Annotated in this window: 35 protein-coding genes; 25 read left to right on the forward strand and 10 right to left on the reverse strand. The window is 73.0% G+C overall.

Annotated elements, in window-relative coordinates; translation table 11 throughout:
* Window positions 1-6: 6 nt before the first annotated feature.
* Entirely contained in the window at window positions 7-1,356 is a 1,350-nt protein-coding gene (ccrA, locus tag B056_RS0120430; RefSeq protein WP_018503723.1) for a crotonyl-CoA carboxylase/reductase, read from the reverse strand.
* 184 nt (window positions 1,357-1,540) lie between these two features.
* On the opposite strand from ccrA, the gene B056_RS0120435 reads away from it, so the two are divergent.
* The 4 genes from B056_RS0120435 (at window position 1,541) to meaB (ending at window position 5,723) form a co-directional block, all read left to right on the forward strand.
* Window positions 1,541-2,098 (forward strand): SigE family RNA polymerase sigma factor, encoded by a 558-nt coding sequence (locus B056_RS0120435; RefSeq protein ID WP_050796088.1) that lies wholly within the window; start codon window positions 1,541-1,543, stop codon window positions 2,096-2,098.
* A complete protein-coding gene (locus tag B056_RS0120440; RefSeq protein ID WP_018503724.1) occupies window positions 2,095-3,096 on the forward strand; it encodes an FG-GAP repeat domain-containing protein in 1,002 nt (333 codons plus the stop codon). The genes B056_RS0120435 and B056_RS0120440 overlap by 4 nt, the downstream gene beginning before the upstream one ends.
* Window positions 3,097-3,402: 306 nt before the next feature.
* A complete protein-coding gene (locus B056_RS0120445; RefSeq protein ID WP_026239930.1) occupies window positions 3,403-4,587 on the forward strand; it encodes an acetyl-CoA C-acetyltransferase in 1,185 nt (394 codons plus the stop codon).
* A gap of 14 nt (window positions 4,588-4,601) precedes the next feature.
* Window positions 4,602-5,723 carry a methylmalonyl Co-A mutase-associated GTPase MeaB gene (gene meaB, locus B056_RS0120450; RefSeq protein ID WP_035752212.1) on the forward strand — a complete coding sequence of 374 codons (1,122 nt, stop codon included), beginning with the start codon at window positions 4,602-4,604 and terminating at the stop codon, window positions 5,721-5,723.
* Between the two features lie 74 nt (window positions 5,724-5,797).
* Here the strand turns inward: meaB and B056_RS0120455 are convergent, their stop codons facing one another.
* Window positions 5,798-7,267, reverse strand: a complete 1,470-nt coding sequence (locus B056_RS0120455) for an ATP-binding response regulator (RefSeq protein ID WP_018503727.1) — start codon at window positions 7,265-7,267, stop codon at window positions 5,798-5,800.
* Window positions 7,268-7,513: 246 nt separating this feature from the next.
* On the opposite strand from B056_RS0120455, the gene B056_RS0120460 reads away from it, so the two are divergent.
* Window positions 7,514-7,810, forward strand: a complete 297-nt coding sequence (locus B056_RS0120460) for an MTH1187 family thiamine-binding protein (RefSeq protein WP_018503728.1) — start codon at window positions 7,514-7,516, stop codon at window positions 7,808-7,810.
* Window positions 7,811-7,992: 182 nt separating this feature from the next.
* Entirely contained in the window at window positions 7,993-8,943 is a 951-nt protein-coding gene (locus B056_RS0120465) for a tetratricopeptide repeat protein (protein ID WP_018503729.1), read from the forward strand.
* A gap of 61 nt (window positions 8,944-9,004) precedes the next feature.
* Here B056_RS0120465 and glgB read toward each other — a convergent pair whose 3' ends face one another.
* From glgB to B056_RS0120485, 4 genes are all read right to left on the reverse strand, one after another.
* Window positions 9,005-11,521, reverse strand: a complete 2,517-nt coding sequence (gene glgB / locus B056_RS0120470) for a 1,4-alpha-glucan branching protein GlgB (protein ID WP_018503730.1) — start codon at window positions 11,519-11,521, stop codon at window positions 9,005-9,007.
* A 76-nt stretch (window positions 11,522-11,597) separates the two neighbouring features.
* A complete protein-coding gene (locus tag B056_RS0120475) occupies window positions 11,598-12,986 on the reverse strand; it encodes a maltokinase N-terminal cap-like domain-containing protein (RefSeq protein WP_018503731.1) in 1,389 nt (462 codons plus the stop codon).
* Between the two features lie 260 nt (window positions 12,987-13,246).
* Entirely contained in the window at window positions 13,247-14,965 is a 1,719-nt protein-coding gene (gene treS / locus B056_RS0120480; RefSeq protein ID WP_018503732.1) for a maltose alpha-D-glucosyltransferase, read from the reverse strand.
* A complete protein-coding gene (locus B056_RS0120485; protein ID WP_018503733.1) occupies window positions 14,962-16,980 on the reverse strand; it encodes an alpha-1,4-glucan--maltose-1-phosphate maltosyltransferase in 2,019 nt (672 codons plus the stop codon). The genes treS and B056_RS0120485 overlap by 4 nt, the downstream gene beginning before the upstream one ends.
* A gap of 930 nt (window positions 16,981-17,910) precedes the next feature.
* On the opposite strand from B056_RS0120485, the gene B056_RS0120490 reads away from it, so the two are divergent.
* From B056_RS0120490 to B056_RS0120550, 12 genes are all read left to right on the forward strand, one after another.
* Window positions 17,911-18,486: a TerD family protein gene (locus B056_RS0120490; RefSeq protein WP_018503734.1), complete on the forward strand. Its 576-nt coding sequence runs from the start codon at window positions 17,911-17,913 to the stop codon at window positions 18,484-18,486.
* A gap of 315 nt (window positions 18,487-18,801) precedes the next feature.
* Window positions 18,802-20,031, forward strand: coding sequence for a DUF475 domain-containing protein (locus B056_RS0120495; protein ID WP_018503735.1), 1,230 nt, complete (start codon window positions 18,802-18,804; stop codon window positions 20,029-20,031).
* A 132-nt stretch (window positions 20,032-20,163) separates the two neighbouring features.
* A complete protein-coding gene (locus tag B056_RS0120500; RefSeq protein ID WP_018503736.1) occupies window positions 20,164-20,847 on the forward strand; it encodes a TerD family protein in 684 nt (227 codons plus the stop codon).
* A 200-nt stretch (window positions 20,848-21,047) separates the two neighbouring features.
* Window positions 21,048-23,897 carry a hypothetical protein gene (locus B056_RS44550; RefSeq protein ID WP_035752209.1) on the forward strand — a complete coding sequence of 950 codons (2,850 nt, stop codon included), beginning with the start codon at window positions 21,048-21,050 and terminating at the stop codon, window positions 23,895-23,897.
* 258 nt (window positions 23,898-24,155) lie between these two features.
* Complete coding sequence (locus B056_RS0120510) at window positions 24,156-25,883, forward strand: Hsp70 family protein (protein WP_018503737.1); 1,728 nt, start codon at window positions 24,156-24,158, stop codon at window positions 25,881-25,883.
* Window positions 25,884-26,039: 156 nt separating this feature from the next.
* Entirely contained in the window at window positions 26,040-30,419 is a 4,380-nt protein-coding gene (locus B056_RS0120520) for a zinc ribbon domain-containing protein (RefSeq protein ID WP_018503738.1), read from the forward strand.
* Between the two features lie 342 nt (window positions 30,420-30,761).
* Window positions 30,762-30,902 (forward strand): hypothetical protein, encoded by a 141-nt coding sequence (locus tag B056_RS42910; RefSeq protein WP_018503739.1) that lies wholly within the window; start codon window positions 30,762-30,764, stop codon window positions 30,900-30,902.
* Between the two features lie 707 nt (window positions 30,903-31,609).
* Window positions 31,610-33,439, forward strand: a complete 1,830-nt coding sequence (locus B056_RS0120530) for a glycoside hydrolase family 26 protein (protein ID WP_018503740.1) — start codon at window positions 31,610-31,612, stop codon at window positions 33,437-33,439.
* Window positions 33,440-33,791: 352 nt separating this feature from the next.
* Window positions 33,792-34,985, forward strand: a complete 1,194-nt coding sequence (locus B056_RS0120535) for an HpcH/HpaI aldolase/citrate lyase family protein (protein WP_018503741.1) — start codon at window positions 33,792-33,794, stop codon at window positions 34,983-34,985.
* Complete coding sequence (locus B056_RS0120540; RefSeq protein ID WP_018503742.1) at window positions 34,982-36,493, forward strand: phosphoribosyltransferase family protein; 1,512 nt, start codon at window positions 34,982-34,984, stop codon at window positions 36,491-36,493. Before B056_RS0120535 ends, B056_RS0120540 begins: the two co-directional genes overlap by 4 nt.
* Complete coding sequence (locus B056_RS0120545) at window positions 36,490-37,659, forward strand: cysteine protease StiP family protein (RefSeq protein ID WP_018503743.1); 1,170 nt, start codon at window positions 36,490-36,492, stop codon at window positions 37,657-37,659. Before B056_RS0120540 ends, B056_RS0120545 begins: the two co-directional genes overlap by 4 nt.
* Window positions 37,660-37,745: 86 nt before the next feature.
* A complete protein-coding gene (locus tag B056_RS0120550) occupies window positions 37,746-38,585 on the forward strand; it encodes a sucrose-6F-phosphate phosphohydrolase (protein ID WP_018503744.1) in 840 nt (279 codons plus the stop codon).
* 57 nt (window positions 38,586-38,642) lie between these two features.
* On the opposite strand, the gene B056_RS0120555 is transcribed toward B056_RS0120550, so the two are convergent.
* Window positions 38,643-39,209 carry a nucleoside deaminase gene (locus B056_RS0120555; protein WP_026239932.1) on the reverse strand — a complete coding sequence of 189 codons (567 nt, stop codon included), beginning with the start codon at window positions 39,207-39,209 and terminating at the stop codon, window positions 38,643-38,645.
* Between the two features lie 173 nt (window positions 39,210-39,382).
* On the opposite strand from B056_RS0120555, the gene B056_RS0120560 reads away from it, so the two are divergent.
* The 3 genes from B056_RS0120560 (at window position 39,383) to glgP (ending at window position 45,374) form a co-directional block, all read left to right on the forward strand.
* Window positions 39,383-40,360 (forward strand): antibiotic biosynthesis monooxygenase, encoded by a 978-nt coding sequence (locus B056_RS0120560; protein ID WP_026239933.1) that lies wholly within the window; start codon window positions 39,383-39,385, stop codon window positions 40,358-40,360.
* A 250-nt stretch (window positions 40,361-40,610) separates the two neighbouring features.
* A complete protein-coding gene (acs, locus tag B056_RS0120565) occupies window positions 40,611-42,626 on the forward strand; it encodes an acetate--CoA ligase (protein WP_026239934.1) in 2,016 nt (671 codons plus the stop codon).
* Window positions 42,627-42,809: 183 nt separating this feature from the next.
* Window positions 42,810-45,374, forward strand: a complete 2,565-nt coding sequence (gene glgP, locus B056_RS0120570; protein WP_018503748.1) for an alpha-glucan family phosphorylase — start codon at window positions 42,810-42,812, stop codon at window positions 45,372-45,374.
* A 44-nt stretch (window positions 45,375-45,418) separates the two neighbouring features.
* Here glgP and glgX read toward each other — a convergent pair whose 3' ends face one another.
* On the reverse strand, window positions 45,419-47,707 hold the full coding sequence (gene glgX / locus B056_RS37340; RefSeq protein WP_018503749.1) for a glycogen debranching protein GlgX: 2,289 nt from the start codon (window positions 47,705-47,707) through the stop codon (window positions 45,419-45,421).
* Between the two features lie 233 nt (window positions 47,708-47,940).
* Here glgX and B056_RS0120580 point away from each other — a divergent pair, with 233 nt between their 5' ends.
* The gene (locus tag B056_RS0120580; RefSeq protein WP_018503750.1) at window positions 47,941-48,717 is read left to right on the forward strand and encodes an enoyl-CoA hydratase/isomerase family protein; all 777 of its coding nucleotides are present in this window, start codon (window positions 47,941-47,943) and stop codon (window positions 48,715-48,717) included.
* Between the two features lie 62 nt (window positions 48,718-48,779).
* Here B056_RS0120580 and B056_RS0120585 read toward each other — a convergent pair whose 3' ends face one another.
* Together B056_RS0120585 and B056_RS0120590 are read right to left on the reverse strand one after the other, a co-directional pair.
* Window positions 48,780-49,961 carry an endonuclease/exonuclease/phosphatase family protein gene (locus tag B056_RS0120585; protein WP_018503751.1) on the reverse strand — a complete coding sequence of 394 codons (1,182 nt, stop codon included), beginning with the start codon at window positions 49,959-49,961 and terminating at the stop codon, window positions 48,780-48,782.
* Window positions 49,962-49,989: 28 nt separating this feature from the next.
* The gene (locus B056_RS0120590) at window positions 49,990-51,633 is read right to left on the reverse strand and encodes a hypothetical protein (RefSeq protein WP_018503752.1); all 1,644 of its coding nucleotides are present in this window, start codon (window positions 51,631-51,633) and stop codon (window positions 49,990-49,992) included.
* 570 nt (window positions 51,634-52,203) lie between these two features.
* Here B056_RS0120590 and B056_RS0120595 point away from each other — a divergent pair.
* The 3 genes from B056_RS0120595 (at window position 52,204) to B056_RS0120605 (ending at window position 54,749) form a co-directional block, all read left to right on the forward strand.
* A complete protein-coding gene (locus B056_RS0120595; protein WP_018503753.1) occupies window positions 52,204-52,989 on the forward strand; it encodes an electron transfer flavoprotein subunit beta/FixA family protein in 786 nt (261 codons plus the stop codon).
* Window positions 52,990-53,003: 14 nt separating this feature from the next.
* Entirely contained in the window at window positions 53,004-53,966 is a 963-nt protein-coding gene (locus tag B056_RS0120600; protein ID WP_018503754.1) for an electron transfer flavoprotein subunit alpha/FixB family protein, read from the forward strand.
* 234 nt (window positions 53,967-54,200) lie between these two features.
* Window positions 54,201-54,749, forward strand: a complete 549-nt coding sequence (locus B056_RS0120605; RefSeq protein WP_018503755.1) for a helix-turn-helix transcriptional regulator — start codon at window positions 54,201-54,203, stop codon at window positions 54,747-54,749.
* The last annotated feature ends 624 nt before the right edge of the window (window positions 54,750-55,373 follow it).

A 55,373-nucleotide genomic window follows, 5' to 3' on the forward strand; every position in this document is an offset into this window, starting at 1 on the left:
CGGGTTCTACACGCCGCGGAAGCGGTTGATAGCCGTGAGGTGACGGGCCCGGGTCCGTTCGTCCCGGATCCCCAGCCCCTCCTCCGGCGCCAGACACAGCACCCCGACCTTGCCCTGATGGGCATTCCGGTGCACATCCAGCGCCGCCTGCCCCGTCCGCTCCAACGGATACACCTTCGACAACGTCGGATGCACCAACCCCCGCGCCACCAGCCGGTTCGCCTCCCACGCCTCCCGGTAGTTCGCGAAATGCGACCCGATGATCCGCTTCAGGTTCATCCACAGATACCGGTTGTCGTACTCATGCATGAACCCACTCGTCGACGCGCACGTCACCACCACCCCACCCTTACGCGCCACATACACCGACGCCCCGAACGTCTCCCGCCCCGGATGCTCGAACACGATGTCCGGATCCTCCCCACCCGTCAGCTCCCGGATCCGCGCCCCGAACCGCTTCCACTCCCGCGGGTCCTGCGTCCGCTCATCCGACCAGAACCGATACCCCTCCGCCGCCCGGTCGATCACCAGCTCCGCACCCATCGCCCGACAGATCGCCGCCTTCTCCGCCGACGACACCACACACACCGGGATCGCCCCACCCCGCAACGCCATCTGCGTCGCGTACGACCCCAACCCCCCCGACGCCCCCCAGATCAACACCACATCACCCTGCTTCATCCCCGCACCGTTCCCCGACACCAACTGCCGGTACGCCGTCGAGTTCACCAACCCCGGCGCCGCCGCCTCCTCCCAACTCAAATGCCCCGGCTTCGGCATCAACTGGTTCGCCTTCACCAACGCCAGCTCCGCAAGACCACCGAAATTCGTCTCGAACCCCCAGATCCGCTGCTCCGGATCCAGCATCGTGTCGTTGTGCCCCTCCGGACGCTCCAACTCCACCGACAGACAGTGCGCCACCACCTCATCCCCCGGATGCCACGCATGCACCCCCGGCCCCGTCCGCAACACCACCCCCGCCAGATCCGACCCCACCACGTGATACGGCCGATCATGCTTGGCCGCCAACGGCGACGACCGCCCATACCGCTCCAGGAACCCGAACGTCGACAACGGCTCGAAGATCGACGTCCACACCGTGTTGTAGTTCACCGACGACGCCATCACCGCCACCAGAGCCTCACCCGGCCCCAACTCCGGCGTCCCCACCTCATCCACATGCAACGACTCCCGCGGATCCTTCTCCCGCGACACCCGCCCCTCGAACATCCCCACCTCCGCCTTACGCACCACCACACCCCGGTACGACTCCGGCACCGCCAACGCCCCGAACTCCGCCCGCCGCTCCGGCGAAGGCCCCCCACCGGCCATGATCGCTTCCAGGATCCGCTTCATTCTCGATCTACCTCCGGCGTCGGTCGGGTGCCCGGCCGCGGATCGCCGCCGCCGGGCGTGGTGGACGACCCGCAGGTTGGCGGGCCAGCAGAACTGAGGGGTGTCGGCGTGCCGCGCGACGCGATAGAACTTCTGGGACAACCTTGGAGGGTCGGCGCGCGTCAGACTTTGCGTGACCGCGCCCATGACAGTCGTGGAAGGGTGGCGGCCCGTGCCTGCGCGGAGCGACGCCGCCCGTAGCGCCGTCGCGCGGGACGCCGACGCCGCTCTGACGGCGTTGTACTCCGAGCACTACCGATCCCTCGTCCGTCTCGCGGCACTGCTGCTGGATGACATCGGGCTGTGCGAGGAGGTCGTGCAGGACGCCTACATCCGGGTGCACGGCGCCTGGGGTCGGCTCCAGGACCGGGACAAGGCGCTGGCGTACCTCCGTCAGACGGTGGTCAATCTCGCACGGTCCACCCTCCGGCGTCGACTGGTCGCTCTCAAGCACGCTCCCAAGCCGATGCCCGACGCCGCGAGCGCCGAAGAGGGGGCCTACTCTCTGGTCGAGCGGGCCGCCGTCGTCCAGGCACTGCGGGAGCTGCCCAGACGGCAACGAGAGGCGGTCGTGCTCCGCTACTACGCGGACATGTCGGAGGCTGACGCCGCCGCGGTGATGGGCTGCAGCGTCGGGTCGGTGAAGGCCTACACGTCACGGGGGCTGGCGGCACTGAGCGGCAAGCTGGAGGGGCTGCGGTGAGCAGCGGGCTCGAGCCTGAGGAGCTCACCCGCCTGTTGCGGGCGGCGGTGGAGCCCGTGCGGGCGTCGCCCGACGCGCTGCACCGCATCCGGGCCGGGGTGGAGCGCCGCCGCTGGTGGCGCCTGCCGCTGATGGCCACCGGCGGCGTGGCGATGGCCGCGCTGATCATCCTGGCCATCGTCGCGGTCCGGCCGAAGTCGTCGAACCAGCAGGTCGTCGAGCCCGCCGCGCCGCCGCTGGTGTCCTCGGTGATCCCCGAGACCAGCCGGCCGGCCACCGCGTCCACCGGCGGGTCCGGTGGCTCGAACGGCGGCAACGGCGCCTCCGGCGGTACCCGGCCGCCCCGGGCCACGTCGTCGCCCTCGTCGGCGGCGACGACACCCCCGTCCACGGTCAGTCCGTCGAGCCCGCCCGCGAGCGCGACACCGGGGCCCGGTGGTTCCAACAGCCTGGATCTGCCCATCCCGGTCAACCGCCCGGCGGCCGCGAACGACGTGGACGGTGACGGCACCGCCGACCAGGTCCGGGTCAACGCGAACGGGACGAAGGTCGAGGTGACCTTCTCCCGCAGCGGCAGGAACACCAGCGTCGACCTGCCCGCCGGCGTACAGCTCCCGACGGTGCACGCCGTCGTGGACGCGAACGCCGACGGTTTCGCCGACATCCTGGTCCGTACCGCGAGCAGCGCCGGTGTCGAGGACTACGCGATGTTCCGCTACGCCGCGGGGGACGCGCTCGCCCCGGTCACCCTCGGGCCCGGGGTGCGCCTAGCCGCCGGCCAGCGCGACAACACCGGCTTCGGCTTCGACTGTGACAACACCGGGCTGCGCATCATCGCCGGCACGTCGTCGAGCGTCGGAACGGACTTCCAGGTCGTTACCACCCCGCTCCAGCTCACGCTGGAGGGGCTGGTCACGGCCGGCCAGGGCACGACCAGCCAGCTGACGGCGGCGAGTGCCGCCGACCTGTTCCAGGCGGCCTGCGGCACCTTCTCCTGACCCGTCCGCCGCTTCCGGAGCGGTCTTCCGCCCGGCGCGGCGGGCGATGTTCGTCACACGGGGCCGTCCCGGGCCTGGTCCGGCGGTCGGCACCCCCGGCGCGTCCATCAAGATCACGTTATTGTTGCGGGGAGAGCTTTGTTTCTCCCCACCCGTCCGGCCGTCGAGGCCGTCGGAACGCGGTCGCGGCACATCGCGGGGGGCAGCCTCGCGGCACATCGCGGGGGTAGCCTCACGCCGCATCGCGGGGATAACTGTGCAGGGCCGGTGGCGCGGGAGCCGGTACCCGTGACCTAGGAGGCGTCCATGCCTGGTTCTGTCATCGTGGCCGGTGCGCGCACCCCGATCGGCAAGCTCTCCGGCGCCCTCAAGGACTTCACCGCGGTCGACCTGGGTGGCATCGCCATCCGTGCCGCGCTGGAGCGGGCCGGCCTGACCGGCGACGCCGTCGACTACGTGATCCTGGGCCAGGTCATCCAGGCCGGCGCCGGCCAGGCCGCCGCCCGCCAGGCCGCGGTCAAGGGCGGCATCCCGATGACGGTGCCGTCCACCAGCATCAACAAGGTCTGCCTGTCCGGCCTGAACGCCATCTCGCTGGCCGATCTCTACATCTCCAGCGGCCAGTACGACGTCATCGTGGCCGGTGGCATGGAGTCGATGACCCGCTCGCCGCACCTGCTGCCCGCGCTGCGCGGCGGCGTGAAGTACGGCGACACCACCCTGACGGACTCGATCGCGGTGGACGCCCTCACCTGCGGGTTTGACCAGGTGTCGATGGGCCTCGCGACCGATCGGTACAACTCCCGCTACGGCATCACCCGCGAGGAGCAGGACGAGTTCAGCGCCCGCTCGCACCAGCGGGCCGCGGCCGCGGCGAAGAACGGCCTGTTCGAGAACGAGATCGTCCCGGTCGAGGTGCCCCAGCGCCGCGGTGACCCGATCGTCGTCAGCGCGGACGAGGGCGTGCGGGGCGAGACGACCCCGGAGAGCCTGGCCAAGCTGCGCCCGGCGTTCGACAAGGCCGGTTCGATCACCGCCGGCTCGGCCTCGCAGATCTCGGACGGCGCGGCCGCCGTCGTCGTGACGAGCCGGGCGAAGGCCGAGGAGCTGGGCCTGCCGATCATCGCCGAGATCGGTCACCACGGCTACGTGTCCGGTCCGGACCCGTCCCTGCACTCCCAGCCGTCGAACGCGATCCTCGCCGCCCTGGCGAAGGAGAAGCTGACCCCGGCCGACCTCGACCTGGTCGAGATCAACGAGGCGTTCGCGGCCGTCGGCATCCAGTCGATGCGCGAGCTGGGGATCGGCCCGGACATCACCAACGTCAACGGTGGCGCGATCGCGGTCGGCCACCCGGTCGGGATGTCCGGCACCCGGGTCGCGCTCACCCTCATGCTGGAGCTGCAGCGGCGCGGTGGCGGCCTCGGCGCGGCGGCGCTGTGCGGCGGCGGCGGCCAGGGCGACGCCCTGGTGCTGCGCGTCCCGGCGTGATCTCGGGCTCCGGCGTGAGCGCGGGCTCCGCCGGGGTCGCTCCATCTCGGCCAGCGGGATCCGGGCGCGCGGCGCGCGGCGCACGCCCGGGCCCGGCGGAGCTCACCGCCGCCGCCCTGGCCGGCGAGCGGCGCGCGGTGGCCCGCCTGATCTCGCTCGTCGAGGACGAATCTGACGCCCTGCGCGAGGTGAGCGCCCTGCTCGCCCCGCACACCGGCCGCGCCCGGGTGATCGGGCTGACCGGCGCCCCCGGGGTGGGCAAGTCGACGTCCACCTCGGCGCTGGTCGGCGCCTTCCGGGCCCGCGGGCTGCGGGTGGGCGTGCTCGCGATCGACCCCAGCTCCCCGTTCACCGGCGGGGCCCTGCTGGGCGACCGGGTCCGGATGGTCGAGCACGCCACCGACCCGGATGTCTTCGTCCGCTCCCTGGCCACCAGGGGCAACCTGGGCGGGCTGTCCTGGGCCACCCCGCAGGCGCTGCGGGTCCTCGACGCGGCCGGCTTCGACGTCGTGCTGATCGAGACCGTCGGCGTCGGCCAGGCCGAGGTGGACGTCGCCTCGCTGGCCGACACCACGCTGGTCCTGCTCGCCCCGGGCATGGGGGACGGGATCCAGGCGGCCAAGGCCGGCATCATGGAGATCGCCGACATCCTCGTCGTCAACAAGGCCGACCGGCCCGGCGCCGACCACACCTACCGCGACCTCGTCGCCGCCGTCCGGATGGCCGGTGGCCCGCCGGCTGGCCGCGCGGCGGGTGACGGCGCGGCGGGTGACAGCGGAGTGGGTGGCGGTGGGGCGGCCGGCGGCGGGGCCGGGGAGGCCGGCTGGCGGCCCGAGGTCGTCCGGCTGGAGGCCGTGACCGGGAAGGGCGTGCCGGAGCTCCTGGCGGCGATCGGGCGCCACCACGACTGGCTGCGGGCGTCCGGCGAACTCGAGCGCCGCCGGCTGCACCGCGCGGCCGAGGAGATCTCCCAGATCGCCCTGGCCGGCCTGCGGGCCCGGCTGGGCCGGCTCGACGGCGCGGCTCGGCTGACCGAGCTGGCCCGCCAGGTCCGCGCCGGCCACCTCGACCCCTACACCGCCGCCGCCACCCTGTTGGCCGCCGTCCCGGACCCGCATCCGCCGCGCTCCGGGTGAGGCACGGCGGTCAGCCCGCCAGGGCGGTTCAGTCCACCGGGGCGGTCAGCTGGGAGCCGGCCGCCCCTCGGGGGTCAGGCGGTGGTGAGCTGCGAGGTGGCGGCGATCAGCGAGGTGACGTCCAGCGGCATGCCGAGGACCTGGACGGCGCCCGCCTGGCGCAGGCGGGTCCACTCGTCCGGGTCCACCTCGGTGGTCAGCACCAGGGCGGGAACGGTGGCCGCCACCGGGTCCGCGGCCAGCCGGGGGAGAAGGTCGACCGCGGACACGTCCGGCAGGTCGCGGTCGAGCAGGACCAGCGACGGGCGGGCCCGGCGGATGGCCTCGACCGCGAGCGCCCCGCGCGGCACGCTGATGGTGTCCGCCCCGAGCGCGCTCGCCAGCGTGTCGCTGACCAGCGCGCGCAGCCCCGGGTCACCGCTCACGTGGACCACACGAAGGCCACCCGGCTCGAGCTGCCCGTCGCCGACGAAGTCGTCCGGGTCCTCCTCGGTGTGGTCGTAACGGACGTCCACGGCGTCCAGGACGACCGCGAACACGCTGCCCACCCCGGGCCGGCTGGCAACCGTCAGCACACCGCCCATCGCTGTCACGAGGGCGTGCGAGAGGGCCAGGCCGAGGCCGCTGCCCTCGACCCCGGTGTCCTCCGCCCCGAGCCGCTCGAACGGCCGGAACAGCCGGGACAGTGAGGACGGGGACAGCCCGATCCCGTCGTCCTCCACCTCGATCCGGATCCGCGAACCGGTGACCGGGACCACCCCGACCCGGACGTTGCCGCCCTCCCGGCCGTACTTCAGCGCGTTGCCGACCAGGTTCAGCAGCACCTGCCACAGCCGGCGACGGTCCGCGTCGGCGATCAGCGGCCGGGCCGGGTGGATGATCCGCCGGATGCCCCGGCGCTCGGCCAGCGGCTCGACCAGCTCGACCACGCCCTGGACGATGTCCAGCACGTTCACCGGCCCCTTGTTGATGTCACCGCGCCCGGCGCGCAGCCGCGCCAGGTCGAGGACGTCGTCGATCAGGGCCTGCATGTGCCGGCCGCCGGTGATGATGCGCTCGACGTCCTCGTGCAGGTCGGGCGTGAGCGGTTCGAGCTCGAGGAGCTGGGCGAACCCGAGCATGGCGTTCAGCGGCGTGCGCAGCTCGTGGCCGAGCCGCGCGACGAACTCGTCCTTGGACCGCGACTCCGTCTCGGCGGCCCGGCGGGCCCGGGCGTCGACGGTGTCCCGGGCGACGATCACCATCCCGCCGGCCGGGTCCAGCCGCGCCGTGACCGAGTACGGCGCGGTGGCGCCGGCCAGGTCGATCAGCGCGACGGTGCCCCGCCACGAGCCCGTCCGGGCCAGCGCCTGCGACACCGGGCCGGCGAGCTCGACCCGGCACGAGGGATCGACCACGTCGGACAGGTCGTGCAGGTGCGGCGCCGTGCCGATCCGATCTCCCACGAACGCGCGCGCGGCCGCGCCGAGTTCGAGGACACGCCCGTCACCGCCGACGACCACCACCAGGTCCGTCAGCGTGTCGAGCAGGGTAGTCAGCCCCACCTAAGCCTCGTCTGCCTCGTCATAAGTCTGCATCCACCCCACGGCGGGTCATGGTAGGGCGTACCGTCAGCGCGCGTTGTCCCGGGTTTGGTGGACTCTGGTCAATTCTCACCCAGTATCAACATCCCGTGACGGGTCGGTCGCGAAAAACGGCTCTCCGGTCGGGTGGGCACCCATGGTCCGACTCCGCGCGCAACCAGCCCGGACCGCCGTGTCCGCGGCGCGAGGCATGGTAGGTCTGTCCCCATGCTTGTTGCCTTCAGCGTCACTCCCATCGGTCTGGGCGAGGACGTCTCGGCTCCGGTCGCCGAGGCGGTCCGGGTCGTGCGGGACTCCGGCCTCCCGAACGAGACCAACGCGATGTTCACGATCATCGAGGGTGAGTGGGTCGAGGTGATGGACGTCGTGCGGCGGGCCACCGAGGCGGTCGCGGCCCGGTGCGGACGGGTGAGCCTGGTGCTCAAGGCCGATCTGCGCGCGGGCGTGAGCGACGCGCTGCACGCCAAGGTCGCCAGCGTCGAGCGGCACCTGGCCGCCGGCTGACCGGGTGCCGGCCGCGGCCGGCTGACCGGGCGGCGGGTGTCCGCCTGTTGCCACCGGGGTGACCACGCGCGGAAAAGTGGCCCGGGGGCGTCCTGACCGCGACCGCCGGGTGTAACGATGGAGACATGCAGCGGAGGTCACCTGTCCCACCCGGCTCGCCGCGCAGGGGCGGGCCGGGCAGAATGCCCGACACCCTCGGCGGCCTACGGCTCGCCGGCGCGGTCCCCCTAGACCCGAAGCCGGCCCAGCCGCCGGCGCCCCCCGCCGGCCAGGCCGGCCCCGGCAGTACTCCCGGTGGCGGGCCCGGTGGCGCGGTGCCCGCCGGCGCCGCCGGCCCGGTCGTGATCGACGTGACCGAGGCGACGTTCGCCGAGGACGTCGTGAACCGCTCCATGCAGGTTCCCGTGGTCGTCGACTTCTGGGCCGAGTGGTGCGGGCCGTGTAAGCAGCTCAGCCCGGTCCTGGAGCGTCTCGCCGCCGCCGACGGCGGTCGCTGGGTGCTCGCCAAGGTGGACGTCGACGCCAACCCCGGCCTCGCGCAGGCCGCGGGCGTGCAGGGCATCCCGGCGGTCAAGGCGGTGGTCGGCGGCCGGATCATCGGTGAGTTCACCGGCGCCGTTCCCGAGCGGGAGGTGCGCGGCTGGCTGGACCAGCTCCTGAGCGTCGTCGAGGAGGCGATGGGCGGGCTGCCGGGGGCGGGAGCCGAGGGCGGCCCCGCGCTGCCGCCGAACCTCGCCGCCGCCGAGGACGCGATGGCCGCCGGCGACCTGGACGCGGCCGCCGCGGCCTACCAGGCCCAGCTCGCCGAGGCCCCCGCGGACGCCGACGCCACGCTCGGCCTGGCCCGGGTGGAACTGCTGCGCCGGGTGCGCGGCTACGACCCGGTCTGGCTGCGCCAGCGGCTCTCGGAGAGCCCCGACGACGTCGAGGCGGCGCTCGCGGTGGCCGACCTGACCATCGCCCAGGGCGACCCGGCCACCGGCCTGGGCCGCCTGGTCGACCTGGTCCGGCGCACCTCGGGCGACGACCGGGAGAAGCTGCGGGCCCATCTGGTCGGGCTGTTCCAGGCGCTGGGCGACGACGAGCCGGCGGTCGCCCCGGCCCGGCGGGCCCTCGCCGCCGCGCTGTTCTGAGAACGCCCGTCTGACACCAGCGTCACCGCCGGACCCGACCGGGTCCGGCGGTGCTCGACCGTCAGGCTTCGGGGCCGGGTAGCGCGCCCTCCGCGGGCTCACCAACGGTCAGCTCGTCGCTGTCGCTGTCGCTGTCGCTGTCGCTGTCCTGCGGGCCGTCGGCCGGCTCGTGTACGAACCAGACGGTGCTCAGCGGGGGGAGCGACAGGGCCGCCGAGGCGGGCAGGCCGTGTGACGGTTCCGTCTCGGCGGTGATCCCGCCGAGGTTGCCCATGCCGCCGCCGCCGTAGTCGAGCGCGTCGGTGTTGAGCACCTCGCGCCAGCGGCCCGGGAACGGGAAGCCCAGGCGGTAGCCGACATGGCCGACGCCGGCGAAGTTCGTCACGCACGCCAGCGCCCGCTCGCCGTCCTCGCCCCAGCGCACGAACGCGAACACGTTGTTCTCGGCGTCGCTGGCGTCGATCCACGAGAAGCCGCTCGGGTCGGAGTCACGCTCCCACAGGGCCGGGATCTCCCGGTAGGTGTGGTTGAGGTCGCGGACCAGCCGGGCCACCCCGTCGTGCCCGGCCTCGCCGAGCAGGTGCCAGTCCAGCGAGGTGGCCTCGCTCCACTCGTTGTCCTGGGCGAACTCGCAGCCCATGAACAGCAGCTGCTTGCCGGGATGCGCCCACATGTAGCCGTAGAGCGCCCGCAGGTTGGCCAGCTGGGCCCGGCGGTCACCAGGCATCTTGCGCAGCAGCGAGCCCTTGCCGTGCACGACCTCGTCGTGGCTGAACGGCAGGACGAAGTTCTCGGAGAAGGCGTACATCAGCGAGAACGTCATCTGGTGGTGGTGGTAGGTACGGAACAGCGGCGCCCGCGACGAGTAGTCGAGGGTGTCGTGCATCCAGCCCATGTTCCACTTGAAGCCGAAGCCGAGGCCGCCGAGGTGGGTCGGGCGGGTCACCCCGGGCCAGGCCGTGGACTCCTCGGCGATCATCATCGCGCCCGGCACCCGCCGGTAGACGGTCGCGTTGACCTCCTGGAGCAGCGAGACGGCCTCCAGGTTCTCCCGGCCGCCGTGCGCGTTGGGCACCCACTCGCCGGAGGGCCGGGAGTAGTCGAGGTAGAGCATCGAGGCGACGGCGTCGACCCGCAGCCCGTCGACGTGGAACTCCTCCAGCCAGTAGAGCGCGTTGGCGACGAGGAAGTTGCGCACCTCGGAGCGGCCGAAGTCGAACACGTAGGTGCCCCAGTCGGGCTGCTCGCCGCGGCGCGGGTCCGGGTGCTCGTAGAGCGGGGTGCCGTCGAAGCGGCCGAGCGCGAACGCGTCCCGGGGGAAGTGGGCGGGCACCCAGTCGACGATCACGCCGATCCCGGCGGCGTGCAGCGCGTCGACGAGGTGGCGGAACTCGTCCGGGCTGCCGAAGCGGGATGTCGGCGCGTAGTAGGAGGTGACCTGGTAACCCCAGGATCCGCCGAACGGGTGCTCGGCCACTGGCAGCATCTCGACGTGGGTGAAGCCGTTGTCACGCACGTACTCGACGAGCTGCTCGGCCAGTTCGAGGTAGCTCAGGCCGCGCCGCCACGAGGCCAGGTGCACCTCGTAGACGCTGACCGGGGCGGCGTGCCAGGGGACGCCCGCGCGCCGCTCGAGCCAGGCCGCGTCGTTCCAGGTGTAGCTCGACTCGTGGACCACGCTGGCGGTGGCCGGGGGCCGCTCGGTGGCGAACGCCAGCGGGTCCGCCTTCTGCCGCCACACGCCGTCGGAACCGAGGATCTCGTACTTGTAGCGGGTGCCGGCCTCGACCCCGGGGACGAACAGCTCCCAGACGCCCGACGAGCCCAGCGAGCGCATCGGGAAGCCGCGGCCGTCCCAGAAGTCGAAGTCGCCGACCACCCGCACGCCCCGGGCGTTCGGCGCCCAGACCGCGAAGCTGACCCCCGCGACGGTGCCGGTGCCGGTGCCGGCACCGGAGTCGGAGTCCGGTCCGCGGCCGAGGTGGCGCACGTGCGCGCCCAGGACGTGCCAGAGCCGCTCGTGGCGTCCCTCGCCGATCAGGTGCAGGTCGATCTCGCCGAGTGTGGGCAGGTGCCGGTACGGGTCGTCCACGACGTGGGTCGAGTCGGGGTAGGTGACCTCGAACCGGTAGTCCGGAAGGCCGCCGGGCACGGCGACGGCGAAGATCCCGCCGCTGTGCAGCCTCGTCATCGGGTGGCGCGCCCCGTCGACGAGGACGGTGACGGCGGTGGCGTCGGGGCGCAGCGCGCGGATGACCGTCCAGCCCCGGGCGGGGTGCGCGCCGAGCACGCCGTGCGGGTCGTGGTGCGCGCCGCCGACGAGGCGGTCGAGTGTCTCCCCGGGCAGTCCCACCGGGGGCGCGTTCGCCGGGTCCGGGGCGCCGGCCGGCTCCGGGGCGCCGGCCGGGCGGTCGACGCCGGCCGGGCGGTCCGAGCTGGCCGGGCGGTCCCCACCGGTTGGCCGGTCAGCGGCGGCCGGCCGGTCCACGACGGCGGTGTCGGTGAACCTCGACAGGTTCACCGAGTCAGGGCGCCCGTTCACGGATCCGGTCCGTCTCGTGTCGTCGGGGTCGTCCACTCCGGCCACCTGTCCTTCTCTCATCGTCGAGATCGCGTCCCACCCGGGCAGCGGCCGGTGGGCTCCGTCGGGTCGCTCAGGGCGCGGGAAGCTGCGTGGGCTGCCCGCCGGTCAGCCGTTCGACCGAGCGCAGCGGGATGCTGATCCAGCCCGGCCGGTGCCGCGCCTCGTAGAGCACTTCGTACACGGCCTTGTCGAGCTCGAGACCACGCAGGACGGCGCCGCCGTCCCGGGGGTCGACACCGGACACCGCGCCGTAGCCGCGACAGAAGGCGTCCCGGTTGCGGTCGGCCCACTCCAGCGCCCGGTAGGCGAGCGAGGGCTCGTCGGCGCGCTCGAGCAGCATCGACTGGGCCGCGTAGTCGAACGACCGGAGCATGCCGGCGATGTCGCGCAGCGGGGATTCGAGCAGGGTCCGCTCGGGCACCGGCCGCGCCGGCTCGCCCTCGAAGTCGAACAGCACCCAGCCCGACTCCACCCGCAGCACCTGGCCGAGGTGCAGATCGCCGTGGATGCGCTGGAACGGCGCCGCGTGGTCGGCGACCCGGACCTCGTCGTAGGCGGTCCGCAACGCGGCCTCGAACGGCGCCAGCTCCGCCACGGCCGCCAGCGCCGCGTCGAGCCGGCGGTGCAGGTAGTCGGCGACCTCACCCAGCGCGGCCGCGTCGGCGGGCCGGGTCGGCAGCGCGGCGGCCAGGTCGCGGTGCACCTGGGCGGTCGCCGCGCCGAGGCGCTCGGCCTCGGCGGCGAAGTCGCCGCCCACCTCGTCGGCGTGCAGGTCGCCCTCGGCGTAGAGGTCACGGACGCTGGCCAGGGCCAGCAGCCAGCCCTCGGCCCCGGTACGCAGGAAGTCCTGCATGAACGCGAAGGTCGTCGGGACGCCGGAGAGCTGCCCGCTCAACCAGGCCACCGGCCGGGCCACGTGGCCGCTGCCGGCGCGCGCCAGCACCCGGGTGATCTCCAGGTCGGGATTCGTCCCGGGCCACAGGCGGCGGAAGACCTTCAGGATGTAGGCGTCGCCGTAGACGATCGAGGTGTTCGACTGCTCGGCGCCGACCGCGTGCGCGGGCAGGTCGTCCAGCGACTCGACCGCCGTCGCGGTCAGCCCCTCCCGGCTCTCGCTCCGGCGCAGGTAGTCCAGCAGGGCGGCGCTGCCGTCGGAGTCGTGCAGGCCGTCGTAGACCAGGCCCACCGACGACTCGCCGACGAGGAACCCCTCGTGGCCGAAGGGGGCGTCCGGCCGGATCACCACCGGGACCTGGTAGTGGTCGGGGGGTCCACCGTCGTCGTAGCGGACCTCCACCACCAGCAGGTGCATCGCCGCCTTCACCGCCGCGCCGAGGCTGAGGCGGACATCCTGCCCGATGCGCAGCCTCCCGCCCGGCCGGCCCTTGCCCGCGAACCAACGCTGCCTGGGCAGCCAGTCCGAGAGCAGGGCCGTGAGCTCGGAGTGGTGGTCCGTCATGCCCGACCTCCCTGCGCGTCACTTTTCACTTCGTCATCGGCGCCGATGACTCGGCGCCGAGCCGCCCCCGCCGCGTCCCGCGGCGGTTCTCCTCCGGCCTGGGCCCGCCCGGCATGGGGAGAACCGCGCGGTACCGGAGGAGTGAAATCCTGGCGTCGTCCCGCCCGGAGATCAAGACCGAATCGACCGGTTTCGGCCTGGTCCGGCCCCGCCCGGACACCGCGCGGGCGACGCCGGCCGTGCGGCGGCTGCCCTGGTGTCTACTGAGTGAATTCCCCCGGATTAGACAGAGCGAACCAGTAGTGTCCGTGACCGGGCAGCGTCAGCAGGTACGGAAGCTCGCCGACGGGCGGGAAATGAACCCGGCCGAGCAGCTCCACCGGCACCAGGCCGGCGAAGCGCCGCAGATCGAGCTCGACGGGCTGGGCGAACCGGGAGAGGTTCGCGACGCAGAGCACCCGGTCGTCGCCGAACTCCCGGACATACGCGAACACCGACGGATTCGACGCGCCGAGTTCCTCGTAGGTGCCGAGCCCGAAGACGGGATGCCGCTTGCGGACCTCGATCATCCGCCTGGTCCAGGACAGGAACGACGTCGGCATCCGCTGCTCGGCCTCGACGTTCAGCGCCTGGTAGCCGTACACCGGATCCATGATCACCGGTAGGTACAGTCGGGCCGGGTCGGTGGTCGAGAACCCGGCGTTGCGGTCCGGGGACCACTGCATCGGGGTGCGCACACCGTCGCGGTCACCGAGATAGATGTTGTCGCCCATACCGATCTCGTCGCCGTAGTAGAGCACGGGACTGCCGGGCAGGGAGAGCAGCAGGGCGGTGAACAGCTCCATCTGGTCGCGGCTGTTGTCCAGCAGCGGGGCGAGGCGGCGGCGGATACCGATGTTCGCCTTCATACGCGGATCCTTCGCGTACTCGGCGTACATGTAGTCCCGCTCCTCGTCGGTGACCATCTCCAGGGTCAGCTCGTCGTGGTTGCGCAGGAAGATGCCCCACTGGCAGTTCGGCGGGATCTCCGGGGTCTGCGCCAGGATCTCCGAGATGGGGTAGCGCGACTCCCGCCGCACCGCCATGAAGATGCGCGGCATCAGCGGGAAGTGGAACGCCATGTGGCACTCGTCGTCATTGCCGAAGTACTCGACGACGTCCGAGGGCCACTGGTTCGCCTCGGCGAGCATGACCCGGTCGGCGTACTTGGCGTCGATCTCCTTGCGGACCCGGCGCAGGTACTCGTGCGTCTCCGGCAGGTTCTCCCCGTTCGTCCCCTCCCGCACGTAGAGGTAGGGGACGGCGTCCAGCCGGAAGCCGTCGAGGCCGAGGTCGAGCCAGAAGCGCAGGACCTCCAGCATCGCCTCCTGGACGTCCGGGTTGTCGTAGTTGAGGTCGGGCTGGTGGGAGAAGAAGCGGTGCCAGTAGTACTGGCCGCGCACCGGGTCCCAGGTCCAGTTCGACTTCTCCGTGTCGACGAAGATGATCCGGGCGTCCGGGTACTTCTCGTCGGTGTCGGACCAGACGTAGAAGTCGCCGTACGGGCCGTCCGGGTCGGAGCGCGACGCCTGGAACCACGGGTGCTCGTCGGAGGTGTGGTTCATCACCAGGTCGGCGATGATCCGGATCCCGCGCCGGTGTGCCTCGTCGACCAGGTTGATGAAGTCGCCCAGGTCCCCGAACTCGGGCAGGATCTGGAAGTAGTCGCTGATGTCGTACCCGCCGTCGCGCAGCGGCGAGGAGTAGATGGGCAGCAGCCACAGGCAGTCCACGCCGAGCCACTCGAGATAGTCCAGCTTCGAGACCAGCCCGGCCAGGTCACCGGTGCCGTCGCCGTTGGAGTCGGCGAAGCCGCGGACGAGCACCTCGTAGAACACGGCCCGCTTGAACCACTGCGGGTCCTGGGACGTCGCGGTGTCACCGCCCTCGGCCGCGGTCTCGCGCAGCGGCTGCTCCGCGAACGGCTCCGCCTCGTTCACGGCAGGCGTCGCGCGGTCAGGATGTGGGCGGGCTCGGTCGGCTCCAGGCGGACGTAGTTCTCGCGGCCCCACTGGTAGGTGGCGCCGGTCAGCTCGTCGTGCACTTCGAAGCGGTCGCCCCAGTCGAGCCCGAGCGCGGGCATGTCCAGTCGCACGGTGGTCTCCCGGGCCGAATGCGGGTCAAGGTTGACGACGACGATGACGAGGTCGTCGTCGGGGCGGAGACGGCCGAGGGCGGGTCCGCCCGCCCGGGCCGCGGTGTGCCGTTTGGAGAAGACGGTGATCTCGGGCGTCGCCGACTCGTGGATGTGCAGGTTGCGCATCCAGCGCAGGGCCGGGTGTTCGCGCCGGATCCGGTTGAGCTGGGTCAGGTAGGGCGCCAGGGAGGCTCCGGCGCGTTCCGCGCCGGCCCAGTCCCGCGGCTTGTACTGGTATTTCTCCGAGTCGAGGTACTCCTCGCTCCCGGCCCGCACGGGGGCGTTCTCGTACAGCTCGTACCCCGCGTACACCCCCCAGGTGGGGGAGAGCATCGCGGCGAGCACCGCCCGGATGCGGAACGCCGCCGGCCCGCCCGTCTGCAGGAACCCGGGCAGGATGTCCGGGGTGTTGACGAAGAAGTTGGGCCGCATGTAGTGCGCCGCGTCGACCAGCTCCTGCGCGTACTCCTCCAGCTCCTGGCGTTCGTTGCGCCAGGTGAAGTACGTGTAGGACTGGGTGAAGCCAATCTTGGCGAGGGTGTGCATCATGGCCGGGCGGGTGAACGCCTCGGCCAGGAACAGCACGTCCGGCTCGGTCGCCTTGACCTGACCGATGAGCCACTCCCAGAACTCGACCGGCTTCGTGTGCGGATTGTCGACCCGGAAGATCCGGACGCCGCGCGCCGTCCAGAACCGGACCACCCGCAGAATCTCGTGGTAGAGACCGATCGGGTCCGTGTCGAAGTTCAGCGGATAGATGTCCTGGTATTTCTTCGGCGGATTCTCCGCGTACGCGATCGAACCGTCGCTGCGCACGACGAACCACTCCGGATGGTGCTTCGCCCAGGGGTGGTCCGGCGCGCACTGCAACGCCAGGTCGAGCGCGACCTCCATGCCGAGCGAGCGGGCCCGCGCGACGAAGAGGTCGAAGTCGTCCAGCGTCCCCAGATCCGGGTGGACGGCGTCGTGGCCGCCCTCGACGCTGCCGATCGCCCACGGTGAGCCGGGGTCCTCGGGGCCGGGGGTGAGGGTGTTGTTCGGGCCCTTGCGGTTGATCTCGCCGATCGGGTGGATCGGCGGCAGATAGACCACGTCGAAGCCCATCGCGGCGACGGCCGGCAACCGTTCCGCCGCGGTGAGGAAGGTACCCGACCGCGGCGGGTCGAGGCTCGCCCCCTCCGAGCGGGGGAACAGCTCGTACCAGCTGCCGTAGAGCGCGCGCTCGCGATCCACCCACACCCGGTACAGCGGGGTGCGGGTCACCAGCTCACGCAGCGGATGCTCGTCGAGCAGGCTGACCAGCCCCGGGGAGCAGGCGGCGGCGATGCGCTCGTGCGGATCCGTCAGGTCGTCGTCGCGCAGGACCGCGATGGCCCGCGCGATGTCGACCCGGCGGGGCTCGGGCACTCCGGGCAGCGCGCGCAGCAGCAACCGCGCACCGTCCTCGAAGTCGACCGCGAGCTCGTCCGAGGTCTGGCCGGCGCCGACCTTGAGCTCGATGCCGTGCCGCCAGGTGGCCAGCGGATCAGCCCAGGCCTCCACGCGGTAGCCCCACAGGCCCTCACGGCCCATGACGACATCGGCCTCGTAACGGTCCGTGCCCGCGGCGGCGAGTTTCATCCGCGTAAACGGAACTCCCTGGCCGTCGGGGCCGGAAAGAACGACATTGGCTCCGATGAGGTCATGGCCCTCACGGAAGACCGTCGCGCTGACGGTGAGGGTTTCCCCCTCCACCGCCCGCGACGGCCACTGGCCACAGGAGACGACCGGGCGCGCGTCGGTGATGACAACCCGGCCTACTGAACGTCCGATCATCATGGGGACCTTATCCAGACGAACCACGACTCAATGGTCGACCCTGTACATGGCGTTCGGTGACACCGCCACGTGAACTGCATGCAACCACCGGATGGGTCCGCGTTGTTCCTGTGGTGGGTCTGCCCGTGCCGTCTCGATGGTTGCGGCCCTGACCGATGTTCCCGGCTTGCTCAAGTAGTTAACCTTCCGCGTGGAATATTGCTGTCGTAGACCTGGTGGTGTGTCCGATGGGTGACGCCGGTCGGGTCGCCCCGCCGGTCCGGGCGCCTCGATGACGCCCGTTTCTGACGGTGTGCCCACCACATCGCCCGTCGCACGTCGGGTTCGGGTGATGTGTCGTTCGAGTGACACCGCCCCCCGCGGGCGGTGAGCCTTTGGTGGTGGCACTCTCGGTGATCTGGGAACCTCGTCGCGCGCTCGTTCGTCCCGCTGGACACAGAACTGCAGAACACGGAGTTCCGATCGACCCGGGCGCCGGGCGGGCGGGGCGCGGTCCGGTCCCGGCGGCCGGAGGGTACGGCCGCCGGGGGCGGCCACCCCCGTGCGAGGTGGCGGCGTGGTCGGCTGCCGGCGGCTGGCCGGGGGTCCGCACCGCCGCCGAGCGGGTCCCGTCGGTTCCGGGATGGCCGGGCATGTGACGCAGGTGGCCAGACCGGGTCCGCGAAGGCCCGAGGTGAACACACCGGACCCGCGAGGGCCCGGGGCGTGATGTGTGACGCAGTAGGCTGCCGGCGCCCGGACCCCTGGGTGGCCGGGGGTGGCGTGCCGGCCCCGGCGCGACCAACCGTGCGCCGCCGTACGCCCCGGCGGCCGTGCGCGGGCGACAGCGAACCGTGCGCGGGCGACAGCGAACCGTGTACGGACGAGAGCTCCGGGTCGGCGGGGAACCCCGGCCCGGCGAGCATCCGACAAAACGAACCTGGAGGAGCAGTGGGAGTCAGCCTCAGCAAGGGCGGCAACGTGTCGCTGACCAAGGAGGCGCCCGGTCTCACGAACATCGTCGTCGGTCTCGGCTGGGACGTGCGGACGACCACCGGCGCCGACTTCGACCTGGACGCCAGCGCGATCGCGTGCCGGGCGGACGGCAAGGTGGTCTCGGACGGGCACTTCATCTTCTTCAACAACCTGAAGAGCCCGGAAGGCGCGATCGAGCACCAGGGCGACAACCTCACCGGCGAGGGCGAGGGCGACGACGAGAAGATCAACGTCGACCTGGCTGGCCTGCCGACCGAGATCGACAAGATCGTCTTTCCGGTCTCGATCTACGACGCGGACTCGCGCTCGCAGAGCTTCGGGCAGGTGCGCAACGCCTTCATCCGGGTGGTGAACGCCGCCGGCCAGACCGAGATCGCGCGCTACGACCTCACCGAGGACGCCTCGACCGAGACCGCCATGGTCTTCGGCGAGGTCTACCGGCACGGGGCGGAGTGGAAGTTCCGCGCGGTCGGCCAGGGCTACGCCTCCGGCCTCGCGGGAATCGCCCGTGACTACGGGGTCAACGTCTGACGGTTCGCGTCCACGTGCACGACATCACCCCGGGACGGCTCAGTCCCGGGGTGATCCCCGGCGCGTTCGCGCCGATGGCGTCAGCCGGGTACGGACGGTGCGGAAGGTGGGCGCCTGTCGGGTTTCGGTCGTGCCGAGTGACCCGTACCTGGCTACGATTCGCTCGACCGCGGGACCTGCACCATCCGGTGAGCTGGACGCAGCGGTCGGCGACAGTGTGTGACGTTGTGTGTGGTGGGTTCCGTACGGACCGCGGAGCCCGTTCGCAAACGCCTGTCGGGGCACTGTGAGCCGGTCCGGGAGGTGTTCCAAGGAGTGCACGCACTTCGGATTTTCGGCTGGTCCCTCGCCATAACGGTGATCGGGGTCGCGGCGGCCGGTGTGATCGGCGGCGGCGACGCCGCGGCGATCGTCGCCATCCTCGCCGTCCTCGAGATCAGCCTCTCGTTCGACAACGCGGTCATCAACGCGACGATCCTGCGCCGGATGAGCGAGTTCTGGCAGCGCATCTTCCTCAGCGTCGGCGTCATCATCGCCGTGTTCGGGATGCGGCTGCTGTTCCCGATCGTGATCGTGGCGCTGACGGCGCACCTCAGCCCGGTGGACGTCTTCGACCTGGCGCTGAACAACGAAGAGGAGTACGGGGCGCGGCTGCACGACGCCCACCCCTCGATCGCCGCCTTCGGCGGGATCTTCCTCTTTATGATCTTCCTTGACTTCATGTTCGACCCGGAACGCGAGATCCAGTGGATCAAGCGTATCGAGGAGCCGTTCCGCCGGGCCGGCCAGCTCGACGTCGTGTCCGTCGTCCTGGGGCTCGTCGCGCTGCTGGTCGTGGGGGAGGCCTTCTCCGGAGACCACACCCAGCAGGTGCTGACGGCCGGGGTCGCGGGTCTCGCCACCTACCTGGGTGTGCGCGGGCTGGGTGAGTTCTTCGAAGCCCGCGGCATCGGCGCGGACGCGGACGAGGACGAGGACGACGCGGCTGACGCGGACAGGGCCGCGAGCGGGCCGGCCGGGGCCAACGGCTCGGCACCGGGGAAGGCCGCGGCACCCGGGCGCACCACGGGTACCTCCGACGTGGTCCTCGCGACCGGTCGGGCCGCCTTCTTCCTCTTCCTCTACCTTGAGGTGATCGACGCGTCGTTCTCGTTCGACGGCGTCGTCGGGGCGTTCGCCATCTCGCAGAACATCTTCATCATCGCGACCGGCCTGGGTATCGGCGCCATGTACATCAGGTCGACCACGGTGTACCTCGTCCGGCGCGGGACACTGGGCGAGTACATCTACCTGGAACACGGAGCGCACTACGCGATCGGCGCGCTCGCCGTCATCCTGGCGGTCTCGATCGAGACCGAGGTTTCCGAGATCATCACCGGGCTGATCGGTGTGGCGTTCATCGGACTGGCCCTGGTGTCCTCGATCCGGCACCGCTCGAAGGAGCGGAAGACGAACCTCGCCGGCGGGGACGGCGCGGCCGCGGGCGACGACCCCGGTGGCGCCGGCGATCCCGAGGACGCGCCGGTCGTCGGGACCCGAAGCTGATGTCGACCGCCGTCCACCTCGTCGCCCGCCGCGCCCCGGCCGCCTGACCAACCACTAACCACCCTCCACCTCGCTGTCAACCCCACCGCTGTCACCCACCGCCATCACCCACCGACCGCAAGGGAGCGGAACATGGGCATCGACTACAGCAAGCGACCCGCCGCACCGGAGACGGGGTCGCCGGTGTCGCTGAGCAAGGTCACGCTGACCAAGTCCACGCCGACCGTGTCGCTGAGCAAGCAGGGTGGCGGCGGGCGGCTGCACGTCAACCTGAACTGGAACCAGGGCGGGACCGGCGGCGCCGCCGGCGCCGGCAAGGGCGGCTTCCTCAAGCGGGTGCTCGGCGCCGGCGGCGGTGGCGTCGACCTCGACCTGGCCTGCCTGTTCCAGCTGGCGGACGGCCGTTCCGGCGTGGTCCAGGCGCTCGGCAACGCTTTCGGATCGTTCGACAACCCGCCGTACGTGAACCTCGACGCCGACGACCGGACCGGGGCCGCGACCGGCGGTGAGAACCTGTACGTCAACCTGGCCCGGATCAACGAGATCCGTCGCCTGCTGGTCTTCGCCTTCATCTACGAGGGCGTGGCGTCCTTCGACCAGGCCGACGCCGTGGTGACGCTCACCCCGGCGCAGGGCGCGCCGATCGAGGTCCGCCTCGACGAGCGGGCCGGAGGCGCCCGGATGTGCGCGATCGCGCTGCTGACGAACACCGGCGGTGACTTCTCCGTCAGCCGCGAGGTCCGGTACGTCAGCGGGCACCGGGACCTGGACAAGGCCTACTCGTGGGGCCTGGACTGGACCGCTGGCCGCAAGTGACCGGCGCCCGCGGGCCGGCCCGCTCCGCGGCCCGCGGCCCGGCCCGGCCCGGCCCGCGGAGCGTGGGGCGGACCCGGAGTTGAGTGGGACGCCGGAACCGGGCAGGCTGTCCGCAGTAGCCGGGAATCAGTCGTGACCAGTGCCCACGCACCGGGATGACCCGTCCGTTGCCGCCGCCTGACGGGGAGGGGCGTTACTCCATGTTCCAGCCACGACGTTCCTCTCGGTCGGGCCGTTCCGGTGGCCCCGGTGCGGCGGGCGAGGGCCGGGACGAGGCCGGCGGTTATCGCTGGTTCGCCCCCGAGGACCTGCCCGGCGAGGAGCTGCCCGACACCCGGGAACCGAGCGGGGACAACCGGGACGAGCCCCGGGACGAGCCCCGGGACGGCCGGGGGCCCCGGGACCGCCGGCAGGGCCCGGGCGAGTCCCGGTCAGCCGGGCCGGAGCGGGCGGCCGCCTGGTACGACACCGAGGACGGCACCGACCCGGGCGACGGGGAGTACTTCCGTCCCAGGGGCTACGTCTCCCCGGCGCCCGGCGCCCGGGAGGGACACGAGCGTTCCGACTCCGGTGGCGCGGGCGCACCGGCCGGCGACGGCCGCGGATTCCCCCCGGACACCTACGAGCGTGCCGGGTACGGCCCACCGGACCGCGGCGAGGGTGATCCGGAGGCGGGCTACCGCCCCGTCTACCCGGACCCGGCCTACGACGAAGCCGGGTACGCCGGCGGCAGGTACGAGGAGAACACGTACGAGTCCGGGCCGGACGGCGAGGAGCGGTACCCGGACGACGGTTACCGACGGCCCGAGACCGCCGACGGTGAGTACGACCGTGGCCCCGGCTATCAGACCGGGCCGCGGTACGCGGGCGGTGACGGATTCGCCGACGCCCCCGACTTCCCCGGTGCGGCGGCCTTCGCCGGTGAGGTGGACTACGCCCCCGGCGGGGAGCCCCCGCTCCCGCGCCGGACCAGCCCCGCCGCCGCCCGCCGCTACCCCGACGACGGCGGCTACCGCGGCGAGCCCCGGTACGCCGGCGACGGCGGTGCCGCACCGTACCCCGGCCCGCCGGGGTACGGCCGCGATCCGGAGTACGTCCCGGACGTCCCCGGCGCCCCGGAGTACGCCGCCGAGCCCGGCTACCCGGGCGGCGCGAGGTACGCCGGTGACGCCGACTACTCAGACGACTCCCGGTTCCCGGGCGACCCGCCGTTCGCCGGCGACTCCCGGTTCCCGGCGGACGCGCAGTACCCGAGAGGCGCGGCGTTCGCCGGTGACGAGGAGGAGTACCCGGGCGACGGCCCGCGAGCCGGTGGCGATGGCTACCCGGACGCCGTGCCGTACGCCCGAGCGTCCGACCGGTCCGACCGGTATGAGCGCGGGGCCGACTTCCCGGACGGCCCGGCGTACCGGCGCGACGCGGCCTACGCCGGTGACGCGGCCTACGCCGGTGACGCCGAGTACACCAGCGGCACCGACTACACCGGTGAGGCCGACTATCCGACCGGTACCGGCTACGCCGGCGCCGGAGATCGCGCCGGCGGGCCCGGGTACGGGACCGAGGAGGGGTGGGTGGGCCCACCCACCTCGTATCCCGCCGGCACCGATCTCGACGCCGCGCCGGACGACCCCGGCGACGTCTCCTACGGCGGCGCCGAGCTCCCGCCGATGCCCCCGCAGAAGATCGATTTCTTCCGGCGCTACGTGCGCCAGTCGACCGGGCCCACCGGCCGGCCGGACACCCCGGCCGGGAGCGGCGGGGACGCCCCGGCGGACCGTCCCGCCCGCCGGGACGAGTTCGACCTGCTCGACTACGAGATCCTCGGCGGGAGCGGGTCGGATCGGCAGGTCGGGGACGCCCCGGCCGGCCGCGTCGCCGACCAGCTCGACGACGCGGGGGACCGGATCGGGAACTACCCGGGTGCGGAACACGCCTTCGCCGCGCGGAACCGGGCGGACGTCCTCGTGCCGGGCGACCTCCCGGCACCTGGCGGCCCCCCGCTCGGCGACGTCGTGGCGGCCGACGGCGCCGTGTCCGGCGATGTGGTGCCGGGCGACATCGAGCCGGGCGATGTGGTGCCGGGCGATGTCGGGCTGGGGGGCGCCGCGGCGGGCCGGATCATGGCCGGCGAGGTCGTGGCGTCCGGCGAGCTGCTGGAGCCGGACGAGGTTGTCACCTCCGGTGATCTGTCCGCCTCCGACGACGTCGTGGCGTCCGACGACTTCCCGACAGGAGATGATCTCCTGGCCGGAGACGCGGCACGCCCGGGCGGGTCGGTGCACGGGCCCGGTGCGCGGGCCCTGGGCGCACCACCGCCGGGCACCGGCCTCGGTTTCGAGCCGGGGCCGGTCGACGGCCCCGGCGGGCCGCCCGACCCGGCCGACGATGACGTGATCGACGGTTCGGGCACGTCCGCCGCGCCGGCACGGACAGTTCCGGCGGGCGCCGTCTCGGTGGGTGCGGTCTCGGTGGGGGCCGGGATCACGCCGTCCGCGGCGGACCCGGTGGACCCGGTGGGCTCGGTGGTGGGAGACCTCGGCGGCCCGGCCGCGGCCGGCGCGGTCCCACCAAGCGAGAACCCGCCGGCCGCCGCGGTGCCGGCCGACCGGCAGGTGCTGGAACGCCTGGCCGACCGGGTGGACGAGCTCGTCCGCCTGCGTCGCCACGACGCCGAGCTGGTCGACCGCCTGCACGCGGAGAACGGCCGGCTGCGCGGCGGTGAGCTGACCGAGGCGATGACCCCGCTGCTGCGTGGACTGGTCCGCCTGTACGACCAGATGAGCAGCCTCGGCGCCGAGGACGCCCAGAGCGTCGCCGGGATCCTGCGCAAGCAGCTCCTGCAGATCCTGGACCTGGCCGCGGACGTCCGTCCCTACGCGCCGGCGGCCGGCGACCCGTTCGATCCGGGGCGGTCGCTGGGGGTCCGCCGGGTGGGCACCGACGATCCGGAGCTGGCGGGAACGGTCGCCCGGACGGTCCGTCCCGGCTTCGTCCGCGGGGAGTCCACGGTCGTCCGACCGGCCGAGACCGAGGTCTACCGGGCCTTCTGAGCCGGTGTCCGGGCCAGCCCGACCGGGCGTTCTGACCGGTTTGACCCGATGTTCCGGTCGGCCGTCCCGGCGGCGTCGGGCGGCCTGGAGGACGGCCGGCTCCGACGGCCCGGCACGCGCGCGTCATCATCATGAGGCAGATGCCGGCGCGCACGCCGCCGGCGGCGGAGCCGGTGGCACGTGCGCCGGCCGGGTGGGGGCGTCGCCGGCTGTGATCCGCCGGCCGCAGCAGTCGTCAGGTGAAGGGAAGATCAGACGGTGGCAGGCACCAAGGTGTTCGGAATCGACCTGGGCACCACCTACTCGTGTATCGCCCAGGTCGACGAGTACGGCCGCCCGGACGTGATCCGCAACATCGAGTCACAGCCGACGACCCCCTCGGTGGTCCTCTTCGACGGCGCGGCCGCCGGTGGCCCGGGCGGCGCGGAAACCGGCGCGGCGGGGCCGGCCGGCGCGGCCGGTGGTGGATCGACGTCGTTCGTGGTCGGCACCCAGGCCAAGCGCCAGGCGCGCATCCGCCCGGACGACGTCGCGCGGCTCGTCAAGCGGCACATGGGCGCCTCGGACTGGCGGTTCGTGGCGTACGACGTCGAGTACAGCGCCGCGTCGGTGTCCAGCCTGGTGCTCAAGGCGCTGGCCGCGGACGCGCAGCGGGCGACCGGGACACCGGTGACCGACGTGGTCATCACCGTCCCGGCCTACTTCGGCGACGAGGAGCGCAAGGCGACCAAGCTCGCCGGTGAGCTCGCCGGCCTCAACGTCGTGGACATCATCAACGAGCCGACCGCCGCCGCGTTCGCCTACGGGTTCGCCCAGGACGGCAAGTCCACCTCGACGGTGCTCGTGTACGACCTCGGCGGCGGCACCTTCGACACGACGGTGATCCAGCTCAGCGAGAACGACATCACCGTGGTGGCCACCGACGGCGACCACGAGCTCGGCGGTGCCGACTGGGACAACGAGATCGTCCGCTACCTGGCGCAGAAGTTCGTCCAGGAGCAGCCGGACGCCGGTGACCCGCTCGACGACGTCCACGACGAGCAGGAGCTGCTCACCGCGGCCGAGGACGCCAAGCTGGCGCTGTCCGGGCGGGAGAGCGTCGACGTCCTGGTGATGCACGGCGGTCGGCGGTCCAGCGTGCCGGTGACCCGCGCGACGCTGGAGGAGATCACCGGGCCGCTGTTGCAGCGCACGATCGACCTGACCGGCTCGGTCCTGCAGCGGGCGAAGGAGAAGGGCGTCGACAAGATCGACCTCTGCCTTCTCGTCGGCGGGATGAGCAAGCTGCCCGCGGTCGCCCGCCGGCTGGGGGAGACCTTCGGGCTCACCTGCCGCCTGGTCGACCCGGATCTCGCCGTCGCAAAGGGCGCGGCGGTCTACGGGCAGAAGAAGGCCCTGGAGCGGGAGGTCCGCGCGGAGCTGGTGGCCAGCGGCCGGCTGCGCCCGGACCAGCAGCTCGACGCGGCCGCGACCGGGGACCTCGAACTCGCCGCCGCGGCGAGCGCGTCCGCCGCCGGGCTGACGACCTCGTCGGTGGTCGACCTCGTCCGCACCAGGGTGACGGATGTCACCTCCCGTGGTTTCGGGATCTTCGCCGAGGACCGCGGCAGCGCCGTGGCCGCGTTCCTCGCCCACCAGAACGACGCCCTGCCGATCCAGGTGAAGCGCACCTTCTACACGATCTCCGACGACCAGTCCGAGGTCGACATCCGGGTCTTCGAGCAGGGCACCGGCGTCGAGTCGACGCGCATCGAGGACAACAAGGTGATCGTCGCCGGTGCGATCAGCGGCATCCCGGCCGGCCATCCCCGCGGTACGCCGGTCGAGGTCACCTTCGAGATGGGCCGGGACCAGACCATCCAGGTCACCGCGACGCACGTGGGCGCCTCCGAGCCGCTCGTCCTGCGGGTCAAGGCCGGGGTGGGCAGCGAGAGCATGAGGACCGAGGAGTCGGCCAAGGTCAATCTCCTCAAGCAGCGGAACTGATCTCCGTCAGGACATCGGTCAGGACGTCGGTCGGGGCGGCGGTGGTGCCCACGGGGAGGGGCACCACCGTGACCCCGGCCCGGGCCGGGATCCGTACCCTCGACCTGGAGCGGGTGTACCCGGGCGTGCGGGCGGTGGCGGAACGAGGGTGAAACGGTGAGCGCGGCGTTCGACGGCAGCGGCTACCGGCGACGGGTCCTGGCGCCGCTGCGGGCCCGGACCCCGGTGGACACGACCGACCCCTACCTGGTCGCGGACCTCGATCCGCTGGTGGAGCACACCGACTCCGAGGTCGCCGCGCAGCTCGCCCGGGTGATGGCGTTCCTGCAGCGCGAGCGCAACTCGGCGAAGTACGCCGCGCTGGCCACCGAACTGGTGCGCCGCCGCGGCGAGTGGGAGACGCCGCTGCTCGACGGTGACGCCCGGGCCCGGCTGCGGCACGCCGTCCTGGACGCCCGGCGCAACGGCGACGCCGAGCGGCTCGCCAAGGTCGACGGCTACCTCGTCACACTGCGTGATCGTTTCGGGGGCATCCCGGCCTCCCGGGTCGCCGGCCTGCGCCGTCTCGCGGCCGCGGCCGGGGTGACCGGGGCCGAGTTCGACGCCCGGCTGGGCCGCGAGGTCATCATCGCGGACGGCGGCGGCGCCGACGTCGAGGCGCTCGCCCCCGAGGTGCGCAGCCAGATCCGGCAGCGGCTGGAGGACCTGCGCGTCCTGCGCGGCGGCGACCGGGCCGGCACCGCCTCGCTGTGGGACTTCCTCGGCCTGCAGCCCGACGCCGGGCCGGACCGCATCCGCTCCGCCTGGGAGGCGGTCGCCGCCGGCAACGCCCGCCGCCCGCACGACCGCGAGAAGACGCTGACGGCCGACCTGCTGGCCATGGTGCGCTCCCGGCTGATCGAGGGCGACCCGGCCGCCTACACCGCGGGTCTGCTCGCCGACGTCGCCGACGAGCTCCGCCCCATCGTCGAGGAACACGTCGTGCTCGACGGCGAGCTCACGGCGGTCGCCTACGAGGGACTCGTCCGGGCCGCCCTGGCCGCCGGTCGCGGGCTGGGCACCGAGCAGGCGAAGACGGCCATCCTCGGCATCGCCCGCAACCTGGGCGCCGCGGTCAGCACCGGCGGCGCCGTCGACTACGTGCTGTGCCCCGGCTGTGGACGTCCCGAGCCGGTCGGCGGCTCGCGGACCTGCCGGTACTGCGACGCGGGGCTCTACACCACCTGCCCCGGGTGCACCTCGCTCACCGAGGCCGCCGCTGTGACCTGCCGGCGCTGCGGGTACAGCCTGCGCCAGGTCCGGGCCGCCGGTGACGCGCTCGCCGCCGTGCGCCAGGCACTCGAGGCCGGTCGCCCCCGCGAGGCCAGCGACGGCCTCGCCCGGGTGCGCGCGACCGTCGCGGCCGCCGGCTCCGGAGCCGGCAACGGGACGGCGGGGGCCGCCGACGAGCTGGAGTCGCTGGTGCGGGCCGCGCTCGGCGCCGCCGAGGCGGGCTGGCGGGCACTGGCGGAGGAACGCTCCACCCTGCGCTCCGACGCCGCGGTCGAACGCGCCCGCTGGCTCGTCGCCCGCGCGGCCGACGTCCCCGGCCCGGACGGCCGCCCGCCGGCCGAGGTGCTCGGCGAGCTGACCGCGCAGCAGGCCGTCATCCGGCGCCGGATCGAGGCCGCCCGCGGCCTGTCGCCCGAGCAGCAGGAGTCCGCGCTGGTCGCCGTGCTCGCCACCGCGGTCGACAGCGCGGACGCGCTGCGTGCCCTCGCCACGCTGCCGCTGCAGCCACCGACCGACCTGACCTCCGTGCTGGCCGACGACGCGGTCCTGCTCCGCTGGCGGCCGTCCGCCTCGGCCGGTCCGGTCACCTACCGGGTGGAACGGGTCGCCGTCGATCCCGGCTCCGGGCAGCTCACCCGGCGTGGACTGGGCATCACCAGCTCCACCGAGCTCGCCGACGCGGGCGCCCCACCCTGGACACCGGTCCGGCACGAGGTGACCGCGCTCTCCGGCGAGCGGCGCTCCCGGCCGGTCAGCACCGCGCCGATGATCGCAGTGCGGGACGTCGCAGACCTGCGGGCCGAGGCCACCCCGACCGGGGTCCGCCTGACATGGCGGCCGAGCGGGCCGTCCGACACCGTGACGATCGAGCGCACGGTCGACCCCGACTCGGCGGTCTCCGCCCCGCCCCGCCGGGCCCGGGTCACCGGCGGAAGCTTCCTCGACTCCGACGTGCTGCCCGGGGTGGGCTACCGCTACCGCGCGTTCGTCGAGTACACCGACGTCGACGGCAGCGCCGCCCGCACCTCGGGGTCGCGGGCCGAGTTCGGCCTGCTCACCCGGCCGCGACCGGTCACGGACCTGGTCGTCGGCGCCGAGGACGGGCAGGTCGCCCTGCGTTGGACGCCGCGCTCCGGCGTGGAGGTGCGGGTCTACGCGACGGCCGTCCCGCCGCCCGGGGGCACCGTCGGCACCGCTCCCCACCCGGGCGGGCGGCCCGGTAGGTCCGACATCGGGGCCGGGGCCACCGGGGCCGGGGCCGGCGGTGGCGGGGCTTCCGGCGTCGGGGTGCTCGGCGCCGGCGCGGTCTCGGTCGGGGCGGGGGAGCCCGGGCGGCCGCCCGGGCCGAGCTCCGGCCCGCTGGCACTGCTGGGCGGGGAGGGGACCGAGATCCCACTCGCCGCGCTGACACCACCGCTGCGACTGGTCGGCGCGAGCCGACAGGGCCACCTGCGGGACGCGGCGGTCCCGCTCGCCCCCGGCACCGGCGAGTTGATCTACACGCCGGTCACCGTCGTCGGTGGTCTCGGTGTCCTCGGCCGCTCGGCGCCGCACCGCTTCCCGGTGGTGACACACGACGTCTCCGAGTTCACCGCCGGCATCGCCGACCTTCCGACCGGCCGCGCCGACCTTCCGACCCGCACCACCGACCTTCCGACCGGCATCGCGGATTTTCCGACCGGCCGCGCCGACTTCCCGACCGGCACCGCCGACTTCCCGATCGGTGGCACCGGCCTACCGACCGGCACTGCCGACTTCCCCACCGGTAACGCCGGTAACGGCCGCAGCAACGGGAACCACGGCCCCGCCAGTGCCGGTGCCGGTGCCGGTGCCGGTGCCGGTGCCGCTGATCCTGGTAACGGCAACGCCGGTCCAGGTCCCGGTTCCGGTCCCGCGCAGTTCGCCGCGTCCGGTCATGAGGGCTCCGCGCCCGGCTACGGCGGTGGGGCTGCCGGCTACGGCGGTGGTGCCCTCGGCCTCGCGGGCGGCACACCGGCTGGCGCCTCACCGCTACCCGCGGTGTCCGCGGACGCCCGCCCGGTCATGATCGACGTCATGCCGACCCCGACGGCCGACCCGGCGCCCGGGAGCGCACCGCCGGTGGCTCCCGTACCGGTGGCTCCGCCATCCCCGGGCGGCCCGCCGTCATCGGATGGCCTGCCGTCTCCGGCCGGTCCTTCGTCTCCAGGCGGCCTGTCGTCTCCGGGTGGCGGCCCGCCTACCGCCGGGTCGCCGGCGGTACCGGGTGTCCCGTTCTCTCCGGGCAGCGCGCCGGTGCCCGGCGCCCAGCCTTTTCCCTACGCCCAGCCCTTTCCCCAGGCCCAGCCATTCACGGGTGCCGAGCCGCTCTCAGCCGCGCAGGCCGTTCCCGGCGCGCCGCTGGTGATGGCTGCGCCACCGGCAACCGGTGCTTTCCCGGTTCCCGGTGGTCCGGTGGGGCCCGGCGGTCCGGCTCCGGTGCTGGCCGGTGGTCTGACGGGGCCCGGCGGCCCGGTGATGCCTGGTGGTCTGATGGGGCCCGGTGGACCGGGTGCCGGAGGCGGCGGGCCGGCTCCCGGCGGCGGGGTCCCCCTTGGCCCGCCGACGGTCGGAATGCCCCTGCCCGTGCCGCCGGGCCCGGAGGCCGGTGTGGATCGGCGCCCAGGGCACGAGGAGTCGTTACCGCCTGCTCCCGACGCATCCGGCCCGGGTTCGTCCACTGGCCCGGGTCCGTTCGCCGGTTCGGGTTCGCTTGCCGGTTCGGGTTCGCTTGCCGGTTCGGGTTCGCTTGCCGGTTCGGATCCGTTCGGAGGCCCAGGGCCGCTCGCTGCGCCGCCTCCCGCTCCCGCCCGGACCCAGGGCCACGCCCTGGTGCCCGGGCCGCCCACGCCGGTCGGTCCTCCTGCCGAGCTCCAGTCCCCGGTACCGGTGCCACCCCCCGCACCGGTGTCTGTGCCACCGCCGGCGGAACTGACGTCCGTCACCTATTCGGTGTCGAAGGCGGGCTGGCGTCGGCGCACTCTGCGTGTCCAGGTACGGGCGACCGGGCCCGCCCCCCGGCTGGTGCTGTTGGCGCGGCCCGGCGAGGAGCCACCCGGGTCGCCGGCCGAGGGGCAGGTCCTCGCTGAGCTTCAGCCCGCCCCGAGCTCAGGGTCGTGGACCATGGAGGTCACCCTCGAAGGGGCGCAGCTCCCGTGGGGGGTGCGCCTCCTGCCAATGGTCACGCCGGGCGCTCCGGCGGTGTGGATCGACCATCCCGAGGACCCGATGCTCGTCGTCCGCTGAGCGTTCCCGCGGACGAGGGCCGGTCCCGGCGCGCCCACCCGCCGACCAGGAAGCTCGGGGACATGGCCCGGCGCGATGGGTCCGGCGCGACGCGACTCGGACGTGATGCCGCTCGGGATGTGATGCGGTCCGGGGCGGTGCGGCTCGGGGTGCGGTGCGGCTCGGGGTGCGATGTGGCTCGCGGGGCGGCTCGGGAGGACGGACGCGGGGACCACGTTGAGCGTGTCCAACCCCCGTCGGGCCCGTGTAGCCGGCCCCGGGCTCGCCGTTTCGTGTCGTGCTTGCCTTTTCGGGGTCCGTCACGGGGGTGCTTCGCTCCTGAAACGGCGAGCACGATGTGAAATGGCGAGCCGGCCGGTGGCCGCGCTGGTCTGTGGGTCCGCCGAGTTCGATCGGCGGACCCGCCTTGCCGGGATGATCCTCGACCGGGTCGGGCCCGGGGACGGTGAGCCCCGCGGTCTCGGGCTGACGGCCGCGAGCTGACCGTGTCCCGGCTCCGCTGTGCCCCGGTACTGCCCCCGGCGCTGCCGTGCTCCGTCACCGCTATGCCCCGGTACCGAGCCCCGGTACCGGCCGGCTCCGGCGGGGCCCCGGCCGCTACCCCGCCCCTCGCCGTCCCCGCCGCTGCCTCGGAACCGCTGCCGCTGCTCCCCGCCCCCGCCCCGTCCCGATGTCGCTGTCGCTGTCGTCCTCCCGTCACCGCAGCCGTCCCCCGCTGCCGCCGTCCTCGTGCGTTCCGGACGAACCGTGAACTATTTCGCGGTTCGCTCGCCGTTGTGAGCAGGATCGCCAAAGGTGATCGGTTTGTTGTGCATCCGTTACTTTGGCTGTCGTGTTACGAGTGGTATTCGCGGTACCGGCACTTTTCTCCTATAGCGCCGTGTGTTTGCGGGGTAGTACCACCCCCGTTCTGGTTAGTCCCTTACGATGGTTTCAATCGGCCCTGGGGCACTTTCGATCAGTCCTGGGGTGGTAAGGCCGGATTCTGCCGGATCCGGTCACTGAAGCCGGAGAATCCGTCGGACGCCGTCGGCTCTGGCGCCGAGGCGGCACGCTGGGCCCCACCACGGTGGTGGTGGCTCGGAGGGGACGAGCCGCAGGGAGACCGCACAGCCGGTTTCCCGCGTGTGCCGAGTTGTTTGTCCGTCGATGCTCCATCCGACGCCACGACCGAAAGGCGGCGCGCGAGCATGGCCTCGACACCCGGCGGCCGACCGACCCCTCAGGTCGACCGCATCTCCCGGTTCGGCTTCGGCCGGAATCCCGCGGGCGCCCCGGCGTCCCGGCCGCCGCGGCCGCGCCGCCGGCACCGCTTCGGCCGTGGGCCGCGGCTGGGTCTGGCCGCCGGCTTCGTGCTGGCGCTGTCCCTGCCGCTGGTGGCGCCGGCCGGTGCCGCGCCACCGGCCGCCACGCCGACATCCTCCCCCACCGTGGGCACGGCCCCGGAGGCTGACGGAACCTCGTCGCCCGCGCCTTCCTCGTCGGCCGGGGATGTCGCCGACCAGCAGGTTCCGGTCGCCGGCCTGACCACCGGCCCGGCGACCGCCGGGCAGTCGAAGCTGACTCTCGTCCTGTTCGACAGTGACATCGTGCTGGTCGGCGGGCGCGGGTTCGGTGCCGGCAAGGATGTGGCGGTCACCGCCGCGACCTCCGACCTCGGTGGCTCCGCGACCGCCCGGGCCGGCGCGGACGGCCGGTTCATCCTCGGCTTCCAGGTGCCGCTCGGCTTCACCGGCCGGGTCACCGTGACGGCGAAGCAGGAGTCGGTGGAGGCCAGCGGCACGCTCGACGTCGTCGACGCGGGCACGCCGGGCCTGGCGAGCAGGGCGGCCGGCGATGCCGAGGTCCCCGCACCCACGCCGACGGCGACGCCCGTCCCGGCCCCCGCGGCCACTCCGGCGCCGACGACCTCAGCGCCGACGACTTCGGAGCCCACGGTCTCCGGGCCCACCAGCTCGGAGCCGACGGGCACCGCGCCGGCCACCACCCCGAGTACCGCCCCGAGTACCGCCCCGGGCACCGGCCGGCGGACCTCGCCGGCGCCGACCGCCGTACCCGCGCCCACGGCCGCGCCGTCGGCAGGCAGCGGGACGGGCGCGGGGACCGGCACCGGCACCACCACCGGTGGCAACGGCCGGCTCTCCGGCCTGCCCTGGATGTCCGGCGTCTACCCGTCACACGTCCTGTCGCAGGTCCTGGCCTTCGGGACGTGGCGCGGGCGCCCGAACGACGTGGCGCACGTGTTCACCATCCGGACCCAGGGCTGGAACGCGATGGTCGAGCCGCGTTGGCCGCTGGACCTGTACAAGGCCTTCCCGGGCAAGCTGATCATCAGCCAGCCGACCTACCCGAAGGGCCAGGGCAACAATGCCGCCTGTGCCCAGGGCGCGTATGACAGCTACTGGAAGACGTTCGGCACGTTCCTCAAGAACAACGGCCGCGCCGATTCAATCGTCCGCATCGGGTGGGAATTCAACGGGACCTTCATGTACTGGCACGCGGACGCGGCCGGCACCCAGTTCCGTGACTGCTTCCGCAAGATCTCGACCGCCATCCGTTCGACGGACCCCGAAGTGAAGATCGACTGGACGTTCAACGCGCACGCCTCGCCGGTTCCCAACGGGGGAACCCCGTGGGCGGCCTACCCCGGTGACGAGTACGTCGACTACGTCGGCATCGACTCCTACGACTGGTACCCGCCGTCGCGGGACGAGGCCACCTGGAAGAAGCAGTGCGACGACCCGAACGGCCTGTGCTACCTGCTCGAGTTCGCCCGCCAGCACGGCAAGAAGGTGGGAGTGGGCGAATGGGGCGTGTCCTCGTGCAGCCGCAACGGCGGCGGTGACAACCCCTTCTACATCCAGAAGATGTTCGACACGTTCACGCAGTACGCGGACGTGATGGCGTACGAGTCGTACTTCCACGACGCCGCGCCCGGGAACGTCTGCTCGACCATCATGAACGGCGGCCAGAACCCGAAGGCCTCCGCCCTGTACAAGAAGCTGTTCGGCTCGGTCTGAGTGACCCGGTCCGAACGGCGGTCCTGACGACGGTCCCGACAGCGGCCCCAACGGCAGGCCGTCCGGCACACATGTGATCGTTCGTTTCGGTGAACGGGCCGTCACCCCCGCGTCGCGAGGGTGGCGGCCCGTTCGCCTGCCGACCAACACCTGTGCACGGAGGTGTCGTGTGCCGTTTCGTGTCGAACTCCCGAAGTGGCGGGGTAGCGTCAGCCCGGGCACCATGTCCAAGCCCGCCCTGTGACCTGCGCGGTTGCGATCCCTGCTTTCGAGGGCTCGCGGGATGGCTCTCGCAGGCCCGCCGGATCGTCCGTCCCCGGATCGTCGGATCGTCTCGACAGGAGCGCGCCGCTTGCGTCACTTCAGCTTCCTGGACGGCCAGGCCGCCAGGACCCTGTTCCACCGAGCTCCGGAAGAGATCACGGCCGGCGGTGACCGACGGCTCGTCGCGACCGCGCTCGGCGCCACCCTGTACGCCCCCGGCACCCGGCCGCGGTTGGCCTCGGACGTCCGCCGTCAGGTGACCGCCGGGGTGACCTCGATGGTCCTCTGCCTGGAGGACGCCATCGCCGATCACGAGGTGCTCGGGGCCGAGTCGAACGTGGCCGCGGCGCTCGCCGACCTGGGGGAGGACCCGCCGGTCTGCGGCGAGGGTCTGCCCCTGCTGTTCGTCCGGGTGCGCGCCGTCGCGCAGATCCCGGCACTGCTGGCCCGGCTGGGCGGCCCCGCGCGCTCGCTGCTCGCCGGGTTCGTCCTGCCGAAGTTCGGCGAGGAGAGCGGCGAGGCGGCGCTCGAGGCGGTCCTGCGCGGTTCCGACACGCTCGGCCGGCTGCTGTGGGCGATGCCCGTCCTGGAGAGCCCGCAGGTGATCTACCGCGAGACCAGGATCGAGGCGTTGACGGCCGTGCGCCGCCTCGTCGACAAGCACGCCGACCATGTGCTGGCCGTCCGGCTGGGCGCCACCGACCTGTCGGGCGTGTTCGGCCTGCGTCGCGACCGGGACCTGACCATCTACGACATCGCGGTGGTGCGTGACTGCATCGCCGACATCGTGAACATCTGCGCCCGCGGTGGTGATCATGTCGTCACCGGCCCGGTGTGGGAGTACTTCGCCCAGCCCGAGCGCCTGTTCGTGAGTTCCCTGCGGGTGACGCCGTTCGAGGAGGCCGACCTCGTCGACGGCAGCGAGCGCGGCGCGCGGATCCGTTCCGAGCTTGTCTCGGCCGACCTCGACCGGCTCATCCGGGAGGTCGTCCTCGACAAGGCCAACGGGCTGATCGGCAAGACGGTGATCCACCCGAGCCACGTGCCGGCCGTCCACGCCCTGTATGTCGTGACCCAGGAGGAGTACGAGGACGCGGAGGCGGTCCTCGCGGGGGACGCGGGCGGCGTCCGGCCCAGCAGCTACGCGAACAAGATGAACGAGCTGCGTCCGCACCGGCCGTGGGCGCAGGCCGTGCGACGGCGGGCGCGGGCCTTCGGCGTGCTGCGCGAGGGCCTCACCTTCGTCGACGTGCTGGCCGCGACGCAGGACGCGTTGCGGTGACCGACCAGGATCGGATCCTCGACCAGGACCGGCTCCGGGACCCCGACTGGCTGTGGGAGGAGCTCGGGCTGGGAATCGAGGTGCACGGCGGAGAACCGCCCGTGACCGCGGAAGCGCCTGCGCCCGGAGAACCGCCTGCGCCCGCGAAAGTGATCGCGCCCGCGGAAGCGGTCGAGCTGCGTCGGCTGGTCGGGCTGGCGCTGCGCCGCAACCCGCTGCGCGCGCACCTGCTGGTCAGCCGGGTCCTCGGCAAGCATCTGCCGGTGCCACCGGCGACCGCGCTGGACGCGGCCGCCCGCCTGTCCGAACGGGTGCGGGCCCTGCCGACCCCCGCCCGGTGGACCGGCCCCGGGCCGGGAGCGGCCGAGGTCCCGCTCGTCATCGGGTACTGCGAGACCGCCACGGCGCTCGGGCACGCCGTCGCCGACGGCCTGCCGAACAGCCACTACCTGCACACGACGCGGCGCCGGGTACCGGGCAGCGTCCCGGTCCTGGAGTTCGTGGAGTCGCACTCGCACGCCACCCACCACTGGCTCATGCCCGCCGATCCCGCGGTGCTGGAGACCCCCGGCCGGCTGCTGCTCGTCGACGACGAGCTGTCGACCGGACGGACGGCGCTGGGCACCATCCGCATCCTGCACGCCTTCGCCCCCCGAACGGACTATGCCGTGGCGGCGCTCGTCGACGCCCGGCCACCGGCCGCCCGGGCCGCCTTCGACGCGCTCGCCGCCGAACTCGGCATCCGCCTGGACGTCGTCTCCCTCGTCGCGGCGACCGTCACGGTGCCCGCGGACGTGACCGCCCGGGCCAGCCGGATCCGTGCCGCCTTCGGTACCCCGGTCCCTGCTGATGCCCCGGTCTCCGCCGGTGCCCCGGCTTCCACCGAGGCCCCAATCACGGGCGACGGCGCCGGCGGCAGCGTCGGCAGCGGCGGCAGCGGCGCCGGCGGCGGCGCGGCGCACCGGGTCACCCGGGTGGCGGTGGACTGGCCGGCGGGCCTGCCGGACGGGGCGCGCCACGGCTGGTCCCCGGCCGCCCGGGAACGCCTCACCGACGCGGTCCCCGCCGTGGCGAAGGACGTCCTGGCCGGCCTGCCCGACCCCGCGCGTGACGGGGACATCCTGGTCCTGGGTACTGAGGAGTTGATGTACGTGCCGATGCGGCTGGCGGACGGCCTGGCGGAACTGACCGGGCGCCGGGTGGTCTACCAGTCGACGACCCGGTCCCCGGTCCATCCGCTCGACGTCGACGGGTACGCCATCCGGGCGGCGCTGACCTTCCCGGCGCCCGACGGCCCCGAACGGGTCAGCCACGTGTACAACGTGACACCGGGCCGCTACGGCGACATCGTGCTCGTCGTGGACTCCGGGATGGACGGCCGCGGGCCGGTCCCCGACGGCCCCGACCTGGACGGCCTGCTCACCGAGCTGCGTCGCTGCGCGGACGTCACCGTCGTCACCATCCCCTGCCACGTGCCGGCGGCGCGCGGCGCCGAGGAGGCCCGGTGAGCGCGGTGCGGTCCGCCGAGACCGGCGGGCGGGCGCTGATCGGCTCCGGCTCCTACCTGCCCGAGGACGTCACCTTCCTGCTCACCGACCTCAGCGCGGCGGACCTCGAACGGCCGACGGAGGACCGCGAGGAGGGCTTCCAGTCCGGCCGGCACTACTCCGAGGACCTGCCGATCGAGTACCAGCCCGACGCCGCCTACCTGCGGATCTACCACCAGGCGCTGGAGCGGTCCGCACGGCGGGTGGCATTGGCGACCGGGATCGTCGCCGAGCTCGTCCGGCACACCAAGCCCGCGCCGGTGATCGCCTCGATCGCCCGCGCGGGCACGCCGATCGGCATCCTGATGCGCCGCTGGTACGCCTTCCGGCACGGCCTGGACGTCCCGCACTACGCGATCTCGGTCATCAAGGACCGCGGCGTCGACATGAACGCCCTGCGCCACATCACCGACCGCCACGACCGCGCGGCCGTCCAGTTCGTCGACGGCTGGACCGGCAAGGGCGTGATGACCCGGGTGCTGGCCGAGGCGGTCCGCGGCCTCGGCGTCGACGACACCCTGGCGGTGCTCGCCGACCCGGCCCGCTGCGTGCCGCTGTTCGGCACCCGCGACGACTTCCTCATCCCCAGCGCCTGCCTGAACTCCACGGTCAGCGGGCTGGTCAGCCGGACGGTGCTCAACGCCGAGCACATCGGCCCGGACGACTTCCACGGCGCGAAGTTCTACCGGGAGCTCCTCCCGCACGACCTCTCCCAGCACTTCATCGACACGATCGTCGACCGGTTCGACGAGGTCGCCGACGAGGTCGAGGCGGCCTGGCCCCGGCTGTGGGCGGCCGACCGGACGCCGACCTGGGAGGGCTGGGCCGCCGTCGAGCGCATCGCCGAGCGGTTCGACATCCCGGATGTGATCATGGTGAAGCCCGGGGTGGGCGAGGCCACCCGGGTGCTGCTGCGCCGGGTGCCGTGGCGCATCCTCGTCGCCCCCGACCGGCTGGACGAGCTCGCGCACGTGCTGGCCCTGGCCGAGGCGCGCGGGGTGCCGGTGGAGGAGATGGCCGGCCTGCCCTTCTCCTGCGTCGGTCTGGTGCGGCCCGTCCGCACCGGGGACGGCGGGAAGCCGGTGTTCCACACCCCGGCGGCGCGCTGGCGCCCGGAGACACCGTGACCTCCCCGCCCCCGGGCACGCCCCCGGAAACGCCGCCGCGGCCCGCGCCGGCCGTGCCGAGCAGGTCCGCGCCGGCCGCGCCGGCCGTGTCGGGACGGCCCGCGCCGGCCGGCCCGGACCTGCTGGCCTGCGACCTCGACCAGACGCTGATCTTCGCCCGGAAGTCCTTCCGGCTGGCCCCCGGCACGTCCGAGCCGGCGGTGACCCTGGTCGAACGGATCGACGGCGTCCCGTCCGCCTACTCCACCACCCGCACGCTCGACCTCCTCGCCCGCCTGCACCGGACGGCGGTCTTCGTCCCGGTCACCACGCGGACCCTCGCCCAGTACCGGCGGATCGACCTCGGCGTGCGTCCCGCGTTCGCCATCGCGGCCAACGGCGGGCACCTGCTCGTCGACGGCGAGCCCGACCCCGCCTGGGCGGAGCAGGTGGCGGCCCGCCTCGCGGGCACCTGCGCGCCGCTGGCGGAGATGGAGGCCCTGGCCGCCCGGCTCGACGCCGCCGGCTGGGCCCGCGTCATCCGGGTGGCGGACGGCCTGTTCGTCTACCTGGTCGCGCACAGCCGGGAGGCGATCCCCGACCTGTCGGACGTCGCCGCCGAGGTGGCGGCGGCGGGGTGGTCGCTGTCCACCCAGGGCCGCAAGGTCTACCTGGTCCCGGCCGCCCTCACCAAGCAGGCCGCCGTCGCGGAGGTCGCCCGCCGGGCCGGCGCGTCCCGGGTGCTGGCCGCCGGCGACTCCGTCCTCGACGCGCCGATGCTCGCCGCCGCCGACCTGGCCGTCCGGCCGGCACACGGGGAGTTGCACGAGCAGGGCTGGCAGGCCCCGAACCTCACGGTGACCACCGCCGCCGGAGTCCTCGCCGCCGAGGAACTGCTGACCCTCTTCCGCGCGTGGTCACCCCCCCCGCCCGAAGCGGCCCGGTGACCACGCGGCCGGAGGCGGGCCGGCAGCCGCCGCGGGTGGCCAGGTGGGTCGGGCGGGTCAGTAGGGGTGGCGGTCGGGGCGGGCGTTCCAGGCCGCGTACGCCGTGGCGCCGACCTCCGGGCAGACCTGCTCGATGTGGATGCCGCGCTGGTCCACGGGACGGCTGAAATCCTCGTACTGGTAGGCGTCGTCGAAGCCGATTCCCCGGGTCGCCGCGAGGTCGTTGGCGTAGTAGACGTCGCTGATCCGGGACCAGTAGATGGCGCTCATACACATCGGGCAGGGGATACCGGCCGTGTAGATCGAATATCCCATCAGCATTTTCGCCCGCTTCGGCACCAGGTCGGGTGATCCCTCGGGCCGCGGGACGAGTTCCAGGGTGGCGAGGTCCTGCTCCTCCGGGGCGATCGTCGGCCCCTCGGGATTGAGCACCTGGATGGCCTTGCGGATCGATTCGACCTCGGCGTGGGCGGTCGGATCACCGGTGAGCAGCACGCGGTTCTGCCCGCGTGCGACGATCTCGCCGTCCTTGACGATCACCGCGCCGAACGGGCCGCCCCAGCCCTTCTCGACCGACTGCGTGGCGAGCCTGGTGGCCTCGCCCATGAGCTCCGCGTGATTCATCGTGCCCCCTTCGGATGAGTCACCTCTCTCGATGCCCCGTTCGCCCGATCGGCACGCCCCGCGGGAAGTGCGGTGTTCGCCTTCCGCGTCTGGCGGCGCGGGTCGTGGCCGCTATTCGGGCAAAGTGCGCAGACGTCCGGACGGCGCTCGGTCGGGAGCCGTCCGGACCTATCGTGACCAGGGTGGGAAGCGCGGGCAGCAGTGATTCGGACGGCGCCGCCGCGACCGTCGTGATGACGCTCGACGTCCGGGACGGAGCGGAACAGGAATACCGCCGGTGGCAGGCGCGGACCAATGACGCCGCCCGGGAGCGGCCGGGATTCGAGGCGGTCGAGCTGTATCCGCCCGCGTCCATGGAGAGCCATTCCTGGATCGTGGTGTTCCGGTTCTCCACGCTGGCGCTGCTGCGTGGCTGGCTGGAGTCGCCGGCCCGCCGGCGCCTCGTCGAAGAGGGCGACAGGCTGCTTGACCGCCCGGCCACCCAGGAGATCCTCACCGGCCGGCCACCCGAGCGGGACGTCGTCACCGCCGTGGTGTCGCATGTCGTGCGTCGGGGGCACGAGCGGGAGTTCGAGACCTGGCAGGAGAAGGTGCGCCGGGTGCAGGAGAGATCGCCGGGATTCCTGGGCTACGAACTGTTCCGGCCGGTGCCCGGGGTGCAGGAGCACTGGGTGGCTCTTTTCCGGTACGACTCGATGCGGCACCTGGAGGAATGGCTGGACTCGGCGGCCCGGGAAAGGCTCCTCGCGGACGGCCGGCGGCATTTCGCCGGTTTCGACGTCCGTACCGTGGGGTCGTCGTTCAGTGGTTGGTTCCGGTTCGGGGACGGCGCCGACGGCGCGCCGCCGCCCAACTGGAAGCAGGCGATGATGGTCCTGCTCGCCCTCTACCCGACCGTCATGGTGCTGAACGTGACGGTGGGGCGGCTGCTGACGGATCTGGGCCTGGCGCGCTACGCGGTGCTGTTCGTCGGGAATGTGCTGAGCGTGAGCGCGCTCACCTGGCTGTTGATGCCGCTGGTCAACCGCCTTTTCGCCGGGTGGCTGCGGTCGGGCCCGCGGCGCTCGCCACGCCGCGACGCGCTCGGCGCCCTGGTAGCCCTCGGCTGCTACGGCGCGTTCCTCGTCCTGTTCGCCCGCACCGTCGGCTGACTGTCCATCGGGTCCCCAAGTGCCCCCGCGCGTCCCCGTGTGCCCTGCGCGTCCCACGGGCCTCCGCATGTCTCCGCGCGTCCGCGCAGGTCACCGCGCCGTGCCGTTCCCAGGTCGCGTGGAACCGGCTGTCCGCGCGGCCCGGTGGCCCTGGGAGGCCGTCGGGCTTCGTGATACACCGGTGAAACCGTAGGTGACCGCGTTGTTCGGGCCGCCGTCGTTCGGGCCTCAGCCGACGCAGGAGGAACGCGTGACCGTGACAGGCAGCAGGGCCACAGGAGGCGGGACGGACACCGCCGCCGGATCGCTCGAGGCGGAGCTGGAGCGGCTGCAGGCTGTGGAGCGTTTCGACCCGCCGCCGGGTTTCGCCCGCCGCCAGCCGTACGCCGCCGACGCGGCCGCGGCCGCCGCCGACCCGCCGGCCTTCTGGGCGGAGAAGGCCCGTGAGCTGCTGACCTGGCAGAAGCCCTTCACCCGGGTCCTCGACGACACGAACCCGCCGTTCTACAAGTGGTTCGACGACGGCGAGCTCAACGTCTCCGCCAACTGCCTGGACCGGCACGTGGCGGCCGGCCTGGGCGGTCGGGTCGCCTACCACTGGCACGGCGAGGAGGGCGAGCGGCGGGCCGTCACCTATTCCGAGCTGCTCGCCGACACCCAGCGGCTCGCGAACGGCCTGCGTTCCCTCGGTGTGGTCCCGGGCGACGTCGTCGGCATCTACCTGCCGATGATCCCCGAGGTGGCGGTGGCGATGCTCGCCTGCGCCCGGATCGGCGCGGTGCACAACGTGGTCTTCGGCGGGTTCGCGCCGTCCGCGGTGCGGGAGCGGATGGAGGTCTCCGACGCCAAGGTGCTGATCACCGTGGACGGGGCCCGCCGCAAGGGCCGCACCGCGGCGGTCAAGGCCGGGGTGGACGCCGAGCTGGGCGACCTGCCGAAGCTGGAGCACATCGTGGTCGTCCGCTCCACCGGCCCGGTGGGCGGGGCCGAGACGGCGATGACGGCCGGGCGCGACGTCTGGTACCACGAGCTGCTCGCCGCCGCCGACCCGCTGTGCCCGCCGGTGCCGCTGTCCGCCGAGCACCCGCTGTTCATCCTGTACAGCTCCGGGTCGACGGCGAAGCCGAAGGGCATCCTGCACACCACCGGCGGCTACCTGCTCGGCGCGGCGTACACCCACCGCACGGTCTTCGACCTCGACCCGGAGACCGACGTCTACTGGTGCTCCGCCGACGTCGGCTGGATCACCGGCCATTCCTACATCGTGTACGGACCGCTGGCGAACGCCGTGACGAGCGTGATGTACGAGGGCGCGCCGGACTACCCGGACTACGACATCTGGTGGCGGGTGATCGCCGAGTACAGGGTCACCGTCTTCTACACCGCGCCGACGGCCATCCGGGCGTGCATCAAGTGGGGGGCGGAGTACCCGGAGCGGCACGACCTGTCGTCGCTGCGGCTGCTCGGCTCGGTCGGCGAGCCGATCAACCCGAAGGCCTGGCTGTGGTACCACCAGGTGATCGGCGGCGGTCGCTGCCCGATCGTGGACACCTGGTGGCAGACCGAGACCGGCTCCATCCTGATCTCACCGATCCCCGGGGTGACGTCGACCAAGCCGGGGTCGGCGACGACACCGCTGCCCGGGATCAGCCCGGCGCTGCTGTCCGAGGACGGCGATCCGGTCACCGAGGGCACCGGGGTGCTGGTGGTCACCAGCCCGTGGCCGTCGATGCTGCGCACGCTCTACCGCGACGACGAGCGGTTCGTGCGGACCTACTTCTCCCGGTTCGGCCCCCGTACCTACGTCGTGGGCGACGCCGCCCGCCTCGACGCGGACGGCTACTTCTGGATCATCGGCCGGATCGACGACGTGATCAACGTGTCGGGGCACCGGCTGTCCACCGCCGAGGTGGAGTCCGCGATCGTCGCGCACGAGGCGGTCGCCGAGGCGGCCGTGGTGGCCCAGGCGGACGAGGACACCGGCCAGGCGATCGTCGCGTTCGTGACGCTGCGCGGCGAGCTGGTCGGCGACGACGCCATGGTCTCCCAGCTGCGGGACCACGTGGCCCACCGGATCGGCAAGCTGGCCCGCCCGCGCCGGATCATCTGGGCCGACGACCTGCCGAAGACCCGGTCCGGCAAGATCATGCGCCGGCTGCTGCGGGACGTCGCCGAGGGCCGCGAGCTCGGCGACGTCACGACCCTGCGCGACCCGGCGGTCATGTCCGCGATCGCCGCGAAGGTCGCCACCGCCCCGGATGAGTAGGCGCCGCCCCGGCCGGCGGGCGTCCCGCCCGAACCGCCGCCCGTCCACCGCGCGGTGGACGGGCGGCGCGGAGTGCGGAATATCCGTCCTGGGGGGATCGCGGCGAAGTTGTTGCGGCTCGTCAACCGGCCGGCCGAACCCGGGTGTGGCGAGTTCAGGCACCCTGTTTAGGCTTCCCGTCTCGTGAGAGCGCTGCGCCGATTCACTGTCCGTGCCCAGCTCCCGGAGCAGCTCGCTGCGCTGGGCGAGCTGGTTCTGAACCTCCGCTGGTCCTGGCATCCGGAGACCCTCGACCTGTTCGAGTCGGTCGATCCGGAGTTGTGGCGGGCCTGCAACGGCGATCCCGTCCGGCTGCTCGGCGAGGTCGACCACGACCGGCTCGTGGCGCTCTCCGTCGACCGGAAGTTCCTGCGCCGGCTCTCCGACGCCGCGGACGACCTGCAGGAGTACCTGACCTCCGACCTCTGGTACCAGAAGCAGGCGATCCCGGGCGCGCCCGCGGCCATCGCCTACTTCTCGCCGGAGTTCGGGATCACCGAGGTCCTCCCGCAGTACTCGGGCGGCCTGGGCATCCTCGCCGGGGACCACCTGAAGACCGCCAGCGACCTCGGGGTGCCGATCATCGGGGTCGGCCTGCTCTACCGGGCCGGCTACTTCGTCCAGTCGCTGTCACGGGACGGCTGGCAGCAGGAGCGCTATCCCGGCATCGACCCGCACGGCCTGCCGCTGACCCAGCTCACCGACGCCGACGGCGCCCCGGTGAAGGTCGCCGTCGGCCTGCCCGAGGGCCGCACCCTGCACGCCCAGATCTGGAAGGCGCAGGTCGGCCGGGTCCCGCTGCTGCTGCTCGACTCCGACGTCGAGGACAACCAGTCCGCCGAGCGGGGGGTCACCGACCGTCTCTACGGCGGCGGGACGGACCACCGCCTGCTCCAGGAGATGCTGCTGGGGATCGGCGGGGTCCGCGCGCTGCGCGCCTTCGCCGCCGTCACCGGCTCGCCGGCGCCGGAGGTCTACCACACCAACGAGGGCCACGCCGGCTTCCTCGGGCTGGAGCGCATCCGCGAGCTCGCCGAGACCGGGCTGAGCTTCGACGAGGCGCTGGAGGCCGCCCGCGCCGGCACGCTGTTCACCACGCACACCCCCGTGCCCGCCGGCATCGACCGGTTCCCCAAGGACCTGGTCGCCCGCCACTTCGGCGGCGACAACAGCTGGCCCGGGGTCCCGGTCGACCGGGTGCTCGAGCTCGGCGCCGAGCCCGATCCCAACGTGTTCAACATGGCCCACATGGGCCTGCGCCTCGCCCAGCGCTCCAACGGGGTCAGCAGCCTGCACGGCATCGTCAGCCGGGAGATGTTCGCCGGCCTGTGGCCCGGCTTCGACCACTCCGAGGTGCCGATCGGCTCGGTCACCAACGGCGTGCACGCGCCGACCTGGGTCTCCCGCTCGATCGTCGAGCTGGCCGACCGCCAGCCCGGCCCCGGCCTGCTCAGCGGCGGCGCCGAGGCCTTCGCCCGGTTCGACAAGGTCTCCGACGAGGCCATCTGGGCCACCCGGCGGGAGCTGCGCGAGCAGCTCGTCGCCGAGATCCGCCGCCGGGTGCGGGTCTCCTGGCTGCAGCGCGGCGCGGCCCCCGGCGAGCTCGACTGGGTCGAGTCCGTCTTCGACCCGGACGTGCTCACCATCGGCTTCGCCCGCCGGGTGCCGTCCTACAAGCGGCTCACCTTGATGCTGCGTGACTCCGAGCGGCTCAAGCGGCTGCTCCTGCACGCCGACCGGCCCGTCCAGATGGTCATCGCCGGCAAGGCCCACCCGGCCGACGACGGCGGCAAGCTGCTCGTCCAGCAGATCGTCCAGTTCGCCGACAACCCGGGCGTGCGGCACCGGATCGTCTTCCTGCCCGACTACGACATCGGCATGGCCCGGTACCTCTACGGCGGCTGCGACGTCTGGCTGAACAACCCGCTGCGCCCGCTCGAGGCGTGCGGCACGTCCGGGATGAAGGCGGCGCTCAACGGCTGCCTGAACCTCTCGATCCGGGACGGCTGGTGGGACGAGATGTTCGACGGCCAGAACGGCTGGGCCATCCCGACCGCGGACGGCGTCGAGGACCCGGACCGCCGCGACGACATCGAGTCGGCGGCCCTGTACGACCTGCTCGAGAACACGGTGACGGCGCGCTTCTACGACCGGGCGACGCCGACGTCCAACCCGCCGCGGTGGACGGCGATGGTCAAGCACACCCTCGCCACCCTCGGCCCGCGGGTGCTGGCGACCCGAATGGTGCAGGAGTACGTCGAGCGCTACTACGTGCCCGCCGGGGTGTCGGCCCGCCAGGCCACCGAGGGCGACCTCGCCGGGGCGCGGGACCTCGCGGCCTGGAAGCACCGGGTGCGCAGCGCCTGGTCGGGCGTGCACGTGCTCAACGTCGACTCGGCCGGGCTCGGGGACACCCCCCAGGTGGGCCAGTCGCTGGTCGTGCGGGCGACGGTCGAGCTCGGCGGCCTGGACCCGGCCGACGTCGAGGTGATCGCCTCCTACGGCCGGGTGGACGAGACCGATCGCATCGTGGCGCCGGGCACCCTCTCGCTGACCGAGGTGGGCGAGGGCGAGGGCGGCCACGGCCACCGGTACGAGGGCACGATCCCGCTCGGCCGGACCGGTCCGTTCGGTTACACGGTGCGGGTGCTGCCGCGCCACCGCCTCACCGCGAGCCCGGCCGAGCTCGGCCTGGTCACCAACCCCTGACCCACCCCCGGGTGGCCCCGGGCCCCACGCCCGGGGGCCCGGGGCTACCCGGTCGAGGCGTGGCGGTCGCCGGTGTCGCCGACGTCGAGGTCGAGGTCGGAGCCGCCGAGGGCGCGCAGGATCAGGACGGTCCGTCCGGCCACGTCGAGTCGCGCGCCGGCCGCCAGGGTCCGGCGGGGCTCGGTCATCGTGTCCGGGAAACCGGCGAGGTCGTCCGCGGCGGTGTCGAGCAGGAGGTCGTAGCGGGTCGCCCAGGGTGCCCCGGGGAGCACGACCGTCCGGTCCGCGCCGTCCGGATGGATGACGAGCAGCAGGCTCTCCCCGGCGACCGGCACGCCCGCCGCGTCGGTCCACTCGAGGCCCTCCCCGGCCAGGTGCGCCACCAGGATCGCCACCCGCGGGGCGTTCCAGTCCGCGGCCGACATCACCGCGCCGTCCTGCCGGAACCAGGTGATGTCGGGCAGTCGTCGCGGGGTGGGCGCGCCACCGCGGAAGAACCGCTGTCGCCGCAGCACGGGTGCGGTGCGGCGCAGCCGGATCAGCCCGCTCACCAGCGTGGTCAGCGCCGGGTCCGGGCCGGCCGGATCCGCGGCCGGCACCTCGCCGGGCGCACCAACCCCGGGCGTGCCGGCCCCGGGCGTGCCGGCCCCGGGGGTGTCCGCCGTTCCGTCCGGCCAGGCCAGCCAGGAGACCGCGTTGTCCTGGCAGTAGGCGTTGTTGTTGCCGCCCTGCGAACGTCCCAGCTCGTCGCCGGCGAGCAGCATCGGCACCCCGGCCGACAGCAGCAGCGTGCTGATCAGCGCCCGGCGGGTCCGGCGGCGGGCCGTGCGGATACCCGGGTCGTCCGTCGGCCCCTCGGCGCCGTGGTTCGACGACCGGTTCTCCGACTCCCCGTCCCGGTTGCCCTCCCCGTTGGCCTCGTTGTGCTTCTCGTTGTAGGAGACCAGGTCGGCGAGGGGGAACCCGTCGTGCGCGGTGACGAAGTTGACCGAGGCCCAGGGCCGGCGTCCCGAATGTTCGTAGATGTCGGACGAGCCGGTGATCCGGTACCCGAGATCCGCCACGCTGCCGGTGCGGCCGCTGAAGATGTCGCGCAGGGTGTCGCGGAACCGGCCGTTCCACTCGGCCCACGGCGCCGGGAACGCGCCGACCTGGTACCCGCCCCAGCCGAGGTCCCACGGCTCGGCGATCAGCTTGACAGAGGACAGCAGCGGGTCGGCCTGGATCGCGGTGAGCAGCGGCGCGGCCGGCTCGAACCCGTCCGGTGACCGGGCGAGCGCCGTCGCCAGGTCGAAGCGGAACCCGTCCACCCCCAGCTCGGCCACCCAGTACCGCAGCGAGTCGCAGATCAGGCGCACGACGTGCGGCGACGTGGCGTCGACGGTGTTCCCGCAGCCGGTGACATCGCGGTAGCGGCGCGGATCGTTGGGTTCCACCCGGTAGTAGGCGATGTTGTCCAGCCCGCGCAGACTCAGCGTCGGCCCGCGCTCGCTGCCCTCGGCGGTGTGGTTGTAGACGACGTCGAGCAGCACCTCGATGCCCGCGTCGTGCAGTGTGGCGACCATCGCGCGGAACTCGGCGACGGGGTCGTCGGTGGCGGCGTAACCGGGGTGCGGCGCGAAGAACGCCAGCGTGTTGTAGCCCCAGTAGTTGGAACGGCCGTGCTCCAGCAGCGTCGTCTCGGAGATGTGCGCGTGGACGGGCAGCAGCTCGACCGCGGTGACCCCGATCCGCAGCAGATGGTCGACGACCGCCGGGTGCGCCAGGCCGGCGTAGGTTCCGCGCAGCTTCTCGGGCACCCCCGGGTGCAGCCTGGTGAAGCCCCGGACGTGCAGCTCGTACAGGATCGTGTCGGCCCAGGCCGTCCGCGGCCGGTTCGCGGCCGGGTCCGGCCCGGTGACCGGCCCGGTCACGACGCCCTTCGGCACGTACGGCGCCGAGTCCCGGTCGTCGGGGTCCTGTCCGTAGGGATCACCGGCCACGTACCCGTGCACCGCCGGATCGGGCACGAAGTTCCCCGTGACCCGGCGGGCGTAGGGGTCGAGCAGCAGTTTCGCCGGGTTGTACCGTTCGCCGCGCCCGGGCGCGTACGGCCCGTGCGCCCGCAGGCCGTAGACCTGCCCCGGGCCCACCCCGGGGAGGTAGCCGTGCCAGACACCGCCGTCCCGCTCGGGAAGCCGGTACCGCGTCTCGCCGCCGGAGGCGGTCGGCAGGCCGTGGTCGTCGAACACGCAGAAGTCCACCGCGTCGGCCCCGGGCGCCACCACGGCGACGTTGACCCCCGCGCCGTCCCACCACACGCCGAGCGGGCTGGCCGAACCGGGGCGGATCATGGGAACGACGCTAACCGTCACATCATTCGGTGGTCCCCCGAACTCCTACCTCCACCCGTCCCAAGTGACCGGCGTCACTCCGTTGCCTCGCGGCGGGGGGAGGCCGGCCGGGCGTGGTCCCGGGGTGGTCGTCGGTGGCCTGAACGTGGTGCCGTACTCGTCTAGTGTTGGCTGCGGCCCGGCGGGGGACGGCCCGGCGGGCGGGTGGCTCACTGATGCGCGGAGGTTTGGCGATGGCGGTCGTGCGGCTCGAGGTCTCCGACGGTGTCGGGACGATCCGGCTGGACCGGCCGCCGATGAACGCGCTCAACGCCGAGCTCGCCGCCGAGCTGCGCGCCACCGCCCTCGAGGCCACCGCGCGGGCGGACATCCGCGCGGTCGTCCTCTACGGCGGCGAGAAGGTGTTCGCCGCCGGGGCGGACATCAAGGAGATGGCGAAGCTGGACATCGCCGGCATCACCGGCTGGGTCCGCGATCTGGGCGCGGCCCTCGACCTGGTGGCGCGGATCCCGAAGCCGGTCGTCGCGGCCGTCACCGGCTACGCCCTCGGTGGCGGCCTGGAGCTGGCGCTGTGCGCCGACTTCCGGGTCTTCGCCGAGAACGCGAAGGTCGGAGTGCCCGAGATCACCCTGGGTGTCATCCCGGGCGCCGGCGGCACGCAGCGTCTGCCGCGGCTCATCGGCCCGGCCCGGGCCAAGAACCTGGTCTTCAGCGGACGGCAGGTGCGGGCCGCCGAGGCGGAGGCGATCGGGCTGGCCGACAAGGTCGTCCCGGCCGACGAGGTGTACGCCGAGGCGCTGCGGATGGCCGGCCGCTTCGTCACCGGGCCCGCCCTGGCGCTGGCCGCGGCGAAGCAGGCGATCGACGACGGCGGCGACCTCGCGCTCTCCGAGGCGCTGCGGCTGGAGTCGGCGCTGTTCGTCGGCCTGTTCGGCACCGAGGACCGCCGCCACGGCATGGACTCGTTCATCGAGCGCGGCCCGGGCAAGGCCGACTTCGTCGGCCGCTAGCCTCGCCGGCCGCCGGCCAGCCTTCGCCGGCCTCGTCAGCGGCGGGTCGGGGTGGGCGGCGGCTAGCGCAGGGCCAGGTCGACGGTCACCGGCTTGTGGTCGCTGCCGAACTCGGAGCCGACCTGGTAGCTGGTGATCGCGAAGGCCGGTGAGGCGAGGACGTGGTCGATCCGCAGCACCGGTGGGAGCGCGACCGTCTTCGCGTTCCAGGTCGGCGTCCAGCCGGCGCCGAGGACGTCGTGGGCGTCGCGCACACCGGCGGAGAGCAGCCGGCGCAGCGGGCGGTGGTCCCGGGTGGCGTTGAAGTCGCCGGCGAGCACGACCGGCAGGGTCGAGCTCTCGACGTCCTCGCGGAGATGGTCGAGCTGGGTCCGCCACCGTTTCGCGTAGTCCCCGCTCGTCGGCGAGATCGTGTGCACCGCGTACATGACGAAGGAACGTCGCTCGTCGACCCGCACCGTCGTGCGCAGTGACATGCTGCCGGCCACCTCAGGCGCCGCCGTGTCCGACAACGGGAAGCGGGAGAACACCGCCGCGCCGAACGCGCCGTCCCGCGGACGGACCTCGGAGTACCGGTACTCCTTCAGCGCGCCCGAGGCCTGGACGTCGGCCAACGTCCGCGGCGAGAGCTCGACCAGCACCAGGACGTCGGGGTCGGCGGCCTCGATCTGCCGGCCCAGCCGGCCGGCCTCGGTGTTGGAGTAGAGCAGGTTCGCGCTCATCACCCGCAGCCGGGCCGAGCCCTGCGGGACGTCGTCGGCGTCGCCGGGAAGGACCTCGGGCAGCGCCCAGACCAGGTGGGCGACCACGAGCAGCGCACAGAAGATCATGAGCAGGTTGCGCCGCAGCGCGAAGCCGATCGCGAGCGCCGCGTAGACCGGCAGGTACAGCAGCGGCGTCAGCGCGTTGAGCGCGGCGAACGGCCAGGCGAACGCGTCGTCGAGGTGGACGAGGCGGATCGCGGCGAGGACGGCGAGCGCCGCCGTGACGACCCAGGCGACGAACACCAGCGCGATCCGGGCCGGTGGGTGCGTCCCACCCGTCCAGCCGGGCGGGTCGGACGGGATCGCCGGGATGTCGCCGGCGCCCGTGCCCGCCCCGGCGCCGATGTCTCCGCCGCTCCCGCCGCTCCCGCCGGTGACTCCGCCGGCGCCGGCGCTGTTGCCGTTGGGATCGCCGGCGAGGTTGCTGGAGGTGGGGGCGCGTCGGCCGATGCGTCGGCCGATGCCCTTCGCGGGGCTCACCGGACATAGGGTGCCCGGTCCGGGCCGGTCAGCCGACGGCGGGTTCCGAGCGCTGCTGGGCCGGCCGCACGAGACTCGCGGCGCGTGAGCGCCACTCACGGGCCGCGACGGCTTTCGCGAAGCCGGGGCCGGCGATCGTGCGGTCCAGCTCGGCGAGTTTCGTGACGAGCCGGGTCGAGGACACCGGCCCGGCCACCTCCACCGCCCGGTACCCGGCCTCGAGAGCCGCCTCGAGGTCGGGGCGCGGCCGTTTCAGGTAGGACAGCGCCAGGTCGGCCTCCGCGTATGCCCGGGTCCGGGCCCGGGCCGGCCCCTGCAGGTCGCGGGCCTCCAGCAGCCGTTTCTCGGCCATCTCCGCCCGGCCCAGCAGCAGGAAGCAGTGACCCTGGCACTCGGCCACGTCGCCGACGTTGTAGTGCCCGGCCCAGGACGGGGCGTCGCCCGGCTCGCGGGAGATCGTGCGCTCCAGCGCGTCCAGGGCACGCATGCAGCCGGCCTCGTCACCGTTGCGGGCGAGCGCCCACGCCAGCTTGTCCTGCAGCATCGCCTGCACGGCCGGCGCGGACTGCCGGGCGGACCGGTCGATCGCCGCGCGCGCCAGGGACAGGCTGTGCCGGTTGTGCCCCTGGGCCGCGGACTGGTCGCTCATGGCGGACAGCACCCGGCCGGCCATCATGACGTCGTCGGCGTGCTCGGCCAGGGTCAGCGCCTGGATGTAGTAGCGCTGGGCCAGCCCCTGGCGGTTGCAGTCCTGGGCGAGCCAGCCGCTGAACTGGGCCAGCTCGGCGAGGGCGCCGAAGGTGTCGGTGTCGGCCGGTCCCTCCACGGCCGCGCGTGTGCGGTCGTGCAGGAACGTCACGACCTGGGGACGGATCTCGCTGCTCCCGAACCGGGCGTCCAGTCGGCGGAACGTCTCGGTCATGTCCCGGATCATCGCTCCGCCGGACGGGGAGGACGGGACGTCCGCGCTGATCCGGCGGATCACGCCGGTGAGACTGGACAGCACGGGGTCGGCGAAGGCGGTGGCGACGAAGGCCGCCCCGTCGTGCAGGACGTCACGTCGCCGCATGTCTCGTCCCGAAAGTCCGGCGAGTGTTCGCAGGTTGTCGTCGGGGAGGTCCGCGATGACGAGGCCGAGGTCGTCGCGTTCGCTGGCTTCGCCCCGCCAGCCGAGGTCCGCCGGGGTCACCGGGTAGCCGACGAGGGTGGAGAGCTCTGCCGCGGCCAGCTCGGCGACCATCGGGTCCCGGGGCCGCATGCCACGGCGCCAGTGCCCGACGGTCGTCCGGGCCAGGCCGAGCTCGATGCGCCGCTGGGACCGGGCACGGTTGTTGACCTGGCGGGCGAAGCGGGTGTCGGAGACGTCGGCCTCGGCGAGCAGGCGGGAGAACAGGGTGGGGGCGCCGGATTCGCCGGTGTCGCCGCCGCGGGTCCGCCGGGTACCGCCGCCGGCGGCCGTCCCGCTGGTGGCTTTGCCCGTGTCGGTCTTGCCCGCCGGTCTGGTGCGTCCGGCGGACGGCGTCCTCGAGAGGTGGTCCGGGGGAACGGGGCCCGGGGGGACGGGGCCCGGGGCGTTGCGGGGCGGGGACACGCGGACCGACGGGCGGCCCGGTCGGATCGGGCCCGAGAGGGCCAGTGGATGCTCAGCGATCAAGAGTTCTTCCGCGGACATCGGACCCCCGTCTGCTCGATGCGGCCGGATGGGCCTTTACCAGGCCCTCGGCTACCCCACGAGGCAGAAAGTAGCCGATTGGTCACGCATTCGGGAAGAGGGTGTGCAGTAGTAGGCCAGAATGCACGGTCATGGTGGGACCGGGGCCTCTTGCGGCAGGAGTGGTCGAAGTGGGAAGCACCATGGCAAATCGTCCGCTGTCGTGGCGGCGTCGCCGTGGCGTCGAGCCGGTGCGATGGCCTGTCCGTCAGATCGCACCCGCCGGGCGGACTCGCCCGGCGGGTGTCCCCCCGCCGGCGCGGCGCCGGCACCTCGCCGCCGCCGCGCGCGCCCGGCGGGCGTCCCGAGGGTGGGGGGCTGTGTCGCCATACGGCGGTCGTGGTCGGGCCGGCCGGCGCCGATGTGCCCGGATGGTGTCTCCCGGAGGTCCGCGGCCGCCGGACTGACGTGTCCGGAGCGGGCGGATTGCGGCCTGCATCACGGCGCCGATCATCGGGCACGTCAGGGCGTCAGATGCGACGATGCGTGGAGGACCGACATCGATATTGCTGGCTACGGAGGCCCCAAGGCGTGAACATCGTGGTTACCGTCAAGCAGGTTCCCGATACCTGGGCGGAGAAGAAGCTCGACGCCTCGGACAAGACGGTCGACCGTAAGAGCGTCGACAACGTCATGAACGAGATGGACGAGTACGGGGTCGAAGAGGCCCTGAAGATCAAGGAAGCCCACGGCGGCGAGGTGACGGTCGTCACGATGGGGCCGGAGAAGGCCGTCGAGACGATCCGCAAGGCTCTCTCGATGGGTGCCGACAAGGCGGTGCACCTGACCGACGAGTCGCTGCACGGCTCCGACGCCCTCGCCACCTCCGCCGCGCTGGCGAAGGTGATCTCCACGCTCTCGCCGGACCTGATCATCACCTCGTCGGAGGCCTCCGACGCCCGAGGTGGCGTCATGGGCGCCCTCCTGGCGGAGCGTCTCGGTCTGCCGCAGCTCACCCAGGCCCGCAAGGTCACGGTCGACCCGGGCGCGAACAAGGTCTCCGTCGAGCGCCTCGCCGACAACGGCTACGCGCTCGTCGAGGCGACCCTGCCGGCGGTCGTGGGTGTGGTCGAGAAGATCAACCAGCCGCGGTACCCCTCGTTCAAGGGCATCATGGCGGCCAAGAAGAAGCCGCTGACCAAGCTCTCGGCCGCCGACGCCGGTCTCGACGCGGGCTCGGTGGGCCTCGCCGGGGCGACGTCCACGGTTGTCGAGTCGCAGCCGGCCCCGCCGCGCCAGAGCGGCACCATCGTCAAGGACGAGGGTGACGGCGGCACGAAGGTCGCTGCGTTCCTCGCGGCCCAGAAGCTCATCTGAGGGGTTGTTGTTCGATGGCTGAAGTTCTTGTACTCGTCGAGCACACCGACGGCGAGCCGAAGAAGGTCACGGCCGAGCTGCTGACGCTGGCACGCACGATCGGCGAGCCCTCGGCGGTGTTCCTCGGCGGCCCGGGCAGCTACGCCAAGGTGAAGGAGTACCTGGCCCAGTACGGCGCGGCCAAGGTCTACCTGGTCGAGTCCGACGACGTCGCCGACTACATCGGGGCGCCGGCGGCCGAGGTCCTGTCGAAGCTGGTCGCGGACGTCTCGCCGGTGGCCGTCCTGGCCGCGGCCACGCCGGACTCCCGTGAGGTCGCGGCCCGCACGGCCGCCCGCACGGACTCCGGCCTGATCTGGGACGCCACCGCGCTCACCCCGGACCTGACGGCCACCCAGGGCATCTTCGGCGGTTCGACGATCGTCAACTCGAAGGTCACCAAGGGCACCCCGATCGTCGTCGTCCGGCCGAACTCGACCGCTCCCGAGGCCGCGCCGACGACCCCGGTGGAGACCCCGGTCGACATCGCGATCTCCGACGCGGCCAAGGGCGCGAAGATCGTGGACCGGGTCGTCGAGGCGAAGTCCGGCCGTCCGGACCTCACCGAGGCCCAGGTCGTCGTCTCCGGCGGCCGTGGCCTGGGTGCCGCCGAGCACTTCGCGCTGGTCGAGAAGCTGGCCGACACACTCGGCGCGGCCGTCGGCGCCTCGCGCGCCGCGACCGACGCCGGCTGGTACCCGCACCAGAACCAGGTCGGCCAGACCGGCAAGACGGTGTCGCCCCAGCTGTACATCGCGGTCGGGATCTCCGGCGCCATCCAGCACCGGGCCGGCATGCAGACCTCGAAGACGATCGTGGCGGTCAACAAGGACCCCGAGGCCCCGATCTTCGAGTTCGCGGACTACGGACTGGTCGGTGACCTGTTCAACGTCGTCCCGCAGCTCACCGAGGAGATCCAGAAGCACAAGGCCGGCTGACCCGCCGAGCCGCACCATCCGGGACGGCCCGCGACAGGCCGTCCCGACCGGGCGCAGGACGGCCGGGTGCGTTCCCTCCCAGCCCGAGGGGCCGCACCCGGCCGTCGCCGTTTCCGCAGTGTCTTCCGTGTCTCCCGTGCCTTCCGTTCCCGCCGTGCGTCCGGCTCCTGAACCGGGGCGGCTCGCGCCACCTCGGTTACGCTCGGTGTTGAGATAAGAGCGGGAGGTGTCTGAGTGTCGCTACGCCACGGGTTGCTGGGGCTGCTCGCGGAGGGTCCGGCCAGTGGCTACGACCTCACGAGACGATTCGAGCAGGTGCTGGGCGCCGTCTGGCCGGCCGGGCACCCGCAGATCTACGGGGAGCTGAGCCGGCTCGCCGGCGACGGCCTGATCGAGATCGACAGCGAGGGGCCCCGCGGACGCAAGGCCTACCGGATCACCAACGCCGGCCTGAACGAGATCAGGCGCTGGCTGCGCGAGCCGGCGGAGGTCGATCACACCATGCGACTCCAGCCCCTGCTGCGGTCGTTCTTCTTCTGGCTCATGGAACCGGCGGACCTCAATCACCACCTGGTCCGCGAAGCCGAGTTCTTCGCCTCGGCGGCCGGCCGGTACCGCGCCTACGCCCAGGCCACCGACCGCGGCGACTTCCCCGACACCCCGCAGAACCGGTCGATGCGCGTGGCCATCGAGGGCGGAGCGCGGCTGTACGAGGCCCTGGCCGGCTGGGCCCGGTGGGCCGCCGAACGCTCCGAGGCGGCGGATGGTCGTCCGCGGCCCTGACGCGGAAGACGGCGGTTTCCGCGTCCGGACGGCTGTTCACTGGCTCCGGCACCGAACCGCCGGGGAACCCACCGGTTCGGCCACGCCGACCCCGATGCCCGACCCGGGACGTCGAAGTACGTGTTGCCCGGCCACGGACGTTCCGCGGGACGGGTGTCGGGGTACTCGATATGGGGTAGCAGTCCGGAAGAGGCGACGCCGAGCGGCAATCGGCGGGACTCGCCGGGAGCGACCCCCGTGGGCGGGTCGATGGAGCTCGAGCCAGCCGGGCGGCGGCGGGTAACAGGCGGTTGGGGCGCCTTCGTCCGGTTCGGTGGCGCAGGGGCGGGTCCGGCTCAGGCCTGGATTGCATGTGTCGGGGCGGTCCGCACACCCCCATGGATCGCTCGTGTATAGTTCCATCTCGCCGCCCACCCAGGACGAACAGTCCAGGGCGTTGGCGGGCCAGGATCCTCCGAGGGGGCATCGACCCCCCGAGGAAGAGGCCCGAAANCGATGCGGTAAGGTTTGAAAAGCGTGGCGGTCACCGGCTCGGCCGGAGTGATTTGACACAAACCCGAAAGTCTCGGTAACTTAACCGAGTCGCCGCAGCCGGGGCCGAAAGGCCGAAACGGATACGGCAAA

It is taken from the genome of Parafrankia discariae, assembly GCF_000373365.1.
GTDB lineage: Bacteria > Actinomycetota > Actinomycetes > Frankiales > Frankiaceae > Parafrankia > Parafrankia discariae.

Coding starts and splice junctions, on each gene's coding strand:
- B056_RS44550 (WP_035752209.1), top strand. CDS start 21,048: ATGTTCCAGCCACGACGTTCCTCTCGGTCGGGCCGTTCCGGTGGCCCC.
- B056_RS0120530 (WP_018503740.1), top strand. CDS start 31,610: ATGGCCTCGACACCCGGCGGCCGACCGACCCCTCAGGTCGACCGCATC.
- ccrA (WP_018503723.1), bottom strand. CDS start 1,356: ATGAAGCGGATCCTGGAAGCGATCATGGCCGGTGGGGGGCCTTCGCCG.
- B056_RS0120445 (WP_026239930.1), top strand. CDS start 3,403: ATGCCTGGTTCTGTCATCGTGGCCGGTGCGCGCACCCCGATCGGCAAG.
- B056_RS0120485 (WP_018503733.1), bottom strand. CDS start 16,980: ATGATGATCGGACGTTCAGTAGGCCGGGTTGTCATCACCGACGCGCGC.
- B056_RS0120475 (WP_018503731.1), bottom strand. CDS start 12,986: ATGACGGACCACCACTCCGAGCTCACGGCCCTGCTCTCGGACTGGCTG.
- B056_RS0120580 (WP_018503750.1), top strand. CDS start 47,941: ATGGCGGTCGTGCGGCTCGAGGTCTCCGACGGTGTCGGGACGATCCGG.
- B056_RS0120435 (WP_050796088.1), top strand. CDS start 1,541: ATGACAGTCGTGGAAGGGTGGCGGCCCGTGCCTGCGCGGAGCGACGCC.
- B056_RS0120500 (WP_018503736.1), top strand. CDS start 20,164: ATGGGCATCGACTACAGCAAGCGACCCGCCGCACCGGAGACGGGGTCG.
- B056_RS0120555 (WP_026239932.1), bottom strand. CDS start 39,209: ATGAATCACGCGGAGCTCATGGGCGAGGCCACCAGGCTCGCCACGCAG.
- B056_RS0120460 (WP_018503728.1), top strand. CDS start 7,514: ATGCTTGTTGCCTTCAGCGTCACTCCCATCGGTCTGGGCGAGGACGTC.
- B056_RS42910 (WP_018503739.1), top strand. CDS start 30,762: ATGGCGAGCCGGCCGGTGGCCGCGCTGGTCTGTGGGTCCGCCGAGTTC.
- glgX (WP_018503749.1), bottom strand. CDS start 47,707: ATGATCCGCCCCGGTTCGGCCAGCCCGCTCGGCGTGTGGTGGGACGGC.
- B056_RS0120465 (WP_018503729.1), top strand. CDS start 7,993: ATGCCCGACACCCTCGGCGGCCTACGGCTCGCCGGCGCGGTCCCCCTA.
- B056_RS0120590 (WP_018503752.1), bottom strand. CDS start 51,633: ATGTCCGCGGAAGAACTCTTGATCGCTGAGCATCCACTGGCCCTCTCG.
- B056_RS0120600 (WP_018503754.1), top strand. CDS start 53,004: ATGGCTGAAGTTCTTGTACTCGTCGAGCACACCGACGGCGAGCCGAAG.